This is a genomic window from Dyadobacter ginsengisoli DSM 21015 (genome assembly GCF_059568735.1).
This window is the reverse complement of record NZ_JCANTY010000006.1, coordinates 230,685-288,355: the sequence shown is the minus strand read 5'-3', so window position 1 is coordinate 288,355 and position 57,671 is coordinate 230,685. Positions and strand designations below refer to the sequence as shown.

At 48.9% G+C, this 57,671-nt stretch carries 51 protein-coding genes (2 of these 51 cut by a window edge); 21 read left to right on the top strand and 30 right to left on the bottom strand.

What is annotated here, in order from left to right; translation table 11 throughout:
- On the top strand, positions 1 to 2,139 hold the 3' portion of the coding sequence (locus BP71_RS22955; protein WP_496383583.1) for an ABC transporter permease. Its footprint begins 216 nt before the window's first position; the window shows 2,139 of its 2,355 coding nt (coding positions 217–2,355); its start codon lies beyond the left edge, outside the window; it ends in the stop codon at positions 2,137 to 2,139.
- Here BP71_RS22955 and BP71_RS22950 read toward each other — a convergent pair whose 3' ends face one another.
- The gene (locus tag BP71_RS22950) at positions 2,140 to 2,466 is read right to left on the bottom strand and encodes a helix-turn-helix domain-containing protein (protein WP_496383581.1); all 327 of its coding nucleotides are present in this window, start codon (positions 2,464 to 2,466) and stop codon (positions 2,140 to 2,142) included.
- A gap of 255 nt (positions 2,467 to 2,721) precedes the next feature.
- Between BP71_RS22950 and BP71_RS22945 the strand changes: the two genes are divergently transcribed.
- The 4 genes from BP71_RS22945 (at position 2,722) to BP71_RS22930 (ending at position 10,465) form a co-directional block, all read left to right on the top strand.
- A complete protein-coding gene (locus BP71_RS22945) occupies positions 2,722 to 5,904 on the top strand; it encodes a M4 family metallopeptidase (protein WP_496383580.1) in 3,183 nt (1,060 codons plus the stop codon).
- Positions 5,905 to 5,958: 54 nt separating this feature from the next.
- On the top strand, positions 5,959 to 9,144 hold the full coding sequence (locus BP71_RS22940) for a M4 family metallopeptidase (protein WP_496383578.1): 3,186 nt from the start codon (positions 5,959 to 5,961) through the stop codon (positions 9,142 to 9,144).
- A gap of 27 nt (positions 9,145 to 9,171) precedes the next feature.
- Positions 9,172 to 9,663, top strand: coding sequence for a T9SS type A sorting domain-containing protein (locus BP71_RS22935; protein WP_496383576.1), 492 nt, complete (start codon positions 9,172 to 9,174; stop codon positions 9,661 to 9,663).
- A gap of 295 nt (positions 9,664 to 9,958) precedes the next feature.
- Positions 9,959 to 10,465 carry a PH domain-containing protein gene (locus BP71_RS22930; RefSeq protein ID WP_496383574.1) on the top strand — a complete coding sequence of 169 codons (507 nt, stop codon included), beginning with the start codon at positions 9,959 to 9,961 and terminating at the stop codon, positions 10,463 to 10,465.
- Positions 10,466 to 10,487: 22 nt separating this feature from the next.
- Here the strand turns inward: BP71_RS22930 and BP71_RS22925 are convergent, their stop codons facing one another.
- Both BP71_RS22925 and BP71_RS22920 read right to left on the bottom strand, forming a co-directional pair.
- Entirely contained in the window at positions 10,488 to 11,528 is a 1,041-nt protein-coding gene (locus tag BP71_RS22925) for an alpha/beta hydrolase (protein ID WP_496383572.1), read from the bottom strand.
- Between the two features lie 64 nt (positions 11,529 to 11,592).
- Positions 11,593 to 12,513, bottom strand: a complete 921-nt coding sequence (locus BP71_RS22920; protein WP_496383570.1) for a pirin family protein — start codon at positions 12,511 to 12,513, stop codon at positions 11,593 to 11,595.
- A 239-nt stretch (positions 12,514 to 12,752) separates the two neighbouring features.
- Here BP71_RS22920 and BP71_RS22915 point away from each other — a divergent pair, with 239 nt between their 5' ends.
- On the top strand, positions 12,753 to 13,250 hold the full coding sequence (locus BP71_RS22915; protein WP_496383568.1) for a GNAT family N-acetyltransferase: 498 nt from the start codon (positions 12,753 to 12,755) through the stop codon (positions 13,248 to 13,250).
- Positions 13,251 to 13,387: 137 nt separating this feature from the next.
- On the opposite strand, the gene BP71_RS22910 is transcribed toward BP71_RS22915, so the two are convergent.
- Complete coding sequence (locus BP71_RS22910; RefSeq protein ID WP_496383566.1) at positions 13,388 to 14,857, bottom strand: NAD(P)-binding protein; 1,470 nt, start codon at positions 14,855 to 14,857, stop codon at positions 13,388 to 13,390.
- Between the two features lie 188 nt (positions 14,858 to 15,045).
- Between BP71_RS22910 and BP71_RS22905 the strand changes: the two genes are divergently transcribed.
- Positions 15,046 to 15,951 (top strand): NmrA family NAD(P)-binding protein, encoded by a 906-nt coding sequence (locus BP71_RS22905; RefSeq protein WP_496383564.1) that lies wholly within the window; start codon positions 15,046 to 15,048, stop codon positions 15,949 to 15,951.
- 108 nt (positions 15,952 to 16,059) lie between these two features.
- Here the strand turns inward: BP71_RS22905 and BP71_RS22900 are convergent, their stop codons facing one another.
- Together BP71_RS22900 and BP71_RS22895 are read right to left on the bottom strand one after the other, a co-directional pair.
- On the bottom strand, positions 16,060 to 16,530 hold the full coding sequence (locus tag BP71_RS22900; protein ID WP_496383562.1) for an SRPBCC family protein: 471 nt from the start codon (positions 16,528 to 16,530) through the stop codon (positions 16,060 to 16,062).
- Positions 16,520 to 16,852, bottom strand: coding sequence for an ArsR/SmtB family transcription factor (locus BP71_RS22895; RefSeq protein ID WP_496383560.1), 333 nt, complete (start codon positions 16,850 to 16,852; stop codon positions 16,520 to 16,522). The genes BP71_RS22900 and BP71_RS22895 overlap by 11 nt, the downstream gene beginning before the upstream one ends.
- Before the next feature lie 215 nt (positions 16,853 to 17,067).
- Between BP71_RS22895 and BP71_RS22890 the strand changes: the two genes are divergently transcribed.
- On the top strand, positions 17,068 to 17,499 hold the full coding sequence (locus BP71_RS22890) for a VOC family protein (RefSeq protein WP_496383558.1): 432 nt from the start codon (positions 17,068 to 17,070) through the stop codon (positions 17,497 to 17,499).
- A gap of 86 nt (positions 17,500 to 17,585) precedes the next feature.
- On the opposite strand, the gene BP71_RS22885 is transcribed toward BP71_RS22890, so the two are convergent.
- Both BP71_RS22885 and BP71_RS22880 read right to left on the bottom strand, forming a co-directional pair.
- The gene (locus tag BP71_RS22885; RefSeq protein WP_496383556.1) at positions 17,586 to 18,593 is read right to left on the bottom strand and encodes a carboxylesterase family protein; all 1,008 of its coding nucleotides are present in this window, start codon (positions 18,591 to 18,593) and stop codon (positions 17,586 to 17,588) included.
- Positions 18,491 to 18,991 carry a hypothetical protein gene (locus tag BP71_RS22880; RefSeq protein ID WP_496383554.1) on the bottom strand — a complete coding sequence of 167 codons (501 nt, stop codon included), beginning with the start codon at positions 18,989 to 18,991 and terminating at the stop codon, positions 18,491 to 18,493. The genes BP71_RS22885 and BP71_RS22880 overlap by 103 nt, the downstream gene beginning before the upstream one ends.
- Before the next feature lie 230 nt (positions 18,992 to 19,221).
- Here BP71_RS22880 and BP71_RS22875 point away from each other — a divergent pair, with 230 nt between their 5' ends.
- A complete protein-coding gene (locus BP71_RS22875) occupies positions 19,222 to 19,977 on the top strand; it encodes a hypothetical protein (RefSeq protein WP_496383552.1) in 756 nt (251 codons plus the stop codon).
- A gap of 50 nt (positions 19,978 to 20,027) precedes the next feature.
- On the opposite strand, the gene BP71_RS22870 is transcribed toward BP71_RS22875, so the two are convergent.
- From BP71_RS22870 to BP71_RS22855, 4 genes are all read right to left on the bottom strand, one after another.
- Complete coding sequence (locus BP71_RS22870) at positions 20,028 to 22,805, bottom strand: VWA domain-containing protein (protein WP_496383550.1); 2,778 nt, start codon at positions 22,803 to 22,805, stop codon at positions 20,028 to 20,030.
- Between the two features lie 150 nt (positions 22,806 to 22,955).
- Positions 22,956 to 23,660 carry a hypothetical protein gene (locus BP71_RS22865; protein WP_496383548.1) on the bottom strand — a complete coding sequence of 235 codons (705 nt, stop codon included), beginning with the start codon at positions 23,658 to 23,660 and terminating at the stop codon, positions 22,956 to 22,958.
- 223 nt (positions 23,661 to 23,883) lie between these two features.
- A complete protein-coding gene (locus BP71_RS22860; RefSeq protein WP_496383546.1) occupies positions 23,884 to 24,636 on the bottom strand; it encodes a LytR/AlgR family response regulator transcription factor in 753 nt (250 codons plus the stop codon).
- On the bottom strand, positions 24,633 to 25,721 hold the full coding sequence (locus BP71_RS22855; protein WP_496383544.1) for a sensor histidine kinase: 1,089 nt from the start codon (positions 25,719 to 25,721) through the stop codon (positions 24,633 to 24,635). Before BP71_RS22855 ends, BP71_RS22860 begins: the two co-directional genes overlap by 4 nt.
- Positions 25,722 to 25,823: 102 nt before the next feature.
- Between BP71_RS22855 and BP71_RS22850 the strand changes: the two genes are divergently transcribed.
- Both BP71_RS22850 and BP71_RS22845 read left to right on the top strand, forming a co-directional pair.
- Positions 25,824 to 26,549: a 3-keto-disaccharide hydrolase gene (locus BP71_RS22850; RefSeq protein ID WP_496383542.1), complete on the top strand. Its 726-nt coding sequence runs from the start codon at positions 25,824 to 25,826 to the stop codon at positions 26,547 to 26,549.
- Positions 26,550 to 26,662: 113 nt separating this feature from the next.
- Positions 26,663 to 27,070, top strand: a complete 408-nt coding sequence (locus BP71_RS22845) for a VOC family protein (protein ID WP_496383540.1) — start codon at positions 26,663 to 26,665, stop codon at positions 27,068 to 27,070.
- Between the two features lie 51 nt (positions 27,071 to 27,121).
- On the opposite strand, the gene BP71_RS22840 is transcribed toward BP71_RS22845, so the two are convergent.
- Entirely contained in the window at positions 27,122 to 27,538 is a 417-nt protein-coding gene (locus BP71_RS22840; protein ID WP_496383538.1) for a hypothetical protein, read from the bottom strand.
- 508 nt (positions 27,539 to 28,046) lie between these two features.
- On the opposite strand from BP71_RS22840, the gene BP71_RS22835 reads away from it, so the two are divergent.
- The gene (locus BP71_RS22835) at positions 28,047 to 28,802 is read left to right on the top strand and encodes an ImuA family protein (RefSeq protein WP_496383537.1); all 756 of its coding nucleotides are present in this window, start codon (positions 28,047 to 28,049) and stop codon (positions 28,800 to 28,802) included.
- A gap of 10 nt (positions 28,803 to 28,812) precedes the next feature.
- On the opposite strand, the gene BP71_RS22830 is transcribed toward BP71_RS22835, so the two are convergent.
- Complete coding sequence (locus BP71_RS22830) at positions 28,813 to 30,216, bottom strand: hypothetical protein (protein ID WP_496383535.1); 1,404 nt, start codon at positions 30,214 to 30,216, stop codon at positions 28,813 to 28,815.
- A 238-nt stretch (positions 30,217 to 30,454) separates the two neighbouring features.
- Here BP71_RS22830 and BP71_RS22825 point away from each other — a divergent pair, with 238 nt between their 5' ends.
- A complete protein-coding gene (locus BP71_RS22825; RefSeq protein WP_496383533.1) occupies positions 30,455 to 32,161 on the top strand; it encodes a serine hydrolase domain-containing protein in 1,707 nt (568 codons plus the stop codon).
- Between the two features lie 54 nt (positions 32,162 to 32,215).
- Here BP71_RS22825 and BP71_RS22820 read toward each other — a convergent pair whose 3' ends face one another.
- From BP71_RS22820 to BP71_RS22790, 7 genes are all read right to left on the bottom strand, one after another.
- Positions 32,216 to 32,398, bottom strand: a complete 183-nt coding sequence (locus BP71_RS22820) for a hypothetical protein (RefSeq protein ID WP_496383531.1) — start codon at positions 32,396 to 32,398, stop codon at positions 32,216 to 32,218.
- A gap of 138 nt (positions 32,399 to 32,536) precedes the next feature.
- Positions 32,537 to 33,409: a CE1 family esterase gene (locus tag BP71_RS22815; protein WP_496383529.1), complete on the bottom strand. Its 873-nt coding sequence runs from the start codon at positions 33,407 to 33,409 to the stop codon at positions 32,537 to 32,539.
- A 78-nt stretch (positions 33,410 to 33,487) separates the two neighbouring features.
- Positions 33,488 to 33,877, bottom strand: coding sequence for a VOC family protein (locus BP71_RS22810; RefSeq protein WP_496383527.1), 390 nt, complete (start codon positions 33,875 to 33,877; stop codon positions 33,488 to 33,490).
- A 117-nt stretch (positions 33,878 to 33,994) separates the two neighbouring features.
- Positions 33,995 to 34,600, bottom strand: a complete 606-nt coding sequence (locus BP71_RS22805) for a hypothetical protein (RefSeq protein WP_496383525.1) — start codon at positions 34,598 to 34,600, stop codon at positions 33,995 to 33,997.
- Between the two features lie 10 nt (positions 34,601 to 34,610).
- The gene (locus BP71_RS22800; protein WP_496383523.1) at positions 34,611 to 35,213 is read right to left on the bottom strand and encodes an HI_0983 family protein; all 603 of its coding nucleotides are present in this window, start codon (positions 35,211 to 35,213) and stop codon (positions 34,611 to 34,613) included.
- Between the two features lie 183 nt (positions 35,214 to 35,396).
- Positions 35,397 to 35,906, bottom strand: a complete 510-nt coding sequence (locus BP71_RS22795) for an SRPBCC family protein (protein ID WP_496383521.1) — start codon at positions 35,904 to 35,906, stop codon at positions 35,397 to 35,399.
- 1 nt (position 35,907) lies between these two features.
- The gene (locus BP71_RS22790; RefSeq protein ID WP_496383519.1) at positions 35,908 to 36,258 is read right to left on the bottom strand and encodes an ArsR/SmtB family transcription factor; all 351 of its coding nucleotides are present in this window, start codon (positions 36,256 to 36,258) and stop codon (positions 35,908 to 35,910) included.
- A gap of 279 nt (positions 36,259 to 36,537) precedes the next feature.
- Here BP71_RS22790 and BP71_RS22785 point away from each other — a divergent pair, with 279 nt between their 5' ends.
- Positions 36,538 to 38,046: a Y-family DNA polymerase gene (locus BP71_RS22785; RefSeq protein WP_496383517.1), complete on the top strand. Its 1,509-nt coding sequence runs from the start codon at positions 36,538 to 36,540 to the stop codon at positions 38,044 to 38,046.
- Positions 38,047 to 38,086: 40 nt separating this feature from the next.
- Positions 38,087 to 41,317, top strand: coding sequence for an error-prone DNA polymerase (locus BP71_RS22780; protein ID WP_496383515.1), 3,231 nt, complete (start codon positions 38,087 to 38,089; stop codon positions 41,315 to 41,317).
- On the opposite strand, the gene BP71_RS22775 is transcribed toward BP71_RS22780, so the two are convergent.
- The 4 genes from BP71_RS22775 to BP71_RS22760 form a co-directional block, all read right to left on the bottom strand.
- A complete protein-coding gene (locus BP71_RS22775; RefSeq protein ID WP_496383513.1) occupies positions 41,260 to 42,081 on the bottom strand; it encodes an oxygenase MpaB family protein in 822 nt (273 codons plus the stop codon). The genes BP71_RS22780 and BP71_RS22775 overlap by 58 nt on opposite strands.
- Positions 42,078 to 42,461 carry a ribosomal maturation YjgA family protein gene (locus tag BP71_RS22770; RefSeq protein WP_496383511.1) on the bottom strand — a complete coding sequence of 128 codons (384 nt, stop codon included), beginning with the start codon at positions 42,459 to 42,461 and terminating at the stop codon, positions 42,078 to 42,080. Before BP71_RS22770 ends, BP71_RS22775 begins: the two co-directional genes overlap by 4 nt.
- Positions 42,458 to 43,882, bottom strand: coding sequence for a B12-binding domain-containing radical SAM protein (locus BP71_RS22765; RefSeq protein WP_496383509.1), 1,425 nt, complete (start codon positions 43,880 to 43,882; stop codon positions 42,458 to 42,460). The genes BP71_RS22770 and BP71_RS22765 overlap by 4 nt, the downstream gene beginning before the upstream one ends.
- Positions 43,883 to 44,079: 197 nt before the next feature.
- A complete protein-coding gene (locus BP71_RS22760) occupies positions 44,080 to 44,745 on the bottom strand; it encodes a T9SS type A sorting domain-containing protein (protein WP_496383507.1) in 666 nt (221 codons plus the stop codon).
- Positions 44,746 to 44,939: 194 nt separating this feature from the next.
- Here BP71_RS22760 and BP71_RS22755 point away from each other — a divergent pair, with 194 nt between their 5' ends.
- A complete protein-coding gene (locus tag BP71_RS22755) occupies positions 44,940 to 45,239 on the top strand; it encodes a DUF1330 domain-containing protein (RefSeq protein ID WP_496383505.1) in 300 nt (99 codons plus the stop codon).
- Positions 45,240 to 45,379: 140 nt separating this feature from the next.
- Here BP71_RS22755 and BP71_RS22750 read toward each other — a convergent pair whose 3' ends face one another.
- Positions 45,380 to 46,114, bottom strand: coding sequence for a metallophosphoesterase family protein (locus tag BP71_RS22750; protein WP_496383503.1), 735 nt, complete (start codon positions 46,112 to 46,114; stop codon positions 45,380 to 45,382).
- 422 nt (positions 46,115 to 46,536) lie between these two features.
- On the opposite strand from BP71_RS22750, the gene BP71_RS22745 reads away from it, so the two are divergent.
- Both BP71_RS22745 and BP71_RS22740 read left to right on the top strand, forming a co-directional pair.
- Positions 46,537 to 49,902, top strand: coding sequence for a PKD domain-containing protein (locus BP71_RS22745; protein WP_496383501.1), 3,366 nt, complete (start codon positions 46,537 to 46,539; stop codon positions 49,900 to 49,902).
- Positions 49,899 to 50,915 carry a PorP/SprF family type IX secretion system membrane protein gene (locus BP71_RS22740; protein WP_496383499.1) on the top strand — a complete coding sequence of 339 codons (1,017 nt, stop codon included), beginning with the start codon at positions 49,899 to 49,901 and terminating at the stop codon, positions 50,913 to 50,915. The genes BP71_RS22745 and BP71_RS22740 overlap by 4 nt, the downstream gene beginning before the upstream one ends.
- Before the next feature lie 17 nt (positions 50,916 to 50,932).
- On the opposite strand, the gene BP71_RS22735 is transcribed toward BP71_RS22740, so the two are convergent.
- Positions 50,933 to 52,033 (bottom strand): permease prefix domain 2-containing transporter, encoded by a 1,101-nt coding sequence (locus BP71_RS22735; RefSeq protein ID WP_496383497.1) that lies wholly within the window; start codon positions 52,031 to 52,033, stop codon positions 50,933 to 50,935.
- Complete coding sequence (locus tag BP71_RS22730; RefSeq protein ID WP_496383495.1) at positions 52,030 to 52,353, bottom strand: PadR family transcriptional regulator; 324 nt, start codon at positions 52,351 to 52,353, stop codon at positions 52,030 to 52,032. The genes BP71_RS22735 and BP71_RS22730 overlap by 4 nt, the downstream gene beginning before the upstream one ends.
- Positions 52,354 to 52,500: 147 nt before the next feature.
- Between BP71_RS22730 and BP71_RS22725 the strand changes: the two genes are divergently transcribed.
- Positions 52,501 to 53,469, top strand: coding sequence for a 3-keto-disaccharide hydrolase (locus tag BP71_RS22725; protein ID WP_496383493.1), 969 nt, complete (start codon positions 52,501 to 52,503; stop codon positions 53,467 to 53,469).
- A 13-nt stretch (positions 53,470 to 53,482) separates the two neighbouring features.
- Here BP71_RS22725 and BP71_RS22720 read toward each other — a convergent pair whose 3' ends face one another.
- Positions 53,483 to 54,244 carry a DNA alkylation repair protein gene (locus BP71_RS22720; protein WP_496383491.1) on the bottom strand — a complete coding sequence of 254 codons (762 nt, stop codon included), beginning with the start codon at positions 54,242 to 54,244 and terminating at the stop codon, positions 53,483 to 53,485.
- 157 nt (positions 54,245 to 54,401) lie between these two features.
- On the opposite strand from BP71_RS22720, the gene BP71_RS22715 reads away from it, so the two are divergent.
- Positions 54,402 to 56,903, top strand: a complete 2,502-nt coding sequence (locus BP71_RS22715) for a phosphocholine-specific phospholipase C (protein ID WP_496383489.1) — start codon at positions 54,402 to 54,404, stop codon at positions 56,901 to 56,903.
- 161 nt (positions 56,904 to 57,064) lie between these two features.
- Here BP71_RS22715 and BP71_RS22710 read toward each other — a convergent pair whose 3' ends face one another.
- Positions 57,065 to 57,469, bottom strand: a complete 405-nt coding sequence (locus tag BP71_RS22710) for a DoxX family protein (protein WP_496383487.1) — start codon at positions 57,467 to 57,469, stop codon at positions 57,065 to 57,067.
- Positions 57,470 to 57,633: 164 nt separating this feature from the next.
- Here BP71_RS22710 and BP71_RS22705 point away from each other — a divergent pair, with 164 nt between their 5' ends.
- Positions 57,634 to 57,671, top strand: partial view of an alpha-glucuronidase family glycosyl hydrolase gene (locus tag BP71_RS22705; RefSeq protein WP_496383485.1) — the 5' portion only. It continues 2,098 nt past the right edge of the window; only the first 38 of its 2,136 coding nucleotides appear in the window; the start codon lies at positions 57,634 to 57,636; the stop codon falls past the right edge of the window.

Genomic DNA, 57,671 nt, shown 5'->3' with positions numbered 1-57,671 from the left:
TGGAATTCAACACCCAAAGTGTTGGGTCCGACACTGAAAGCGGAGTATCCCGAGGTGGTTGATATTTCCCGAAAGTATTCGCGCTGGTATGTAACCCGGGTCGGGAACACGAAAATTTCCAGCGAGGCGATCGTCACCGACGCAGCATTTCTGAGCATGTTCGATTTTCCGCTTTTGCAGGGAAATCCCCGCACCGCGCTCAATGCCGTCAGTTCCATGGTGGTGACACAGAAAATGGCGATTAAAATGTTTGGTACCGAAAATGTGCTCGGGAAATTCATTTCGATCGACAAAGATAATTTCACTATCACCGGGGTTATGAAAGACCTGCCGCCCAATACTGAATTCCAGTTTGAATATATTCTTCCGTGGCAATACCTGAAAAAAAGCGGCGAGGATGACGAAAATTGGGGAAACAACACCGTCAGGACGTACGTCCAGCTCAAACCCGGCACAGATCCCGAACTCCTGGCAAAAAAAATCAGAGATATTACCATCCGGCATTCCAACAAGACCGAAGAGCACGAGGTGTTCCTGCATCCGATCACCCAATGGCATTTGTATTCCAATTTTGAAAACGGCAAGGTGGTCGGCGGGCGGATCGCGATCGTCCGGCTGTTCGGGATCATCGCTGCATTTATCTTGCTGATTGCCTGTATCAACTTTATGAATCTCAGCACAGCCCGCAGCGAGAAGCGGGCCAAGGAAGTGGGCATCCGTAAAACGGCGGGGGCCAACAAGGGACTACTGGTCGGGCAGTTCATCGGAGAATCGATTCTGATCGCCCTGATCGCAGGCTCCATTGCATTGTTCGCTGTGTACCTGGTATTGCCTGCATTCAACACCCTGATCGCCAAAGACCTTCAGGTACCGGTTTCTAACCCGCAATTCTGGGTTGCAGCACTCGCATTTATCCTGTTCACAGGCATTGTCGCCGGGAGCTATCCGGCCTTCTACCTGTCGTCATTCAAGCCGATCAGCGTCCTGAAAGGTGCATTCAAGAAAACCCAGGGATTGATCAACCCTCGTAAAATGCTGGTGGTCATCCAGTTCAGTTTCGCTATTGTGCTGATCATATCTACGCTGATCGTAGTCCAGCAAATCCGTCACGCGCAGGACCGGGACCCCGGCTATGACCGCGGACAGGTAGTCTATCACTGGATTACCGGGGATCTTGCCAAAAACTATAAACAAATAAAACAGGAACTGCTCGCGACCGGCATTGCTACGTCGGTCACCAAAACCGCATCCCCGCTGAGCAGTGTGACCAGTGATACGTGGGGCATTGAATGGCAGGGCAAAAACATGGCCGAAAAAATCGATTTCGATCGTTTCACGGAAGATGAGGACCTGGTGGCGACAGCCGGACTGCAGCTTATCACTGGCCGTGACATGGATCTGACCAAATTCCCTTCCGACTCTTCGGCAATGATTCTCAATGAAACCGCGGCTAAAATCATGGGCTTTAAGGATCCGGTCGGTCAGACCGTCAAAGACAATGGTACGGCCTATCATGTAATCGGCGTAGTCAGGGATTTTGTGATCCGTTCGCCTTATGACAAGCAGGGGCCGCTGATTATCGAGGGCGCCCAGAGCTACTTCAATGTGATCCATATGAAACTCGATTCGACCCGAACCGCATCTCAACTGATGCCCGCGGTAGAGGCCATTTTCCGCCGCTACAATCCCGAATACCCGTTTGAATACCATTTTGTGGACGAAGACTATGCGCTCAAATTTGAAGACACCCGCCGCATCGCCACATTAACAGGCCTTTTTGCCGGGCTTACCATCTTCATTTCCTGCCTGGGATTATTCGGTCTGGCCGCTTACATGGCCGAGAACCGCATTAAGGAAATCGGGGTGCGAAAGGTGTTGGGTGCTTCGGTCATGAGCATTGCGGCATTGCTTTCGCGAGAATTCATGGCTTTGGTGACCATTTCCATTTTTATCGCTGTACCAGTTGCATGGTACACGATGACCCTTTGGCTCAGCGACTTTGCCTATCGCGTCAGTATCCAGTGGTGGGTATTTGCGCTATCTGGTGTACTAGCGATTGTCGTATCTCTGCTGACTGTCAGCTACCAGGCCATCAGAGCGGCCTTGCTGGATCCCGTCAAGAGTTTACGGAACAATTGACTAGCCTTTTTCCTGCAACATTGTAATTAATTCCTGCTGCGTTTGAATCAGCAATCGCAGTGCCTGGATATGTGTGTCATTTACATTGACATGCATTCCGGAAAACCTCACGCGGTGGAGACTGACCAATGTCTCGATGTCAGTCTCCAGAATAACGGCTATCTCAGACAGCCTTCCTATTGTCAGCGAATCCTGCTCTTCATTTTCGAGCTGCCGGTAGCGTTGTTTTGAAATCCCCAGCCTTTCGGCCACATATTCCTGCGAATAGCCCAACCGGCTCCTTGCTATTCGTATGTTATCTCCTATCGGAATTCTGATCTGTTCCATGGTGCTGCTGGTCGGGTCTCTGTGGGGTTACATTCGAAAAAGCGATCCGTTCACCAATGATCCTACTCAGACTGCTTGAGCGGCGGGAAGTAATTAGCTTGGCGATTACCCGCCGGGCAGCCCACGGTCTACTGCGCCAAGCTAGTCAAATGTATACTCATGCTAGTTCTTTACCACCGCATATATGATCGGAATGCGGCTTTTTTTGAGGCTATTTGCAATTAGTATTTAATACAAAAACCACGCATTATGCTTATGAAAAAACTTCTGCTTTCACTTGTTTTAGGCTGCATCAATATGATGATGCCGCTTGTCTTTTCCCAGACACTATACAATTCCAAAAATGTCGACCGGACGGCCATGAGCTTCTATGATGGTTTTCAGACATTCAGGGCATTGGAATACACTCTTAATCAAGATCCGCAAAGCCAAAAGATTTATCGCTTGCAAACAAAGCCTGAAAATGGGTATCCGGAGATCACTTTACAGGGCGAAAGCCAGGGCAGTACTGTTTACTTTGAAGACAAATCACCATACGACGATCAGTTTTCGGATAATAACACACCCTACTTAAGTTCAGAAGCGGTACAGACCTTTTATGCCTTTCAGCGGGTGATGAAGGCCGTGGATCAGAAGTTCGGCTGGAAAGGCATTGATGGCATCGGACAAAAGCCCGTGACCATTTACATGAGAGATTCTGATGACGACCCTTCCAATCCGTATAACTCCGGGGCTCATTACAGTGATGACTTTGAATATTTTGAATTTTTCCGGGCCACCAAAACGAACAACAAGCCATTTAACAATGTGCTGGAAGTAGTTGGTCATGAATATACTCATGCTATTATGCACCAAAAGACAGGGATTAATTTTGATTGGCCAGACCTGTGTAAGGAATCTCCTGCGTTGGACGAAGGCATTGCCTATATTCTTGGCATCTACTTAAAAAACAAAATCCTGCAAACGCCGCCCCAAAATTTTGATTGGGTGTTTGAAAAGCAAATAAAAATTCCTGGGGAGGATTTCGGCGATCCCAAAAGCTTTGGGTTTCCCGACACATATTACGGTCAAAACTATCCAAGTACCTGTTCGATGAGCTTCAACGTACATCCCGCTTCGGGAGTCCTGCTCAAATGGTTCTATCTCCTTGTCGAAGGTCACCAGGGCACTGCGTATAATGACTTCAGTTACCCATACAGCGATCTGGTAGGCATTGATGTGGAAAAAGCCATCCAGATAGTCTGGGAGGCAATACCATCCATCAAGGTGTACTCCAACTATCATGCATTCAAAACATATACACTGGACGCTGCCAAGAAGCTCTATGGTCTGCACTCTACCGAATACCTGGCCGTACAGAATGCATGGTGCGCGGTGGGCGTTTGCGATAACAATACGGCCAGCTTTTCGATGTCGCCCGCCAATGCCACCAGCGACGTCATTCCGTGGCCAGCTGTAAAAATAAACCTTACCTGGCCCGGCGTTAACAATGGTGACGTCAAGAAATGGCTCGTGGAGACATCCACCAAATACGATTTTTCAGAAAATCTTCAGACCGCCGAAACCGATAACATCACCATGGTGGTCGATCCAAATGGGTTGCTGACCAATTACGCTACCGTCGATGCCTACTACCATCCCGGGGAAAAGGTCTATGCAAGGGCCAAAATCATAGAGGCCGATCCCAATTTCTGCAAAGGCATTAACCCGCTTTGTCAGTTCTATCAGCAGTTCAGTCCTACGCATGCTTTCGTGCTGAAAGATCTGAAAATCAAGTTTTGGCCCAACAACAACCTGTCCATGGTGGTCAATCCCTGGGATAAACCTGAACTTGTATGGAAGTCTGTCGATGACGCGCATCGTTATGGCCTCCAGGTGGCCACCGACAATGATTTCAATAACCTGGTCTATGATGGCTTTGCATTGCACACCACCAATTTCACCGACCAAGGAGAGATCAACACGGTTATGGAAGCAGGGCAGGATTACTATGCCCGCGTCAGGGCGGAACGGCTGGATTTCATCAAAATCAATAAAAATTATGGGGCATGGTCCGATGTCGTCCATCTCTATACGGCCACACCGCAGACTTCCATATTGCAGGCCCTGAATCAAAATGCCAATGATCCCGCCACGCCGGTCAGCAGCCTTGGGTTTGCTATGGACTGGTATGCTTATGCAGGGGCAAGTAACTACGTCATACAAGTCGCCACAGACGACGCATTTCTCAATATCATCCGCTCTCAAACCGTGCCGGGGAATCTGACGTCCACCAATTTCCTACTCCCTTCTGTCGCTGATCTTACCAATCTCTTTGTACGTGTGTTCCCGCAAAAAGGAGCGGCATTTGGCCTCTGCAACAAGACCTGGCGTATCAAAACCGATCAACAACTGGCCGTACCGGCCATGAATAGCCCGGCCAACGGCACGGTTTTTCCCTTCCACGACTTCCTGGCTACTTTTACATGGACCGAAGGCTCGCTCAATAAGAACTGGGTGGCCCAATATCAATTGGAGATCACTAAAACAGCGTCCAATGTTACTTCTATTTTTACTACCCCAAACCTGGACTTACTCATTAAAGACCCATTGCTGTTTGATGGCAATTTTCAGGTGCGGGTCTGTGCAGTAAATGCCCTGGGAGCGAAATCAGCCCTTTCCGCCCCTTTTAATTATACTGTCTGCCCGGACCACCCCGCCGTATCCTTTCCCGGTGATTTGGGCAAAGTGGATTCGGACAAAAATTTCAATATCGAGTGGTACCACAGTGAATCGTTTGCCGCCGGCAGCCAATACCTGGTCACTATAATGGATCCCGTTAACTCGGTCCCAATAGCCGGATTCAATAACAAGCCTACTGCAAACAATTTTATGCTCGTACCGGCAGGCACATTGACCAGCGGTAAAAGCTACCTACTGACCGTCAAAAACTCTTCCTCCTGCGCGGCAATAGTTCTACCCCAGGTATTTTTCAACGCCGTAGGGTCGGGAGGTTCCAACCAACCTCCAAAGCCCCAGCTCGTCGATTTTACTATTGACCTGAAAGGATTCCGCAATGATCCCGACGGTTGGGCCTGGGGTACATCCAACTACCGGCTCGGTATCGAACTGATCGATCCGGATGGCAACCCGCTCGCTCTGGTCGATCCGAATTTAAACCAGGTTACCTTTCTCGATGTCGACTCGGAAAATTCAGGTGTCATCATGGTGGCCGATGATAAACCCCAGGGCAAGTACAAGCTAAGGCTGAAAATACTCGATATCTTCCCCCCGCTGACCTACTATCCCTTCGACCAGCCATCCTTCTCAGTATCCGTCAATGGGCAACCAGTGATAAGTAAGCATGTTATTACCGTTGACTTCTTCGACCCTGATTCGCCCTTCAACCAGTGGCTGGTTGGATTCCAGTTTGACGATGTTGTACTGGATGTCAAGTAAGACTCGGCCTGCCAATCTTGTAGAGTTTATAAAACAAAACACCCATTCAAGGTTATGAGAAGACGTTTAAGTTATTTTTTGTTGGGGTTGTTAGGCTTACTGTATTCTGAAAAGCTATTTGCTCAGACCCTTTACAATCCAAAGAATGTCGACCGGACAGCCATGAGCTTTTTCGACGGACAGCAAACATTCAGGGCACTAGAATATACTAAGGACCAAGACCCTCAAAGTGAAAAAGTATATCGGTTGCAAACTTTGCCTGAAAATGGATTTCCCGCGATTACATTGCAAGCCACCAATCAAGGCTCCACGGTTTTCTTTGAAGACAAAGCACCGTATGATGACCAATTTACGGACAATTTGACACCCTATTTAAGTAGCGAGGCGGTCCAGATTCTATCTGGTTTCCAACGCATTGAGAAGGTGTTTGACCAACGGTTCAGTTGGAAAGGGAGCGATGGAGTTGGAACTGCCCCTCTTGACATAAAGATGAAGAACTTGTTTGAGACAGGCTCTAAGTCTCGTTCCTACTATTTAGGCAATGCCTTGGGGGGATATTTCGGCTTCGAGAGGAATCTAAATGATAACAAACCATTTCAGATTACAATCGATGCGCTTGCTCATGAGATGACCCATTCGATCATACGATACAAAACTGGAATTTACTCAAAAAGTGACATCAGTTGTTCCGAGTATGTGGCAGTTAATGAAGGAATTTGCAACATTTTTGGAATCTATGTCAAAAACAAAATAATGAATTCGACTCCCCAAAATTACGACTGGATTTTTGCCCCGCAAGTATTAAACTTAACCTTCGATACCAGCAATCCCAAAACAGGTCAGTTTGCGGATACATATCATGGCCAATATTACCCGCAATCCTGCGTAGGCGAGAAGCCTTACCATGCTGGGGGAGTAGCCTCTCGTTGGTTCTATTTACTATCGGTCGGGTTTCAGGGTTCCAAACAGAACGATCTTGGTTATACGTATAGCAACCTTACCGGGATTGGTGTTGAAAAAGCTATTAAGATCATCTGGGATGCGATTCCATCTTTGAAATCTTTTTCGAATTATCCGGCATTTAAGCTGTTTACCTTACAAGCGGCCGAAAAACTGTATGGCTTGAATTCCGTCGAGTATCAGGCAGTGCATCAAGCCTGGTGTGCAGTTGGTGTTTGCGACAACAATCTGCCCTTTTTCACTCTGTCACCTGCCAATGCCACTTCGGGTGTGGAGCCCTGGCCTGAAATAAACGCTAACTTCTCCTGGGACGATGATAAACGCATAAAGGAGTGGGAAGTAGAGATGTCCACTAAATATGATTTCTCAGAAAATTTGCAAACCGTTAAAGTAACCAGCTTTGATGCATTCTTCAAACCTGGCGGAGGGATTGTTTATGCCGGTAAAGCGACTGGGTATTTCCACCCGGAAGACCTGGTGTATATACGAGCGAAGATTACACAGGCCGATGCCAACTTCTGTAAAGGACTGAATCCACTCTGCCAATTGTACCAGCAATTTAGCCCTACCCACGCGATTGTCCTTAGCAACAAAAAAGCCCAATTCTGGCATGCTGTCCCAGCGACTGGCTTCACAGTAAATGCTTGGGAAAACCCAGCTATTGATTGGAAGAACATATTTGGCGCTGAAAAGTATACTTACCAGGTAGCGACCGACAAAGAATTTACCACTCTTGTCTATACCGGATCGGCAAACCCAACAGGCAACTTTACAGAATCAGGTATAATCAATACAACCCTGGGAGTAAATCAGAAATATTATGTCCGTGTCAGGGCAGAACGGAACAATTCTGTAATCGTCAATAATTTCGGCGCCTGGTCAGACATCGACAGTGTAAATACCTACATCCCCCCCACCAGCGTCCTGCAAGCACTCAACCAAAAACCCAACGATCCGCCCACCGTAGTGAGCTCGCTGGGTTTCGGGGTCGACTATTACAAGACTCCCGGAGCTTTTCAATACCTCGTGCAAGTTGCCACCGATGATGCTTTTTCCAACATCGTCCGTTCTCAGGTAGCACCCGGCAACATGACAAACGCATTGGTAACATTACCAAACCTTGCCGACCAAACTGATCTTTTCGTGAGGGTATTGCCGCAGAAAGGCTTTGTTTATGCCAAATGTACCAACGTCTGGCATATCAAAACCGATCAAAATGCCACGTTGCTGGCAATGGCGGGGCCTGATCCCAAAATACCGATCCCGTACAAATCTTATTTTGGTGAAAAATTCTTTTGGGGATACGGCACTGTGGAGCCCAATCTGGTAGCTCATTTTAAGCTCTGCATCAAGGAAAAAAGTTCAGGACAAGTCACCTGTTTTACAACTCCCGGTAAGGCCCTGGAAAAGGAAGTCCTCGACCAGCTGATGTTCGATGACCACCAGGGTATCGAGGCAAGCGTGATGGCCATTGGACCGCAAGGGGCCGAATCGGGGTTGTCCCCCACTTTCAGCTACACCATCTGTCCTGACCAACCCCTTCCCAAGTTTCCAAATGAAAATGACCAGATCGACCCTGCTCTCCCTGTTATCATTACCTGGGACGCCAGTCTATGGATGGAACCCGGTGAGCAGTACCTGGTGACGATTGCGAGTAACGGAGTTCCGGTCAATGGTTTCAACAATGCTCCGACAATGGCGACATCTATGCTCCTTCCCGCAGGCACATTGGGGAATGGCAAAAACTATACATTGGCCATTAAAAACTCCGGAAGCTGCCCGGGCCTTAACGCACCCACGGTCTTGTTCTCCACCCTTGCGGGCGGCAACAATAATCCGCCAGCCATACCTCTAAAAGACCTCGACATCAAAGTGATTGGTTACAGGAACGATCTGGATCTTGCCGACCCTTTACCGATCGAGACTTCGGATTACCTGTTGGGCGTAGAGCTACTGGATCCAGATGGCAAGATAGTCCAGATCGTTGATGCCAACGGAAACCCACTGACGGAGTTATGGGTCGATTCCGAAAACGCCGTCCTCGGAATGTTTAAAAAGGACATGCCAGCCGGCAAATACACCCTCAAGCTGACAATGTTGAATCTTCCCCAGCCACTCGCCTACAACCTCTTCGATCAGCCCCATTTCTCTGTACTGCTCAACGGAAAAACGGTGATTGATAAGCATATTATCACTTTTAACCCCCTTGATCCCGCTTCACCTTCTCATGAGTGGCAGCTCAACTTCCCATTCTCCCCTATCATTCTCGACCACAAATAACAATGTCACATTCAAACAATTACAACTATGAAAAGAAATATTTCATCTCTAATAGTCATTAGCTCAGTATTGGCTGCAAGCGGTGTACAGGCTCAAAAGTTCCGTCAGCCAGAACCTGCTTTTGATTTTGTCAGAAAAGGATCGATTTTAACCGTCAAAAGTGCCTCCGGTGAACAGCTCACCACGATCGACCTGGACAAACCTGTGTTTAAAGGCAAAGTCGTTGCATTTACTTATTCTGCAAAAAAAGAAAAGGCGCTCCAACGGCCCGAAAATGCAATAAACACCGTCATGATCTTCCCTAACCCTGCATCCAGGGAAGTCAACTTGCAATTTAAGGGCTCCTGGAAGTATCCGGTCAATGTGCAGGTGTTAGACAAAAATGGTAATGTGTTGCAGACCAGCCGACTGGAATCAGCAGAGCATCCGCTTGATATCGGATCGCTTGCGGAAGGAATTTACATCTTAAAGGCGCAATCGGGCGATATTTATGCGTCGGAGAAGTTGGTTGTGCAATGATCCAAAAGGAGTGTGATTGATTTCACACTCCTTTTCTCTTCTTATCAATGATAAACTTTTGCCCTTCGATTAATCCGCGGATTCCTTCGGTTTAATGACACGACGTGCCCCACACAGGTACAGGTCCGGAGGAGCAATTGACCATGATGCTCCCTGGTGAGCGGACCTCCCCTATCTTCGGCTATGAATCTCCTGTCGCGCATCGTATGCTCGAATCGGAAAGGCCACATGCTAATTGGAAATCATTATTTTTTCTCCTAAATTATATTTCGAATGTAACTACACCTCTACTACCATGCAATACGAAGCTTCCTGGGATAAATCCGTCAAAATCATCACCACAGGCGTAACCGTGCTATTTATTGGATTGGGCTTCATGGATTTTCTTCCTTTTAGCCATCCCTTCGACTGGAAAAAATCGGCAATCATAACGTCGATTCTAATAGTGACTTACGTGAGTGCTTACATTTACCGGCCTCTTGGATACACTATAACCGATAACCAGGTTATTATCCGCAGGCCATGGCGTAGCGTGATTGTGGAAAGGAAGTCGATTAAAACAGCCCAGATTATTTCAAAAGACCAATTGAAATTTACCATCCGTACTTTTGGTGTTGGCGGGCTCTTCGGATATTATGGCAAATTTTACAACTCGGTTTATGGCAAAATGACCTGGTACCTCACCCGACGCGATCGTCTTGTATTGATCAAAACCGTCGACAACAAGACCATTCTGCTGTCGCCCGACGAAATAGATCCATTCATTAAAGAATTGGGAAGTACTGAACTCGTCACTAGCTGAGCTCTAAATTAAGCCTGCTAACCTATTTTCCAGCGAGGTTTTTTGAGAAAAAAGGCAACATCTTCGTTTCAATCCGCTCGCCGATCTTGTTGATATGATCACCCTCATACTCTTCATAGGAATGGGCGATCTGGTAGTTTTCCAGAATCTGATGCAGGATTTTGATGTTGGCGGCAATGGGTTGGTCGCGATCTCCAGCGTCGAAGCCGATGCCTTTCATTTGTTTCAGATTCGTAATGTACTGGTCAATATTAGAAAGACCCATATTTGCATTCCATTTAATTTCGGTCACCGGCGAAACCTTACCGTTTTCGACGATCGCGTCCGTGTAGAAGGGCGGCCGCGTGGGGTTCGGCGACCAGGCTGCTGCATAAGCGAGAGCTGCCTTGGTCATAAAATCCGCCTTGGAGATATCTTCCGGTGTTTTTACGGCTTCTAATTTTGCAATAGCCTCTGCCGAGCGTGGGTTACCCGGCGCCATGCAGCACGGACTCAGCAGATAGATGCTTGAAAATATTTCGGGATGCCGCTCTCCAATGCGGATCGTTCCATAACCGCCCATAGAATGCCCGGCTAGTCCGCGGCTCGCAGCTTTAGAAATCGTCCGGTAGTGCTGATCGATATAGCTGACCAGCTCTCTGGAGACAAAATCCTCCCAGTTTCCGGCTGTAATCGAATTGGAATAATAACTGCCACCACTGCGGGTAAAGGCATTAGGTGTGACGATGATCATCTCCTGCGCCTGGCCCGAAGCAAACACCTTGTCCACGATCACCGGGAGATTGATCCAGTGCTTCACAAACCCGTACCACTGTGCATCTGTGTCTGTGAAACCGTGCAGCAGGTACACCACCGGAAAGCGGCGTTTTGACTCTTTTTTATAGCTCGGAGGCAGATATACCGACACATCCGGATCGGCCGGGTTACCTTCGAGATTGCCTTCTAGTGCCTTGCCGTGTACTTTAATGCGCTCCACCGAGCCTTTCAATGCGGGCTGGCCAAATGTGATCAATGGCGTAAGCAGGACAATCAATAAAAGGGCGGTCAGTCTTTCTCTTTTCATTGCAGGTCAGGTTTGAATTTACCTCCAAATTAAGAAAGATTAACCGCCCTTTAAAGCGCAGTGATCAGGATCGATAATTAAACCGCTGTTCTCCGGGCAATGTCGATACGTGCTTCATTTTGCCGTGCCGGAAATCGCTGTAAAGCTCCCGGATCTCCGCCTGATTGTCTGAAATGAACGGGCCATAAGAAACAATCTGATCATGCTGAGGCTCACCTGCATACAGGATAAAGCGTGCCCCATTTTCTCCTGCTACCAGGTTCAATTCACTCGTTTCGCCCGCCGAATCTCTGCTTAACCAACCAATCTGATTGACTTCCAGCGCTTGCCGATCTTCTCCTACCAGTACTGTGCCTTCGATCACATATAAAAATGCATTGTATGAACGCGGCAACAGCTCTGTCATGGCGGTGCCTGGCTGGATCCGGATATCAGCCACTATAAGCGGAACATGATTCTTAACCGGCGAAGTCAAACCTGCGAAAGAACCGCTGTAAAGCACCGTTGTTACACCATTCCGCTGAGCTGCGGGCGCATGCTCAAATGCAAGATCCTGCACTCGTGGCGTTGTCCAACGTGCTGTTTTAGGCAGGTTCAACCACATTTGCAGCAAACGCATACGCGATTTACCTTCGATCGTTTCGGTATGAACAATGCCGCTTCCGGCCGTCATCACCTGAAAATCCCCCTGCTTCATTTTGTGGGCATCGTCACCGATTTCGCCTTCCAGCAGTAGTGAAACCGTTTCAAAACCGGCGTGAGGATGCGGTCCTCCAACGGGTGTATCGTCTTTTTTATCAAGAAAATCGTCCATTAGCAGTATGAACGGGTCGCTGTGTGCAAATTCGTCGTAAACAACTGCCCTTGCTGTATGATCAGCCCCCAGAAAACCCTGCTGGGCAGGCGGGGTTTTAATGCTTACGATTTTCCTGGCTTTGCCTTGATTTTCCATCATTTGTTTTCCTTTCAAGATTGATGAAACCATTGACGGTTCCATTGAGGTAAACAAAATCAACCTCCACTCTGTGCATCCCTGACCACTATACATTTTGTAAGCGCGTCGGTTTGATGCCAGAAAATGGAAGAGTGCAACCGTAAAAAACGAAGAATGAACAAATTCTTTTTGTTGACTTTTTGTTCTGATGAGTGACAAGGCCGTACAACGGAACCTGCGGAAACGGTCTCAACGTCTGTTTTATTACCAATGACACCATATTACACTTCATGATGCAATTCCATTCAGAACGTCTACGCTACGAAAAATTTACCCCCGATCATTTCGAAGACTATTTCCGGCTTGTTTCGAAGCAGGAAGTGATGCTGCACATTAGCGGCGCCGGCCTTGATCTCGAAGGCGCCCGGCGGAGATTTGAAATATCGCTTCGCGCCGACGGGCAGCAGGGCGATATGGGTTTTGTTGCGGTCTATGAACGAGCAAGTGATTCGTTCGTGGGCTTGGGGAAGATCGTTCCGTTTGAGGACGGTTTTACAGAAATCGGCTATGCCCTACTACCCGACTTCTGGGGCAAAGGCTATGCATCCGAAATCACCTGCAGGCTCATCACCTACGCACGTGAACGCGGGACCGTCGAATCTCTCGTTGCACTGGTAGCCCCCGAGAACCGGGCGTCCATCAATGTCCTTACCAAACAGCAGTTCCGGTTTTTCAGGGAAATCCCCGAAGGCGGTATTGTCCGGCACGATTACATCCTGGATCTGTAATCCCAGCGGTTCGCGTGATGTGGTTGTGCAGGATAGTGCGAAGCCTGTTATGGTGCTCCATGCTATAAGAAAAACGTCCAGCCGGGTTCAACACCTGGATACCTTGTGGGACTTCAGGTATTGGTTATCCATATCTTTTAGGCGGCATTGGAGATAATGTTATCTTTCGATGCAAGTTGGCAAATCAAATCGACGGCTAGGAGCGCGCTTTTCGACGCGTCACTCGAACTTACATGATCAAATTCTCCTTGTCGACCGATATTGTAAATGTTCCATTCGTTCAAAATCCGATGAAATTCCGTGACCTTCTTCCTATCAAAAGAACTATTGAAAATAGGGTAAGCATTCTTTGTGATCTGGCTTCCCAATAAAGTAGCATTCGCTAACGTCCCGCTCCATTTTGTATTTTGAAAAGTAGCGCGAAAATCCACATCTAATTGCGTCGCCAAGTCCGGATTTGATACTTCATGAACCGCCGGCATTGATTCAACCACAAAATAATAGCGATTTGAAGATACTCCTTTATGTCTATTGTAATAATTGGAATGAAAAGTAATCCTCTTCCACTTACCTTTGCGTGTAAAGTTAAAAAGAACAAAACATTCAGGAATTGGCTCTTCCGCTACTTCATAAAACAAACTACAAAGTGGCTGATAATCCAACCGAATATTGAATTCGATGCCAGTCATATGACTGGTTGCCTGCAACGGTTGACTTGATAATAGATAGTCATATTTCAATATCTCACCATTATCCAATTCAATGCTTCTTTCAGTATAATTAATTTTCACCACCCGGCTATTGCACCGTATTTCTCCACCTGCTGCTACAATTTCATCTCTGATATGCTCATAAATAACATTAAATCCAGACTCAGGCCTGGCCCAAACATCCTGCACAATTTTATAGTTAGTGAAATAGCTGACGTCAAACCGAAAAATATTCTCCAGAATATTTTTGCTTTTAAACTTCCCTATTACCCCGTACAAGCGCTTATATGCAAAATCGGTATGAATCTCCGTTGGTTCCATATAGAACAAGCGCTTGATATAGTTATCCAGGCCCGTCTTTCTGTAAAACGGCCCCATAAAGTGAAGCAACAATTCCTCAGCATTTCGGAATTCCGACTGTGGACGCGTCACTCGTTGCCACAACAATTTCAAAAAATCGATTAACGTATCTGCCCAGCCGTGATCATTCACATATCCTTTGAGTGTCAATGGGTATTGATCAACATGATAATAATCACTGAGAGACAAGTGCCTGGAACTTTCCGCATATACTAAATATTGCCTGACACCCGGAAAAAGCTTCAAAATCTGGTGATGATTCCAAAAAAAGAAAGCTCCAAGGTCGAAATGCAATCCATTAATCTCTATGTCTTTATGAAGCCCTCCTAAATTCATCGAAGATTCCAAAACAACCACCTGTTGAAAGCCGCTTTTTAATGCCTGTGCTGCGGCAGAACATCCAGAAGGTCCGCCTCCAATAATGACGATTTTTTTATCACTAAACATACTGATCAGACAGAGAAAGGTTGCAAAAATCCATCCATGAAAAGCATAAGTAACCCGGATCAATATATAATATTTAATAATCAATGCCATACAATTGATACGATTATTAAATGAATTCCCTCTGGCCGAATCGAAAAGCAATACTGTACCAGATTCAGGACATTTTGTCACAAAAGAATATTTACCTGGAAACGGACCGGAGATTCATTCAATCCTCTGGCACAATTATAGCTCAGTCATTTAACACCCCAGCAGGGGCAGAAAAAATGGGCAAACAAATGACCGACCTACAAAACTTCACACACCAAACCATTATCGTTGCCGGGGCAACGGGGCACCTCGGAACGTTAATAGTGAAAGAACTCATCGCCCGGCATGCGCATGTGAAGGCGCTCGTGCGGAGAGATACGCCTCTTGCCAAAACCGAGCCGCTGGAAAAGGCTGGCACTGCGGTGGTGCGAGTAGATTATGATAATATAGTCGCACTTTCCGAAGTTTTCAGGAATGCACATTGCATTGTATCTGCCCTGTCTGGCTTGCGGGATGTAATTGTGGAAGCCCAATCGACGTTGCTCAAAGCAGCGTTGAATGCGGGCGTGCCGCGGTTTATACCTTCTGATTACTGCATCGATTTCAACAAACTCCCCGATGGTTTCAACCGAAATCTCGATCTGCGTCGCGAATTTTCCCTGATCCTGAACAAAACACCGATCCACGCGACATCCATTCTCAACGGTATGTTTACGGATTTGCTCAAAGGTCAGGCTCCATTAATCCAACCCGCTTTAAAGCGCGTGATTTACTGGGGCGATACTGATCAGCCCATGGATTTTACGACGATGGCCAACACGGCTGCATTCACCGCTGCCGCTGCACTCGATACGCAGGCTCCGCGTTTTTTACGCATTGCAGGGGAGGTAGCGACGATACGGAATATTCAGCAAACCGCCAGTCGGGCTTTTGGAAAGGAATTTGGCTTGCTGAGAGTTGGCGGACTGGGGTTATTAGAAACGATGATCAAAATCCTGCACACGCTCATGCCCGGGCGGGATGAAGTGTTTCCGCCCTGGCAAGGCATGCAATATCTTCATAATATGCTGAGTGGACTTCCCAGACTCGATCCGCTTGATAATGACCGGTATCCTGGCTTGAAATGGACTAAGATCAGCGAAATCATCGGATAAGTATTTATTGAGGAATTCCTTTACCAAAGTCGCCGTGAGTTCCGATTGCGGCTTCCTGCTTTGGCAGTATAGATTTCTCCGGGCAATGCACGTTGGAGGTCGTGGCTTTCATGACCCCTGAACCGCTTTTCTGCCTTCCAGATAGGCCGCCAACTTCTCTACATTCTGCTTCAAGCCTTCGGCAGCATTGTGCGCTTTCACAATGGCAATCAATTGTTCCGCTGATTCGAACAGCATATGCCATTTCAGGAACGTCTCCTCTCCCTGAGCTTCGAATTCGATCGTAGTTTGAAAATTCGGATTAAAATGCTGGTATACGATCTTTTCAAAAGGAATAACTTCTTTAAAAACGGATCTGTTAGGATAATTTCTGCCGTCGGGACCATGCATGACCAGCTCCCACACGCCTCCCGGCACGAGGTCCATGGTCTTAATGGTATTACTAAAACCATCCGGCCCCCACCATTTGGCAATGTGTTCCGGCTGAGTCCAGACTTCCCACACCAGCTCAATTGGGGCATTCAGTTTACGGGTAATGGTCAGTTCGCGATCGTGCGTGCTGCTTTTTTCATTTTCCATACCTTTCCTTTTTTAGTTGTTCCAAATATGTTTCCAGTGAATCCAGCTTACTTTCCCAATGTTTCCTGTATTGTTCCACCCAAACCGACACCTCGTTGAGCTTATCGAGCCGCGCTTCACAAATATGATCCCTACCCTCTTTGCGAATGAATATTAAACCACAGTCTGTCAGTATTTTAACATGGAGGGATATTGCCTGTCGCGTCACATCGAAATGCTCGGCGATCGCGTTAACATTCTGGGGCTGGGTGGCGAGCATCCCGATAATCGCCCGGCGGGTGGGATCGGCAATGGCCTGGTATACATCTCTTCGCGCTCTCATAACATGCAAGTGTTTGCTTGCAAATATATATGCAAGTATTCACTTGCTCAATTTTCCCGCGCTATTTTTTGACAAGGCATCAGTATTGTTACAAATTGGCGCACTCCCCCCCTGTGAATGTCCTTTTTAGGGAGCATGCATGAAGCGATAACCCTCTACTTTTGCATCAGTCAACAATCTTTAAACCATATTATCCACCTTCTAATCTTTTAGCTATGCCTAAGATCAATCCTTACCTCAACTTCGACGGAACTGCGGAAGAGGCTTTCACTTTCTACAAATCTGTATTTGGCGGCGAATTTCAGGGCGTTCACAAAATGGACGGCACACCGGGGGCAGAAAATTTGCCCGAAAACGAAAAAAACCGTGTGATGCACATTGCGCTGCCGATCGGCAATGGGGATTTGCTGATGGCTTCTGACATCATGCCTTCCATGGGACATACGCTCGATGTGGGCAACAATAACTACATCTCGATATTCACCGACAGCCGCGAGCAGGCCGATCAATACTTCAATGGACTTTCAGCAGGCGGTAGCATTGAAATGCCGATGGAAGATCAGTTCTGGGGTGATTATTTCGGCGCATTTAAAGACAAGTACGGCGTTCACTGGATGATCAACTTCCCTGCGCAGCAAGGCGCATAATGTACAGTTGTAATACTGAAAAGCCGGTCCCTGAACGGGAACCGGCTTTTTTTGAGATCCCCGATACCTGGTTGATCTCTTTCCGTTTAACGCCGCTGCGCAAACATCCAGTCCATCAAACCCTTCTCTTCCTGCACATTCTCCCAAATATTGTGACCTGCGAACTCATATTCGGTGTATTTCGGCTTGCCTCCCGCTTTGCGAATCGCCTCGATCATATCCCTTGAATGCGCGACAGGTGCCAGGTTGTCTCTGGCACCGTGAAATGCCCAGATCGGCATATCAATCAGCCTTGGCGCGTACTTCGGGTCGCCACCGCCACAAATGGGCACGGCTGCCGCAAAAAGCTCCGGATGGGCGCTGATGAAATGCCAGGAACCATAACCTCCGCCGGAAATGCCCATGACATAGATCCGCTTACCATCGATCGGCAGATTGCGCCGTAGCTCCCGGATCGTTCTGAAAACCAGAGAATCAACGCTCGGACTCCCGTGCATGCCGCTAAACCCTATTCCCTCGGGACTCTGCGGCATAAAAATAAATGCCGGGTACTTCTTTCTGTTTTCCGGCTCCATCAGGAATGGCGCGGGATCGGCCGATAACTGATGAATATTGTCTGTCCCGTGCGCGCCCCCATGGTGCAGGCACACGATAAGCGGATATTGTTTTGTTGAATCGTATTCGAGCGGTTTTAAAAGACGATAGCGTAATGTATCACCTGCCGGGTCGGTAAAAGCAAGTGCTTGTACCAGTGTCGATTGGTAGAGTTCCGCGGTAGAAGGCTTATAACGGCGACCACGACTGATCGCCTCCACTGAAAAATTGAACCCAAGGAACAGCAATCCGATGAATGCCGCTAGTTTCAAAAGGGCCGGCAACGTTTTCGCGGGTGCAGCGATCGCAAATCGCTTGTTTTCAAGCTTGAAATGAATCAGGAAGCTAATGGGCACAATCACTTCGCAAAGTGCGCACCACCGGCTGATCCGCTCGATCACCAGCTTTGTACCACCGTCTCCCGAATCAAAATAAAGATAAAAAACACCGTCTGTAAAAGCGGAAAAAGTACCATCAGAATGCCGCTCAATCTCAGCCATCTCTTTTCCCTGGCATTGGTGAACAACAAACTGAGTCCGAAAAGCGCCGTTGTCGCAAACATGCAATAGGAAATTGCCTGATAATACTGCTGAAATTGCACCCGTATTTCCACATTTAAAATCATGGCATATTGAAGCGTCGCCGGTAGGAACAAAATCAGGCAGGTTATCGCCGCGACGCGGTAACCATGATGGAAGAAGTACCGGATCATTGCGCCATACGTCACTATTACCAGCGCAATGAAAAGCCACGACCACGGATAGAACGATCCCATGGTCAAAACTTTAGACCCAATCCCCAATAGCGCAATGGATTGGATCAGCGACGCTATGGTCAGGATCGACAGAAAGAAAATAATGAAGGAATAAAAATCCTTACTGAGCGGCCTGGTATTCATACGTGAAAGCGTTTGGTAAGGATTAATTATCCGTATTCTAATAAAGAAAACCTTTCTATGTAATTCATTTCTCCTTACACGACCGGCAGCTGGTTCATTTAAATGGTTATTCGTTTTTTATAAACAAATCACAATTTAACAATATCAATGCAACAACTTTGGTATTTATCATTGTAATTCCGGTTACAGCTCTTGTAATGCAAATCCATTGTTCCCAACCGTCAGCAGCCATGAAAAACTCCCTTTTCAAAGTCCTCTCATTTATTATTATTCCCTGTCATTTTTTATCTCCGCCAGCTAATGCACAGGCCCCCTCAGCCGAATCGTCACTCGAATGTCTTAATAACTTTTCCAGATACACCTCCGTCGATCTGAATGCTGAGTCCGCATTGTTTTGTTTGCGAAAAATATCAACAGACAAACTGGCGGCTACCCGGCTGCCAAGCCTCATCCACGACGGATTCGTTCAGGGCATTGCCGATCGGGGTTTTCCTGTGGATATCGATAGTGCTAAAGTTAATTCATTTCGCCGTATCCAGTCATTTGGCAAGCGGCTGATGGCCACCATCATGGCCGATACCAATCAGATTCTCAAACAGGTTGTCAACCCGATGTACTTATTTTCGAACATCAGTGATGCCGCGGATAATCAAATGAAACTGACCAGTCTTACCGACCGATTTATCCGGGAGGAGTTATCGGATCCGGATATTTATTCCAATCGTGCCGGCCGCTATGCGTTGATGATTTATCCGATAATCAATTCTAAACCTGAATTAAAACCCTTGGCCGGAAAACTTCTGGAAAAAGTGAATGCATACCTCGAAAACGGGCAGGTTACCACTTCGGAAAAAACCACAAAGGACGAACTGGAACGGCGTGCATGGTACCGGTATCTCTATGCATACCTACAAGGTACCGGGCTACCCTACAAAACTGCTCATAACCCCCGGCGGAAAATATCTTCTGGTTCCCTCCGGTCGTGATTGGATCAGCTTTGTAACGCATTATGCCGATCTCTAAGGCATCACACCTATCATTTGCCGGCCAGTTTTTTCGCCTGGGCTTCCAGGATCAGTTGCAGGTCGGCGCTGGCATCCGTTACGTGCGCATAGGAACCCATTCCCAGTTCACTGAGCTTTTTCAACTTCTGCCCGGTGTGCTCATTACGCCCGAACGTGAAGACACTCAGGTAAATGTCCTGGCGGGCGTTTTGCCGGATCATGTCCGTTACTTCTTCGCTGATTGGAAATTCCCCGTCGGTAGCAAGTACAATACGGTTGTTACCGGCGCGGATGTATTGTTTGTTCGCAGTTTTATAAGCCAGTTTAATGCCTTCATTGCCGTCAGTATCGCCATCAGACTTCAAAAGGTCGATCATGCGGGAAATGTCGGTCGCCTTGGAACCGGAGGTCGGTTTCAGTACAACCCGCGCCTTGCCGGAATACAGCACAATCGAAATCATATCCTCCGGTCGCACGAGCGTCAGCAGCGATTTAATGGAGCGTTTCAGCAAGGGTAGCTTGTAGGGAGAATTCATAGAGGACGAAACATCCAGCAGGAGTACCATGTTATTGGCAGCAAAACCATCTAGCGAGCGGGTAACATTTTGCAGTTGCGCATTTCGATCCACATACACCGTATCCACACGTACGCGCTCCACGTACACGGTATCACGCGTCACCTGTGTGATAGCAGCCTCGTTGCTGGTCGGTTTAGCAGCCTGCCCCGTATTCTGCTTCGGACTTTCGGTACCGGCCCCGGTTTGGGTAGAAACCGGTTCTGTGGTCTGGGCCTTAGGTTCGTTGCGTGTAGTCAGCGGCGGACCTGAAACTTTTTGAGGAGCTGTGCGGCGGAATGCAAAAACATCAGGCTGATTGATAGTCTTTAATAGCCCGGCCTTCGAAAGTTCAATGAAGTTGTTGTGCTGATAAACCAGTTCGTTGTTGTAGAAATAGTAGAACGATTCATAAGGATGGGCCGCGAAACCGGATCTCTCCGGTTTGTATTCCCGTATTTTCTCCGCGAAACGGGTCGCATTGGCGCCCAGGTCCTCGTAGGGCGTGTACGGGCAAAGTCCGTTGTTGCGACCATAACGCTGCAAACCTTTCATGTTCTTGTACTCGTCGGCGATCAGCTGGCGGGCGTCGGTTTCCAGTTGAGTAGTTTCAGGCAGTTTGAGAGCCTCCCCTTTGAGATAATCCCGAACGCCAAAAAGCGCCCGGTGCCCGTTATTCATGCTTTTCTGCATGGCAGTTCCTGCAATGTACCAGGAAGCCATGGGAGTCGCGTTGGGATAACTTTCGTGAATGCGGCGCACGTCTTCATAGAGTTGTTCTTTCTTTTTATCCAGTAAATCAAAAAGCAGTACATACCGGTCCAGGATTGTGTCGGAGCGTTTGAGCTGATCTTGCAGATACCGCTTTTCACGGGTATACCGGATCAGTTCAATGCTGAGCCCATCCATTTCCTGCAAAATATTCATCAGAATTTCCGCTTGCCCGGTTACCGATTTTCGGTAGGGTTCCGGAATCGCAGAACTGGCGCTCAGCAACAATGCATATTCCGAAGAAGGCACCTTGAAGTCTTCATGCGTATAGCTCAGATTGGCTCGCTTCTGGGCTTTTGCCGGATCACGATAATATTCCGCCGAACTCTGGTAACCCCGCAGGATCATTTGCAGCAAATGCATTTGCCGGAGCGACTGATTGATCCAGTCTACATACTGATTCAAAGTACCGATTGTGGCTGCACCAGCGGGTGCCGTAGCTTTTTTTACATTCAAAGGGGTAAAAGACTTATCCTGAAAGGGGGTTGTTTGCTTATCCGCGGCGGCTACATCCCGCTTTGGTTCCGGAGTCAGCGCGGGACTGAATTCCGGGTAGTTGAGAAGACGGCGTCTCGGAACGCTATATCCCACAAACGATTTGAACATCGCCAGCATATCCTGATTGAACTGCTTCAAAAGCGACATATACACCTCATTACCATGCCGCGATGACTGCTGCGCGGCAAAGGTATGGTCATCCAGTGCGCTGCGTTTAATGTCCTGCATCGAAACCAACGCGGATTTGAAACTGCCCACCATATCCGAAGCCGGGTATTCCAGTTGGGTATGCGTATTGCCGATCGTAGCCAGTGCCTTTTCATCGTCGAGCATGCTTTGCCGCACCAGCGCAACCGGCCATTCCGAGTGTGTTTCCTCATTGAGATAGTAGGGTAAAGCTTCCAGTAATCGCTGCTGTGCCGCGATTACTTCGCCCATCGCTTTTTCCGTTACCAGGTAAGGATCATTCGCCGTATAAGGCTGGTATTTTTGATAAATCTGCCGGATTTGCGTGTAAAACGCCGTCTTATCGTGGGCGAAGCGTTCGAAGAGCGACTGCATTTCATCCAGCAAAGCCTCCGATTTTTTCAGTTGGTCACGTTCGTAATCTTTAAGCCGCACATAGGTTTCCAGCGCCTTGCAGGTTTCGTCCAGTCTGTTGAGCACTTTCCAGACATTCTCAGCGCCCGCATGGAGTTGTTGTTTTTCCGAAGCGTTGAGTCCTGCCGCTGCCTGCGCCTTTTTGTAATAATATTCCTCCAAAGGTCCTGATGAGGGTAGCCGCAACCCATATTCCGACCTTTTACTATACCTCCCCACTTCTTCCTGATAGCTCCTCAGCATTTCAAACCGCCTGATCACCAGTTCGGATGATTCGCTCAGAAACGCCACGTAATGGTTAAGCGATGCCTGCGGCAGCTCCTTCTGGGCCGCTACCGGATTGACAATGAATGCAAAAAGAATGATCAGGATGGAGATTCGCCTCATGCGTAAACTACTGAAAGAATGTGTGTTATCGAATGTGCGAAGGTCGGAATTTTAGCCGAAATATGACAGCACACACACTTCCGTAAAATAAGTCATTCGCAAACGACTGGCTCCCCCTCCATCTTTCGCTCAAAAAAACTCAGCGACTTTTCAAACGGATAAACGGGAGGGCGACTTCGGGTGCAGATAGGTCGAAAGCTCCATAACATCCACTTTCAGTATCCGGCTTTTGAAAAGATCAGCCTTGTATTTGAAAATGAAGTTGCGCAGCGACATTCCCGTTTGGTTCATGACGCAGAGGTTGGCAACTTCCTCGGAAATGTTGAAATGCATCAGCAGTTCGGGGATCCTGACGCTCCTGTTGGCGTGAAGCTCGTTGCGCAGGTACTCGATAATCGTTCCTGCCAGATGCTGACGGCTCGTCTTTTCCTCGACTTTCTTACTTTCGAAGTTGTTTCGGGCCAGAATGGTGACGATCAGATCGATGCTGCCGCGAATGAGCTTATTATGGGAAACAGGTTGCTGGGTTACCTCGAAAAGGATCTGGTTGATCAGGTAAACGATCGTTTGTGCATCGCGTTCGTGTTGCAGTGGCCTGCCCTGCGTAAGTCTCAGGCTGTCACAAATGTGTTCGGCCTGCTTGTAAGTATCGGCAAAATCGGGGCTGAATGCTTTTTTCTGCTGAAAATCGTCTGCCAGCCAGGTATCGAAAGCGATCATGAAGATCTCGCTGTCCGGGTCCTCCTGAAATATCGGATGCTGATGCGGACGAAGAAAAATGACGCCCTGCCTGGCGTAATCGTACAGCCTGCCGTCGAGGCTGAACTGGCCCTCTCCGGACCTGATGAAGATCATGCGATAGTGGTTGCTCAGTTCCCGGCCGGATTCCCAGATTCGGGTTTTGCATTGCACTAAATGGTATTTCTTGTGGGCATTGAATTGAATAGGACTCATATCACAAACCGCCTGCTGTTCGTCCCAAGTTGGCAAAACGCCATTTTGAACAAAAATACAAATCGCGGAACGCCTGTTTTTGATCCCCGAACAAGCCTTTCTTGATGCAGAAGTAAACGCCCGGTTATTTGCCCAGCCAGTTTTTAAACTCACTCATCCGCTCCGAGCTCACAAAAGCTTCCTGCACGGCAGCAGGGTTCAGCTCTATTTTCAGCTTTCCGGCCGATATGGTATGCATTTCGCGGATAGCCCGAAGGGAGATCAGCATATTGCGGTTGATGCGAAAAAACGCCGCGGGATCGAGCATTTGCGAGAGCTTTTCGAGACTGTACTCTACCGCAAAATGCCGGCCGTCGAACAATCTCAGGAATGTGGCCCTTTCCTCAATCGTGAAATAGGCGATTTCGGATGTATGGAATGTAAAAACCCGCGGACCCGCTGTCACCAGAAAGCGGTCCTTGTATTTTTCGGTTGCATTAACGGTATGGCCAACCTCGCGCCCGTGATCAGTCCCGGAATTTATTTTCCTGAATTTGTTCAATGACGCCTGCAACTCCAGTGGATTAACAGGTTTCAGCAGATAGTCGATGCTGTATGCCCTGAATGCCCGGAGCATATAGTCGTCGAATGCGGTAGTGAAAATGATCGGGATCATCAGGTTCTGGCTCTCGATGATCCGGAACCCGTTGTCGTCTTCGAGGTGTATGTCAAGAAAAATCAGGTCCGGCTGGATGTTCGAATCGCTCTGAAGATAAGTGATGGTTTCAAAAACAGACGGGATCGTAGCCAGTACTTTGATCGTCGGATCAATGCCCCGGAGCAGGTTCTGCAGGCGTTCCGCACTCAGTTCCTCGTCTTCGACAATTAGCACATTCATGACAACAAAGGGATTTTAACTGTAAAATGACCACCCTTCTGATCAATTATCACATCTTTATCCTGCAACAATTTATACCTGTTTACAATGTTCTTCAAACCCAGACGCGTCGTAGGCTGATCCTGTTGCCGCAATTGCAGCGGATTGGTGACGATCAACATCGGTCCAGCAATAGAAATACTGATGACCAGCGGATTAGCAAGCGACATCGTGTTATGCTTCACGGCGTTCTCGACAAGCAGCTGTAAAGTCAATGGGATCACCGAATAGCGTTCGAGGTCACTCAGGGGCAGCACGGCTTCGAGCACCACCTTTTCTTTAAAGCGCGTTCGCAGCAGATACATGTAGGTATCCAGAAATTTCATTTCTTCCTTCAGGCTGATCTTATCCAATTCGGATTGTTCCAGAATGTATCGATAGGCTGCCGACAGTTCCTGAATAAATTCTCCGGACTGCTCCGGCCGCGACTCCACCAGCGACGACAGTACGCTCAGGTTATTGAACAGGAAATGCGGGCTCACCTGATTTTTCAATGCCAGAAAACGGGCGCGCATATTCTCTTTTTCCAGTCTCTCCGAATCCAGGAGCAGCTTTTTCATTTTTTCCTGCACCTGATTGCTCACGCAAAGATAATAGGCGGCTATGAGCGCCAGGATAGTTAATGCCTGACCGGCACGCCACCTGGTATGGATAGCAGCCCTGAAATACGGATCCGACAATACCGGTCGTGGCAGCGGATTCCAGAATTGGCTCATCAATCCCCAGGTCCGGATCAGGAGCATGTGAAAAACGAAGGCCATCAGTACCGCTGGTATCAACGTGATGAGCTGGTTCCGGATACTGAATGCAGGGGATTTGTCCGCCCCGGTCATCGTGGCCCGCTTTCGCAGCATCCAGTCGACGAGGTAAATCCAGGTGGTGTAAAAAATCGTACTGATAACGATTTCCATGAAGAACAGCGGCAAATTACCGGGAATAGTATACCAGTATTCTCTCGGAACGTTTATATAGGTACGTAAGGGAATATAAACCAGCGCAAGGGCGAAACCCAGCAGCCATTTTTGCCCGAAAAGATAAGGCCGCATAGTCAAACGATGAGTTGGAGGGGTAAAAATAAGGCAATTTGGTGAAAAATTATCAGTATTTTGGCGCACCGAAACCAATACTCACATTTAAACCAAACCCTAATGAAGCGCATTTCCCTTGCTATATCGCTGTCCCTGCTGTTATTATCCAACGCATTTGCACAATCCCTCAATACCCTCACCGCAGCGGAGAAAAAGGAAGGTTGGAAGCTGCTTTTCGACGGAAAAGATCTGAAAGGGTGGCACGCCTACAATGGCAAAAGTGTGGGCTCGGCATGGATGGTCGAGCAGGGCGCTATCAAGCTGAATGTACCCGAAAGAGCCGGCAACAAAGCTAAAAACGGCGGAGATATCGTCATCGATGAGGCTATTAGCGGTGATTTTGAATTTAAGGCCGAGTGGAAAGTGAGCAAATATGCCAACAGCGGCATTTTCTTCTTTGTCCAGGAATCCGAAAAAAATAAGAACATGCACGATACCGGGCTGGAACTGCAGGTAATCGACGATAAAATTTACGAGGGAGCCAAAGAAAATACCCATCGCGCCAGTGACTTTTTTGGTGTCGCGAATGCACGCCTCCGCGAAGGTAACCCCCAGGGAGAATGGAATAAGATCCATTTCATCGTAAAGAAAGGCAAGCTTACGGTTTATCAAAATGAATTCATCGTACAGGAGCACGACCTCAACGGCTCGGACTGGAAGCAGCGTATTGCCAATAGCGGTCTCAAAGCCGCCCCTATTTCCAAAGGTAACTATGGTGGGCGTATTGGTTTGCAGGATTGGGGCAGCACCGTCTGGTACCGGAACATCAAACTGAGAAAGTTGTAGCCGAATGTCGCATTGTCCCCCTTCGTTTGTCTTGTTATCACCCGCGGGGTTTGTTCCCGGGAAGCTACTTTTGCCTTAGAACACTGATACAACCACCTTAATTACAAAACAGTATGGAAAAGGCTGCATTACACCCCTACCTGATGTTTGAAGGCGATTGCCGCGAGGCGATGGCATTTTACAAGGATATTTTCGGCGGCGAGCTGAATATGATGACATTCGGCCAGGTCGACGGCAGTTGCCCCGATGCCCTCCGCGACAAGATCATGCACGCGTCGCTGATGGGCGGCGAAATCGAATTCATGGGTAGCGACACTCCCCGGCCCGGGCCACTGGGTTCGGATAAAATCCAGCTCTCGCTCAGTGGCTTCAACGAAGCTGATCTCCGTAAGAAATTCGAACAGCTTAGTACCGGCGGCACCATTACCGTCCCCATGGAAAAGCAAATGTGGGGCGACATTTTCGGCGCATTCAAGGACAAATTCGGCGTCGACTGGATGATTGACGTCCGCGCGCAGTAGTATTCAGGTGTAGCGGGTGCGGTGTTTTATAGCCGCACCTCACATTCAAATTCAATCCCCTTTGAGAAACCGCTCCTGCAGGAACCAGCGTACGCAGGACGAATCCGGATCTGTTCTTTTCACAAAGCTGAAATACATGTCCGAGCCACAGTCATACCCGCCAACATAGGTGATGCCGATTTTGGGATACTTGCTGAGCAATGAGTCGGGCAGAGTAAGTTGGTTGGATGGCGTACTCACGTAGTAAGGGACGAACGTTTGGGCGCCTGATGTGTCTCTCAGCGGGGCAATGACCCATTCTAAGGCTTGCGATGAAGGCGTATCGGCCGTTAAGGTCAGGCCTTTGGCGCCGTCGTAACATGCCGGTGCCACCTTAACCTGCTCGACTTTTACACAGTCGGAACGCCTATCTATCTCCTTTTTGGAACAGGCCAATGAGATCACGATCAGGGCCAGGATTTTTTTCATAGTTTTTCAATCGTTTTAAATGCCGACACCAGGAGCGGAACCGGAGTTGTAACCCTGGTCGACTTATTTAATAAAGCTGTAAAAGCAATGATCTAATGCTTCTGACTGGCAAGATTATCTTATAATGCTTATTTTAAACTTGACTTCCGTGTCGTCTGAAATTTTGGGAATAACCACATAGAAATAACGCTCTGCGGCAATCGGTAAATTCCCTTCACGCAATTGGACAGGATATAAAACGATCTTCTTCGCGCAGTCGCTGCTCACTTCCTGATCCAATACAATACTCGCGGTGGCACACTAGGTCCTTCCTGCCAACACGGTTTGAGACTTGAAATGACATCATCCCCAATATTTTATCGCTTCGTTGCAATAATCTTAACGTTTCGTTTTCCTTTGATAAGCCCCGGCTCTCATAAAAAAGTGTTGCATTCCAGCGATCGGTTTGTTATTTTTGAAACCTATTTTTTGATACCATAAATATCAAAATATAACTCAAACGTTCCTTATGCCACTTCCGGTCCTGAAAAACGGCATGTTCGACAGGCTGCAAAACGACATTCTTGCTTTGCAGGGATTGAGTGTGCCAACTGGTGCACGAAAGGTGGATTTCGGCCTGGGAGTGATGGATAATGCTTTTCCAAACCAAACATTCCCCACCACCGCGGTGCATGAATTTATTAGTACCAATGCGGAAAATGCCGCCTCTACCACCGGCTTTATGGCCGGACTCCTGGGCAAACTGATCGGTGAATATGGGATCTGTCTCTGGATCGGCATCAAGCCATTCATTTTTCCCGCTGCGCTAAAGATCTTTGGCATTGAGCCTCACCGGGTCATTTTCATCGATCTTGCGAAAGAACAGGATGTGATCTGGGCGATGGAAGAGGCTTTGAAATGCGACTCGCTCGCAGCGGTAGTGGGCGAACTTCGGGACATTACCTTCACTGAATCGCGGAGATTACAACTGGCGGTGGAGCAAAGTCGTGTCACCGGATTTCTGCACCGCAACAAACCGCGCAGCATTCATTCGCTCACATGCGTCTCGCGCTGGCGCGTTGCGCCCGTAGCCAGTGAACTGGATCCCGGAATGCCCGGGGTCGGACATCCCCGCTGGCATGTGCAGCTGGAAAAAATACGTAACGGCGAACCCGGCGAATGGGAGGTGGAATGGCTGAGCGGACGGTTTGTATTCCCTGCAAAACCGGTAGAAGTGTTAACCGAAGAGCCATTGCAGGAAAGAGATTGGCTGCAACGGGCGTAATCCAACTGTCTCAATCCGGACGTTTTTGTGCAAAAAGCCAGTCCAAAAAGCCAGGTGTAACGTAAACCTCTCTTGCAATAGCATGCCCTGCGGTGGCAAATTCGGTATAACGCGGATTACCCCCTGCTTCGCGGATCGCCTGCACCATCTCCCTCGATTTTCCGACCGGAACAAATGGGTCCTGAGCCCCATGAAAGGCCCACACAGCTCTGTTCGCTATATTTCCTGCCAGGTTTTTGTCGCCTGAGCCGCACACGGGAACCGCAGCCGCGAACAATTCGGGATGGTTGCCAATAAAATGCCACGAACCATAGCCCCCACCGGATTCACCCAGTACATACCGCCTCCGGGTATCCACGTTCCATTCCTTTTCTAACGCCCCGATTAATTCTATTATGGATAAATCAATCTCCCTACTCCACCAGGCCATTTGATTAGGGCATTGTGGGACGAGCAGAATAGCAGGATAATTTATCCGGTTATTGTAATCAGACAAAAAAGGTGCATAAGACCCTTCAACCTGAACCACATTATCATTCCCATGTGCCCCGCCGTGGTGCAAACATAATACCAACGGGTATTTCCTGCCGGGGTCATAATTCACAGGCTTGAAAAGCCGGTATAGTAAAGTGTCCCCTTCACTATTGACAAACGACCGGCGCTCAAAACGTGATGCTATGGCTTCCGCCCGCTGTGATATCACCTGCGGACGGGGCGGGATAAAACGTTCTGTATTCAATTTCCATCCCAGGAATACCGTCAGTACCAACAGGATGATACTTACTCCCGATAATACTGCGAATAGTTTCTTTCCCGACTTCACGGGAACTTCATCCGGAGTCTTTTTCCATTCACGGACCAAATCCAGAATGTAAAACCAAGGCACAAAAGCCGAAATCCAGCCAAGCCCAAAATTGATGCGTTCGAGTATAAATTTCCCTTGGTAACCGGCAAAATTCAAAAACAAGAATAACACGACCAGCTGGACCGATCCGATCACGGACAATGCCATTCCAGCATACTTTAACCAACGGCGTTCCCGGCTTTTTGAAATCCACAAGCTCAATCCCAGCAAAAAACTAACCCCAAATATGGCCCCGGCGGACACAAAGTACCAACCTTCCAGCTTGCTACCAGTCAAAATGCCGACAACAATGCATTCCAAAACGACATTCGTAAATACATATAACCAGCTTGCGAGGAATGCAAGCGAGTATCCCCGACTCCGATAATATTGCTGCAATGCCAGCAGGCCTGTTACCCGCACCACTGCACCCAAAATAAAAGACGGCAGGTAAGACGGTAAAAGATAGATCTTATTCCCGGCTTCATACTCAACAATCATGAGGACAACGTCCTGCAAGAAGGTTAGTGCAAGGAAAGAGATGGTAAAATAATAAAACTTTTTACTCATGGGTTCGTGGTTATGGCTGAGGAGGCCAAGCTATGCAATTATCGTTTTTGCATAATCAACAAGGCTGTTAAAATAAGTTAACCCTGGTATGTAATTGTTTTAATAAACTTTACTCCCGCTCTTTGTCACCACTTATCCTTGCTGGCCGGCATTTATCCAGAAGCAGTTTATGAAATGAGGCCTGAATGGCTATATTGCCACGAATGCTTCGTCTGTCATAATTTTAATACCTGCTTCGATGAAAAAAATCTTTCCTCTTCTCACCATTGCTTTCGCCTTAATCCAAAATATCCCAAACCTGATGGCGCAATCCGCTGTGCCGGTGGCCAAAGTCGATTCGCTTTTTGCGGAATGGAACAAGCCGGGAATGCCCGGGGCGGCTGTCGGGGTCGTACATAAAGGCAAATTGGTTTATGCCAAAGGTTTTGGTGAAGCCGATTTGGAAACTGGTGCGAAAATCGGCCCGGAAACGATCTTTCACGTAGCCTCTGTTTCCAAACAGTTCACTGCCTATGCGATTGTGCTTTTAGCACAGGAAGGCAAGCTTTCTCTCGACGACGATGTCCGCAAACATTTGCCGGAAGTACCTGATTTTGGCAAAACCATTACCATCCGTCATCTGATCCACCATACGAGCGGCCTCCGCGACCAATGGAACCTGCTCGCCATGGCGGGCTGGCAGCTCGACGACGTCATCACCAAACAGCACGTCCTGAACCTGGTAACCCGGCAAAGGGATCTGAACTTCGAGCCCGGATCTGCATTCACCTATTGTAATACGGGTTATACCCTCCTTGCCGAAATCGCCAGCCGCATTACCCAGCAGCCTTTCGCCTACTGGATGCAGCGCAATGTGTTCAAACAGCTGGGCATGACCAATACCCAATTCTATGACAATCAGGAAGGTATCGTTAAGGGCCGTGCCTACTCCTTCCACCGTACACCCGGCACAATGGGGCCTACCATGTTCAGCAAAAGCATTCTGAGCTATGGTAATGTAGGTGCGACCAGTCTTTTTACGACCATCAACGACATGGCAAAATGGGTCGACAATTTCCGCTCGCCCCAGGCCCAGGCAGTTATGAAACAAATGCTGGAACGAGGCAGGATCACCAAAGGCGATACACTTCCGTATGCTTTTGGCTTAATGCATGGCAAATACAAAGGTCTGGCCTATTATGGCCACGATGGTGCCGACGCAGGTTTTCGGTCTTCGTTGCTTTACTTTCCGAAAGAAGACTATGGTTTCATCGTTTTGAGCAATCAAGCCGAATTCATCTCCCCCAAAAAGAACCTGGAAGTAGCGGATATCTATCTGAAATCATTCATAAAGGACGATAAGCCTGCTTTCAAACCGGCAACCGTATCCACCGGAGAATTTAAATTCGACTCTACGCTTTTCCGCCCGTATGCGGGCTCCTATTCGCTCTCGGAAATGCCTTCGTTCATCCTGAAATTCACGCGCAACGATTCCCGCTATTATGTACAGGCAAGCGGACAGCCTCCGTTCGAGCTGTTTCCTTCCTCAGATTCCACTTTCTTTCTCAAAGTAGTCGAGGCCTCCGTTGTTTTCCACAAATCAAAAGACGGTAAAACCGAGCGGATCACCTGGAAACAGAATGGGGACCATCCGGCGACCCGCGTGAAAGCAGAGGAAGCTGCGGCCATTCCCCCGGCCCAGTTTGTGGGACAATATTACAGTCCGGAGTTGGAAACCATTTATACCATTGCCCTGAAAGACAATGCGCTCAAACTCCGGCATGTCCATCACGGTGAAGTAGATCTGAGCGTTACCGGGAAAGACAGGTTGTCGGCTCCGTGGTGGTTTGTGCAGAATATCGATATCGTACGCGATGGATCGGGAGCGGTATCGGGTATAAAAATGTCAAATGGCAGGGTTGTAAACCTATGGTTTAAACGGTTGCCGGATGATTTTGCAAAGTAATATCACTCGACATACTTCGCCCACTTATCCGAAATCTGCCCGATACCGGCCTCATTATCCGTCCTGATACCCGGCGCGGATGTTCCTGAATCCAAAGCTTACTACAATCGAACCGCGTGGCGGTTCGATTGTAACTTCATGTACTTCACCATCCAGAAACCGGCTGATATCCACTTCCACGATGTTAGCCCCTCTCTCGCGATAAAATTCGTGGATTTCCAGCTTGTCGCGATACAATAATTACAAGTCTTGTCCCTGGATCATATAATCCGTGAAATAGTTCTTGCGTTCGTCACAGATTTTCATAAATATCACAATAAAACAAACAATCACTATCAGTTACAAAACTCTCTAAAAACAAATGCTCCGGCATTCTTAACGAACGATCTGTCGCTTAAAAAACTTCCAGGACTCTTCAAAAACATCCATATCCGTCAGAAACTCATGCCGTCCGTTGACCACTTTCAATAGCGTAACTTCCGGTTTCCCTTTCTGTTGAAATGTATATTTTTCGACGGTAATATTATTGGAGGGATCTGCATCGGGCACCATCGATTTGACGGGCTCGCCCGTGTAGCCATCGAGTTTGGCCCAGTACCGGAACGACTCGTCCGTAGAGCGGACAGTTCCCAATGTAACACCCGGCGTGTTGACCGCACCGCCATGATACGGGTTCGTCTGATCGGCTGTCCCGTTGGTGATCATGACCGGAATTTTAACGCCCGAGGCGGGGCAGTCCATGTTTTCAGTCGTCGGCAGGTTAGCGACCACGGCAGATACCGCCTTGATTTTTCCGGGCATGGTCAATGCGAGCTTGTAGGCCATATGCCCGCCGCCGGAGAAGCCGGTGGCGAAAACGTGGTCCTTATTAATTTTGTATTTGGAGTCGAAAAGTTTGATTAATGCTTCGAAAAAAACCTCTTCGTTCAAGTTCTCGACATTGGCTACGGCCGTCGAAGCCTTCCGGCATTCATTCCAGTACTTCTTGTAGCCCCCGGGATAAACCACCACGATGTTTTCCTTTTCCGCTATCGATTCCAGTTTCGCCCCTCTTCGGGCAAAACCCATCGGCTCCCCGCCGGACCCGTGCATCACAAACACGAGACTAGCCCCTGGCTTCACTTTCAAAGATGGGTTATAGGCAAAGGTACGGTAGCGCCCCTCGATTTGCAGAGAATCAAGAACGTGCTGGGCATTGCCGGTTATGGCATAAAATAAGAAGAGCGAAAAAAACAATCGTTTGAGCATTGGAAACAGGTTTGTGGCTAAGCAATGCGGCAAATTACATTAAAAAGCGCTTTGACCTACCACCGATACCCGGTTGATTCAGATTCTGCTTTCAAACATCCAGATATGCCCAAACGGATCCATTACATCTCCCTGGCGGTATCCGTAATCGTAATCCTGCGCTGGCGACAGCACCTTGGCACCCGCCGCGACCATGCTGCTCATGAATGCGTCGACGTCATCCACAAATAACCCGATCGTCACAGTCGTCCCCTGATGGCGCGCCGGGCCGAATGCCGGTGAATTCCTCCCTTCTTCATGCAAATGAAAAACCGTGCCATTGATCGACAATTCCGAGACGTGAATTGTACCGTCGTCATTACTAAAACGCCTCAATTCAACGGCACCCAAGCCCAGAATATAAAAATCGACATCCCTCACTCCGTTCGGGATCCATAGTTGCGGCGCAAAGACTGGTAATCGGTCCATGAGAGATTCGTGGCTAAGTGAAAATCCGTGGATGCAATTTAGCGAAACCTGAGCAAACAATTCAGAATCAATGCCATTAGTGAAGTACCGAACCGGATACCGCGAAAGCGGAAAGTTTTACCTTTTCAGCATTTTGTCAATAACCCGCAAAATGGTTTCCCTGTTTTTTGCGGCCTTGATAAATTGCGGAAGCTTTTCGACCATCGTGGTTCTGTTGGGAACCTGTCGCTCCCGAAGCTTTGCTGTGACATAATTCCTGATTTCCAGCAGATGCTCCTTGTTATTCGCCCATAAAGTATCCCCTTTGACATTAGCCTGAAACCACAACGGCAAATTGAAAACCGGGTCGGCGAGCTTGTAGGTACCCGGATATTTCAAGCGAACGACCGTATGCCCGGGCTTGTAAACCTGCACGTCGTCACAATGCGGACAGGAGTATTTCAATCCGGCCAATTTCTCTTTATTGTTGGGAATATTGATTTGAATAGCCTCACCACAATTTCTGCATGCCTGATTTACCGTTGCGGTGTAGCGGATACGCTCATCGGCCATTTCCCGGTAATTACAATTCGGACAGATCAGCTTATCCTGACTCGTATCCACCGATTGGCGGGTCATTACCAATGCCGCACCGGCGCATTTCGGGCATTCGACCTGAAATTCGTTCAAATAATGATAGCGCGTTGTAGGCGGTCCTATGTATCGGTCTCCTTTTTCCTCCATATCCGGCACGTTACTTCTTAATTGTAATTTCAGGAATGATCACTTTTGCAACCTCGCTGATCCATGTTTTTCGCTCTGCTTTTAGTTTGACGAGGAATGCGTTGATGTCTTTTCCATAGGCTCGATTACTGAGCGCGAACAGGACAATGCCCTTTTGCCCGGATTTGGCAGTAACTGCCCTGAATCTATATACGTCGTGTTCGTAAATGCTTTTTTGCTCGTCCGCCGCAGTCTGCCCCAGCAGGCAATCCACGATTTTTTCACCGGTCGCCGGATTCGATATCACTTCATAATTGACGTCCAATGTCTTTTTCATCTGATCCAGCTCGCGGAGCTTCGTACGAACGGCGTCATCAACCGTAACAGCGCCTACAACGAAATCGATCGTAATCATGGATTTGTAATTCGGAAACCCATCGCCGGCAGTGATGTACTCCTGCTTATAAAGTGAAGGATCGGGATGGGATGACCAGATGAGCTGGTAGCTCTTCTTTTGCAATGTCAACGGGCCCGAAATTCCCAGGTAATTGATAGCAGGTTTGTTCTGCCCGTAGCTCTGTACCGAACCAAGCAATAAAGCCATTAAACCGGTAGTAATAAGCTGAATAGTCATGTGCGGGAAGTATTGATGATGGATAATTTAAAACAGACGTCGGAACGGCCCGACCCGCTTCACGCGAATCGAGCCGCAAACGTAGGTTGATATATCCCCAAATACAACGAACCAGCCCCGGCGAATGATTTAGAGGTCGCCTTGCCGGTGTAATTTGATTAAACGGCTTAGCATCAATACCTTTCAGCCCTGTACTTTGGCCAGGTAGGCATCCAGTTGCCCAAAGGTACCGGCATATCCCTGGTTCATGCTTTCGTTGAGTTTGATAAACGTTTCCTCCTGTTCGGCCGTCGCGTTAAGAGGTTCCGCATAGAGTGTCTGGGTTGTAACACCATTGGTTTCACTTAATGTAATCCGGTTATAAACTTCCAGCGGAAAATCGAACGGGAATGGCGAGGTAATGATATTTCCTTCGCTATCCGTAAAAGAGCTCAGGAATTCGATCGAATCCGGGCTTTTAATGATCTGGTAACGAAACATGGCCCACATGATCATACCATTGTTATCCAGTTTATAGAGCGTCCGGCCCCCTTCCCTGAAATCGAAATGTTTCACTGTCAGCTGTGACCCCGCGGGGCCCCACCATTCTGCAAAAGCTTCTTCGGAGGCGTAGGCATTAAATACAAGCGCCTGAGGCGCCTTGAACTGACGGACGATTTTCAATTCTGCTTTTTTAGTGGTCTGGTTTTCCATGTTATTGATTAGTTTGATTGTTGCTGTTGTTGTTTTGAATCCGGCTCAGGTAATGATCCAGTGAGTCAAATTGCGTATTCCAGAACTGCCTGTACTGATCGACCCAATTGGAAACCTCACTGAGCATTTCCAGCTTTGCTTCGCAATAGCGCTCCCTTCCCTCCTGCCGCACCACCACCATACCGCACTCCATCAAAATTTTGATATGTTGTGAAACGGCGGGCCTGCTGATCGAAAAATTATCGGCAATCGCATTCAAATTCATCGATTGATAGGCGATCAGGTTGATGATCTGCCTTCTGGTAGGATCAGCAATGGCTTGAAAAACATCTCTTCTTGCTTCAATGGACATATATGTAAGTGTTTGCTTACGCAATATTATATGTAAGCATTTACTTACGCAAATTTTTCGGTAAAATTTTTACTGGGAAGCTGAAATTCAGGAGAATGACAAAGAAAACATTCATTCTAAAGTGTGTTAAAATGATTTTATGTATTGAAATAAAATAATGCAAAAAGCGCGCATCTGTCAAAACAAATTGATATTATTGTAACCATTTTAAAGATATTAAAAGTATCAGTCTTAATTTAACATATTAATAAACAGATTGCTGCCTAATGCACACTGTCCATGTCCAGCCGCTTTGTTTCCATATGGCTTCCTCATCTGAGCACTGATCAGCAGGTACTTACCCAACCGGCTTTACGGGGGATGGCGTTTATCCTCGCAAAACCCGTTCATGGACGCATGGTGGTGCAGGCTATAAGCAAGGAAGCAGAGGATGTGGGCATTGAAAAAGGGATGGCCGTAGCAGATGCACGAGCCATTTTCCCGTCACTGCTGGTGCTGGATCATTTGCCCGAACTAGCGGAAAAAGCCCTCAACGAGCTTGCCGAATGGTGTATCCGTTACACACCCAGCGTATCCATCGATTCGTCGGAAGGACTAATCCTGGACGCAACCGGCTGCGCGTACCTGTGGGGAGGCGAACGCGAGTACATGCGTGCGATCGTGACACGCCTGCGCGATTCGGGTTACCACATTCGGGCCGCCATGGCTGACACCATCGGAACAGCCTGGGCGCATGCACATTATGGCAGGCCTGTCAGCATCATCAGGCAGGGCGATACCATGAATGCATTACATCCTCTCCCGCCCGCTGCATTGCGCCTGGAACCTGATATGCTGGACAAAATGCAAAAGCTGGGCTTCTATCAGATCCAAAATTTCATTCATATGCCCGCACGGGTATTGCGAAGGCGTTTTGGTAAGGAACTGATCCACCGTATGGAGCAGGCGCTGGGTCAGGTGCAGGAATTTATCGAAACCATTCAGCCGGTGGTCCCTTACCAGGAACGCCTCCCTTGCCTGGAACCTATCGTCACGGCGACAGGCATTGAAATCGCTTTGCAAAAACTCCTGGAAAACCTCTGTGCCCGATTAGATAAGGAAGGCAAAGGACTCCGAAGCGCCGTGCTGAAGTGTTTCCGCGTTGACGGACAAATCCAGCAAATCGACATTGTAACCAACCGCGCCTCACGGCATGTCACCCATTTGTTCAGGCTGTTTGAACTGAAAATTAAAACCATTGCCCCCGGTTTCGGCATCGAGCTGTTTGTACTGGAAGCACCTGAAGTGGAAGACATTACCATTACCCAGGAGACGATTTGGGACCCGACGTGCGGGTTTGAAAATGCTTCCATTACCGAGCTACTCGATACGATCACCGGGAGAGTCGGGCAGGGAATCATCCAAAGGTATCTGCCCGACGAACACCATTGGCCGGAGCGATCGGTTAAAAAAGTGGCTTCATTACATGAAAAACCCCACATCCCCTGGCGAACCGACCGCCCCAGGCCTGTTTACCTGCTTCGGAAGCCGGAAATTATAGAGGTGACCGCCCCTGTTCCGGATTATCCGCCTTCGTCGTTCCGCTATAAAGGGAAAGTTCACTATATAGGAAAAGCAGACGGCCCCGAGCGCATCGAGCAGGAATGGTGGCTGGAACAGGGACTTTTCAGGGATTACTATTACGTAGAGGACAAAGAGGGTGCCCGCTACTGGCTTTTCCGGCTAGGGCCGTATAGTGAAACCAATGAAGAAAAGACCGAATGGTTTATCCATGGGTTCTTTGCCTGAGAACCGTCACATACCGTGCTACACTTCATCGAGATTCATCATGCAATACACCGAATTACAGGTCACTTCCAATTTCAGCTTTCTGCGCGGCGGATCGCATCCTGAAGAGCTCGTGGAAGAGGCTCTCCGCCTCGGTTACACGGCCATGGCCATTACGGATCGCAATACGCTGGCCGGCATCGTACGTGCGCATGCGTCGGCCAAAAATAAAGCGATCCGCATTATCCCCGCCTGTCGCCTCGATCTGCTGGACGGTCCGAGCCTGCTTGCTTACCCCACCAACCGGGAAGCTTACAGCAGGCTTTCGGCTATGCTTACGGAAGGAAACCTGCGTACCGAAAAAGGTAAATGTGATCTTTACAAAGAAGATGTATTCCGGCATGCAGCAGGCATGAAATTCATAGCAGTCCCCCCAGGCTCACTGAACGAAGCTTTCGATTTCGACCCGGCTTTCACAAATGCATTAAGCGAATACCGGGAAAACCTGGGAAAGGACTTGTACCTCGGTGCCATACGCGCTTACCAGGGCGACGACCTGAAAAAACTCTACCGTCTCGACCAGCTTTCCAGGCAGTTGGACATTCCCCTCATCGCCACCAACGACGTACATTACCACAATCTTCAAAGACGCGAATTACAGGACGTACTTACCTGCGTGCGGGAGAAATGCACCATTTACAATGCAGGTTTCCGTCTTCACGAAAATGCGGAGCGCTACCTGAAACCGATCAAGGAAATGGAGCGGCTCTTTTCGAAATACCCGGGAGCTATTGAACGCACGCAGGAAATTGCGGACGCCTGTCAGTTTTCGTTGAGTACTTTGAAATACATCTATCCCGAAGAACTGACCACGGAAGGTCGTACGCCTTTGGAAGAGCTTAAATATTTGATACACGAGAAAAATAGTAAAACCTATCAAAATGGCATACCTGAGAAAATTAGCTCCGCGATCGAGCACGAATTAAAGTTCATCAAGGAAATGGATTACGCGCCTTATTTCCTGACCGTTTATGACATCGTGCGTTTTGCGCGCGAGCAAAATATCCTATGCCAGGGCCGTGGCTCGGCTGCCAACTCTGTGATTTGCTTTTGCCTGGGTATCACCTCTGTGGACCCGATGAAAATAGACCTACTCTTTGAGCGGTTTATTTCCTCTGCCCGTAACGAACCGCCTGATATCGATGTCGATTTCGAGCATGAACGACGCGAGGAAGTGATGCAATACATTTACAATAAATATGGCCGCGACCGGGCCGGGATCGTCGCAACCGTGACTCAAGTGCATTCCAAAGGAGCCGTTCGCGATGTGGCCAAGGCGATGGGGATGTCTATGGACGCCATTAACCGCCTTTCGGGTTCGCTTTGGGAATTTACCGACGAATGGTTTGATGGTCAGCGCATTTCAGATCATGGTTTTAATCCAAATGACCTGCATTTGATCAAAATCCTTGATTTGACCAAACAGTACAGAGGGTTCCCCCGCCAACTTGGCCAGCATACCGGTGGATTTGTCATCACCCAGGGAAAACTCTCGGATCTTTGCCCTGTTTTGAATGCCCGCATGGAAAACCGCACCTGCATTGAATGGAACAAGGATGATATCGATACGTTGGGTTTTCTTAAAATAGATGTACTGGCATTGGGCATGCTCACGTGCATACGTAAAGCATTTGACTTGCTGCGAAATCATTACGGTAAAGACTATGAACTCTCTACCATCCCGCCGGAAGATACTGGTGTGTACGACATGATCTGCAAGGCCGACACAATCGGTGTTTTCCAGATTGAAAGCCGTGCACAACAATCGATGCTTCCCAGGTTGAAACCACGATGCTTTTACGATCTGGTGATTGAAGTGGCTATTGTACGCCCCGGACCTATTCAGGGCGACATGGTTCATCCTTATCTGCGAAGGAGAAATGGAGAAGAAAAAGTGGAATACCCTAATGAGGAACTGAAAGAAATCTTACACAAAACACTGGGAGTACCTCTTTTTCAGGAGCATGCGATGAAAATTGCCATTAAAGCCGCTGGCTTTACCCCTTCCGAAGCAGATGAGCTCCGCAGAAGTATGGCCACTTTCAAATCCAAAGGCATCGTTTCCAGATTGCGGGATAAGCTCATCAGCGGTATGGTCGGCAACGGATATGATAAAGGCTTCGCCGAACGCATTTTCAAGCAGCTTGAAGGTTTCGGTAGTTACGGATTCCCGGAAAGCCATGCAGCTAGTTTTGCATTGCTGGTGTATGTTTCGTCCTATATCAAACGCTACCACCCCGATGTTTTTGCCGCCGCATTGCTGAATAGCCAGCCAATGGGCTTTTATCGTCCGGCTCAGATCGTCACCGATGCGCAGAACCATGATGTCGTAGTGCGGCCTGTCGACGTCAACCATTCTTTTTGGGACAATACCCTGGAAACCATCCCCGGCCAGCAATGCGCATTGCGGCTCGGTTTCCGGCAGGTGAAAGGCTTGAAGGAAGAAGAAATGCAGTTGCTGGTAACAGCCAGGACAAAACTGTTTACCCACATCCATCAATTGCTGGACGTGGGCATTTCGCAAACTGCACTGGAAAAACTCGCCGATGCCGATGCATTCAGATCTATCGGTTTCGATCGCCGGCAGGCATTCTGGGAAGCATCCGCATTGGGCGACCGGCCCGTTGGATTGTTTGAAGGACTATCTTCCACGAGCGAAACGGAACCGCAGGTCGAACTTCCTGTGATGACCTTATCCGAGCATGTTTTACACGATTATGCCGCCACCTCGCTTTCCCTGAAACAGCACCCCGTCAGTTTCGTGCGCGATCAGCTGCATGCATTGGGCGCTGTGCCAAGCAGTTCACTGACAGAAATTCAGGACGGGCAATATGTGAAAGTAGCCGGCCTGGTATTGGTACGGCAACGCCCCGGCACCGCGAGCGGCATTTGCTTCATCACCATTGAAGACGAAACCGGCACCGCCAACCTTGTGGTTTTTCAGAACCTCTTCGAAACCTACCGGAAAGAAGTACTGCGATCCAAGTTGCTGCTGGTGGAAGGTAAAGTGCAAAAAGAGAGCGATGTGATCCACGTGGTCGTTAAAAAATGCATCAATGCCTCCGGACTGCTCAAAAAGCTATCGGCGGCCGAAGAACAGGAGCCCGATGTGCTCACACTCTCCCGCGCCGACGAAAAGGATGAATACGATTCACACACCAGGGCACGAAAGACTCAGCCGCGCAAAACCATCCAGGGAGAAATATTCCCGGCTTCCCGTGACTTCCGGTAATCAGCAGGCATTTCGTCGAGCGCGCTCACTTCCGCCATGTACTGCTCCGGCAGGATCAGGTTTCGAAGCAACGTATGCATTTTGAAGATGCGGGCAAATTTATACACCGGCAACAGGATGGCCACCATCCAGCCGGCACCCAATGCCAGCAATGCATTCACATGCTGCGGCACCAGGCGCTTTTGCACCTGCCGCAATAAATGATACCGGAACGCCCCCAAATGCTTCCGGTACTGTAGATATAAATCGACTGTAAAATTACTCCGAATAAGGTTTTCTTCCAGATGTGTAGCACGCATGACTTTCCATTCGCTGTAATCAGAGGGTAACCCCGGAATGCCCATTCCCCTTCCCACCTGATCAAAGACGATAAATATCTCCTCTTTTTCAGCTGGCGTCAACTTTCTTTCCAGCAGTTCGAACGACCGGACCGAGTAGTCGATCAGCATAAAAAGCACATCGCGGTAAGCGCTATCGGGTATCCGTGCATTTCTCGCTTGCTCCACCCCCTGATGAATGCTCGCAATCCGCCTGATGGCATTCGCGGCTCCCTCTTCACTTGCAAACACAATCTGCCTCGCATAGCCGACAGTCGAGAACAACCTGCCCAACGGATCTGCCGGGAGTTTGCCGGTAAAATAAAGCCAGTCCACCGACTTGTTCAATGCAAATTCCGCCGAAGCACCTGCGAAAATAAACAGAATGGTATCTGCTTTCCCCCAGATCTCCCGCACAATCGAACCCTCTTTAACAAACCATTTCATATCCTGCGAAAATTACCTTTCATTCTTTCCATCCCCCAAATAAACCCAATACCCAGCGTGTAGGCCAGGATATCCGCCCAGGCAAAACTCGTCCCGATAACAGTCCGGGCAATGCCGTTATCTTCAAGTCCCAGGATCCGGATAATCTGCCAATATTGTAACGCTTCCACCAACCATGAAAAAAGCAAAACCACGAATGCAGCCGTCACCACATCCCAATGGGTAACACCTCTTACCGCACAATAAAGCAATATCACCACCAGAAAATCACCGCCCCATGGCCGGATCAGCTCGTCGTGTACATACAATGCGATCAGCACTTCCGTCACGAAAATGGTCATTGCACCGATCAGGTATTTTTTTCGAATAGTTAACATCATTGAAAAAACGAGTCTGCAAGTTCCGGTTCCCTTTGATCCAGCCTCGATTCCGGCTGTTTTTGTGGTTTCACCTTTGCCAGAATAGTTTCCAGAAGGGGTAACATCTTATTCAGCCCCTGGGTTTTAATAATAAAATTCCAGAGCGGTTCAAACTTCTTCCAGCCACCGGTATAGAGGAAATGTTTAAGGATATGCTTCACGGAATCATGCTGCAAACTAGACCTGAAAATATTCTTCCAGCTGTAAAACTCCTCATAGGCCCACCAGTAACCTTCCTCCAACTGTTCGGCATTCAGTCCCCTGGTCTTGTAAACAACGTGCCGGGTATCGTACAAATCCCAGTTCCAGGTTTTGATCCTTCTCTCCTTTTCCATATCCTTAAATAGAGCCGTACCCGGATAGGGCGTCAGGATATGGTACGTGGAGGTCGTAATACCATGGTTTACACCCCATTCCACGGTTCTCTTGAAAACATCCCGGTCATCGTCATCCAGCCCGAACACAAAACTTCCGTTGATCATGATGCCCAGCGAATGCAGGCGATTAACTGCCTCCGCATAATCTTTTTCAAGGTTTTGCTTTTTATTGCTTTGTTTCAAATTCTGCGGAGAAAAGGTTTCGAAACCAACAAAAAGACTTCTTAGTCCCACCTCAGCCGCTTTTTCAATCAGATTTCCCCTCAAAATAGCATCTACTGTGGACGCTCCCTGGAAAACGCGGTTCATCCCTTTCATACCCTCAAAAAGGTTTTCTGCAAATCGTACATTACCCAGCAAATGATCGTCCAGAAAGTACAAATGCCTGCCCGGCAAACGGTCGATCTCCGCCAATGCATCGTCTGCCTGCTGTGTGTAAAAGGTTTTTCCTCCTTCGAAAAAGGCATCTTTATAACAAAAATTGCAATGGTGCGGACAGCCTCTGGTTACTACAATCGAGTTTGGAACCAGGTACAAGCTTCGCTTAATGAGGTCGCGACGAATGGGCGGTATACCCGCAAGCGTGCGGGTGAGCGAGGTGTAAACCTGCTGCGGTGCGCCCTTTCTGAAATCCTGTAAAAACTTTGGGAACGTGTCTTCTCCCGGACCAACAAATATGGTATCCGCATGCACCCGGGCTTCGTTTGGCAATGAAGTAACATGCAACCCGCCAAGGATCACATAACTCCCCCGTCCCCGGTAATGATCGGCCAGTTTGTAAGCACGGTATGCATTGGTGATGTAAACCTGAATGACCACCAGGTCGGGTGTATCGTCGAGCTTTAAATCCTCCACATGCTGATCCTGCAAGTCGATTTCATCATCAGCAGCAAGATAAGCGGCTAATGTCGCCAGCCCAAGCGGTGGAAATAACGAATACTTGATCGGTCGCCATAAAGGGCTCTCGGCTTCGGTCAGCGCAGGCAGGATCATTTTTACTTTCATTGCCAAAATCAGTTTTAAAAGTACTTTGTGTTACAAAGTAAAATGAAAGTTTCGAACCAAACAAGATAGCTCCACGTGTTATTTTTATGTGCTCCTTAAAAAGGCAGGCGTTCACTACAAATCCATTCCGATAGAACACAAAAAAATAGCCCTCGCAAATGCAAAGGCTACCTACACCTGGACACACATTCACCCCGTCATTTCAATTCATCCAGGCGATATCCCAGATAGTCATCGACGGTCAGTTTGTAATTCAATTTCTTTCGCGGACTGCTGATGTGGATGTTGTAAGTTCCCTGCGCCAGTTTCGACATGTCGAACCAGCGGCCATACGAAAGTCCATCTACCGATTCCTGGTAAATCGTGCGCAGTTCAGGATCGATGATCCGGATGTCGTAACGCTCCTGGGACGGATTTTTCAGGATTACTTTCATTTTACCCTGCTTTACCACGTAGATATTCGACATCGCGGTTTTGACGCTGGCCCCGCTCCCGGCAACCGGCATTTCCAGTTCAGGCCGTACCATACTGCCGAGTCCCGCCCGACTATCGGCCACGAGGTCGTATGTCTTTACTTTTGCTGAAAGCAACTCTTTCGCCATCAGCTTGCTGAGGAGATCGTCGAAAAGCCGAATGTTACGTTTGGTAAGCTTGACATACTTCCGCGACATCGATTCCTGGTAAAGTAACTGGTTACCGCCATCGTAAAACTGAACAATGGTATTACGGGTGTTCGGGTCAGTGTGGACCTGCCAATAACCTTTATCGGATTCCACATAGGTTTGGGCGTGGGCAGGCAGATACGAAGCTGGATAAAAAGCTGACAAAAGCAGCAGGGATAAGAGAATTCTGTTAATTTTCATGGCTATCAAGGGGTGGAATTTTGAATAAAAAACACAAAAACAGCTCAATGGGCATACATTCCCATTCACCTTATTCCAAAATCTTGATGGCCATCAATTTGTTTCAAAGAGAATAAGTGATGGTTGAAAGTTGCAGCTAATGCGAATTCTTTTCGAGATTAGATCCCACAATCCATTTAAGCACGGTGGTAGCTATGGTCACAATCACGCAGTTTGTCTACGTAAAGGAAGGTCAGGAACTGGTGTTTCAGGAATTTGAGTCGTTGGTTTTACCTTTGTTGTCCCGCTACAATGGAAAACTGCTCCTCAGGTTGCGGACAGACAGGGAGCAGTTGATTGAAGGCGAGCTCGATGCGCCTTACGAAATCCATCTCGTTCGTTTCGTATCGGAAGCGGATATGGCCGCCTATCTCTCGGACCCGGTCAGGATCCAATTTCTGCATTTGAAGGATGAATCGGTAACGAGCGTGATCACGGTGAAAGAAGGTGTGTGAAAATGCAATTAGCGATAGATGGCTGTTTTATCGCCAACCTGAATGATAGTTACACTCACCTTTCATTACCTGATATAAAATGCGGTAATTACCGACCCTGGTCCGATAGATGTCATCCCCGACCATACGTCGTGTCCTTTTCAATTAACGACATCAAACCCCGCCCCGTGGTTCAGCACCACTTCGGTAGTGATGGTTTCCCCTTCCAGCCCAATCACACGATAACCATAATACCGGCTGTGGACCACAATCTCCAATGCGTTCTTTTCCATCTGAACCGACGCCGCCGGCGTCACATATTGTGTAATGTTCTCTTCTTTCGTGAAATCGTCGGTGTGATAATGTCCGCTAAAAACTGTGACATTCCGGCCGCTTCGGATCAACGCCTTCTTCACGGCATCCCGGTTCAGCAACGGATACTTGAAATCCACAGCGGTAATGACCTGCAGAATCGGATGATGTATAAAAAGCAGTATTTTTTTTGCCGTTTCCAACTCCCTTTCCAGCCATATTAACTGAACTTCGCTGACAGCATCGGACGAAGAATCAAGAAAGATGTATTTAAAATATCTATCTTCTTCTGCATAGTACATTTCGTCTCTCGTTTTCAGGTATTCGGGCAGATAATGCGGCCGGATGTCTGCAAACGTGTCGTGATTACCCGGTATTACCCGGAAATCAAAGCCTTTCAGCAATGCAAAAAACCGCTCGTAGCCGTCCGGGTGACCGATATCGCCCGTAAAGATCACATGCCTGATGCCGCGCGCGCCCACGTCCTGCAAGATCAATTTCATATTGGTGTCTGCATCAGCACCGTGTTTCGCAGGCCATTCTTCATTTAAATGCAAATCTGTGATCTGAGCTATCCTTTTCATGGTACTCCCGTTTGTTGCGAATATGAACCATTTGCATCAAAATAATCGATCCAATTTATCGAAAATGAATGTGCCATTTGTGTAGCGAAGCATGCAAAATCACTTTTACAAGCCGAATAACGTCGCTATTCGGCTCATCTTGTCCATTGCCAAAATCTCCAATGCTAGCGCAACACGTGACCTGCCCCCATGGCCAACATCGGATGCGCACTTCTTTCGGGAGGCGAAAAAGTACGAGTTACAGCCTCAACCTTCCGGCCTGGCTATTTCGGAGGTAATTTTGTACGCAGTTGCTTCTCAACGGCTTTTCTATTTTCAAAATAAGTGGTCAGCAGTAAGCTACTGGTGACTTATTTCCTGTAAACCATTATCTTCGCTCCTCTTAAACCTCTTTATCCAGTGTCGCTTAACATCCTTCCGATTTGAAGTACCTTTTACCAACCCTGCTCTTCATTTTAGTAGCATTTACGTCCCGGGCGCAGATCCCGGTCGACTTCCAGTTTTGCACTGGCACCGGCGAACTTTGCGTCACACCAAGCGATTCAAGCTACGAACTCTGCCTGACACTCAAACCCGGCTTTTGCGATACAAAGGATTATGAAATCCGATGGGGTGACGGCAACACCGATAAGGTTACGCTCACCGCCGAAAAAACTGTAAAACATGTCTATGATCTCCGGTATTTCGCCAAAGATTGCAGCTCGGGAGAGGTTGAATACAACCTGAATATCAAAAACTCAACGTGCAGCAACGACAACAAAGGCTACCTCCTCACTTTTAAGAAAAAACCGGAAGCCCGGCCCGTGATCGACGCGGCTTGCGTGGGGTCTTCGGTGAGTATTGTGAACGGAAGCTGCCCGACGTACAACATCGACTTCCTCTGGGAGTTCAGCGATGGGCAAACCAGCACATCTACCAACCCTTATCTCACTTTTGACGATCCTGACAAAACCTACAAAGTAAAACTGACCGCCAAGTCGAAGACCTGCGGGACAAGCACCGCCGAAACGGAATTCAGACTCAAAAAACCGCCCGTACCCGCATTCACGGTCAAAGGAACGACCGTTCTGGATAAAGACACGGTGATTTGTTCCTCATCCGGCGGCATACTGGAACTCGATGGTACCATTTCCAGGGAAGCATCGGGCTACTATTGGGAGATCGATGGCGGGAAATTTGAGTTCCAAAACAATACACACGCCAATCAGGGAAAGGTCAAAGTCAAATTGTCCGACGGGCAGGAATATACGATTACGCTCAACGTCAACAACCAATGTGGAAACCGGAAAATCAGCCGGACCTACAAGGTCGTCAGCCTTCCGCCTGCCACGCTCATTCCGCAAGACGATGTTTGTGAAGAAATTGTCTACAAAATCAAAAATCCCGTTGCCGGTGCAACCTATACCCTCAACGGATCGCCATTTGATGCTGCTAAGGAAATGCCTCTGAAATTTGCGGCGGCTCCCTACATCGTTACTGCCACTTCTAAAAATGCCTGTGGAACGCAGACGCTCAGCGATACTTTCACCGTTTCACAACCCCAGCCGGTCCGGATCATTCCCTTCCCGAAAGACACAATCCTGTGTGTCAGCGAAACAGCCATTCCGCTTGTCGCCAATTTACCAGGTGGGGAATGGAGTACTGCGGGCATAGAAACGCAGAACGGTCAAAAGGTTTTTATACCCAAAACACCCGGTGCATTTACCATAACCTACACCCGTGGTACCGGAAAATGTCTGATGACCCAGTCCGTCAAAGTGACGGTGGAAGGCATTCAGGCCACGGCCGATGACAAGACGATCTGTGAAGGGACTGCCTGGGTAAAGCTCACAGGCACACCGGCCGCCGGACAATGGACCACAACGGGATGTTCAAACTGCATGAAAGGTGACACACTTTTTACGTCCGGCATTACCTCAGGCCAGATCGCGGTCACCTACACCGTTGCCAACCGCACCGGTTGTAAGGCGGAGGCCAATGCTACAATCCATTTCGGCAGACCCAAAGCAGATTTCTCACTCGCAAACGGTTGCTCGGGGACGATTTTCAAACCCTCAAACAATGCCACCGGTGCGGCATCCTATTCCTGGCTCGTCAATGGCAAACCGGCCGGAAGCGGGGAAAATCCGGAGCTTTCGCTCTCTTCCGGCCCTCAGCGTATCAGCCTGATCGCCCTCGCCGGAGCCTGTTCCGATACCATCACGAAGGAAATAACCGTAACCACACCGCCACCCGCAATTAGTTTTGTACCCAGTGAAACAAAAGGATGCTCACCACTTCGGGTGGCTTTTCAAGTGGCTGGTGCCGCCGCTCCGGGTGTCGATTATACCTGGGATGTCGGCGGGACGGCTGACTATACTGGTTTTCAACTACCTGCCCAGGTTCTCGAAAACCGGGAGAAAGCCGATCAAACCTATCGCATTTCTGTTACTGCGCGGAATGCATGCGGCGAGCAGACCCATACCCGTGAGATTGTAGTCCGCCCATTGGCCCGCGCCGAAATAGGGGTAGATTCCACGATGCTGCGCTGTACACCGGCAACGCTGCTGTTCTCGAACCGATCATCAGGGCACGATAAAAACCTTTCGCGCTGGCTCTTCGGCGACGGAACGATTTTGCAGAGCGGCAGCGATACGGTCTCCCATCTTTTCTCGGCCAGGGACAGTGCACGCACTTATACGGTCCAGCTTGAAATCACCAGCGCCTGCGGGAGGGATACCGCCAAAGTGCCGATCCGGGTCTACCCTACTACCGTCAAAGCACTTTACACCATTTCCAAATCCATGGTATGTCCTGGCGAGGTGGTCCGTTTTACAGACGCCACCGTCCCAAAACCTGAGCGCTGGCTCTGGAAATTCGGGGATGGCACAATTTCCACCCAGGCCAACCCTGCACACACTTTTGCCAATGCCAAACGGGATTACAAAGTGACCCTCATTGCCTATACGGCCTGCGGCTCCGACTCGACCCAGCTCACCGTAAAAACAACGGAAGCACCCGCCGGCGCCTTCGAAAGCAATGCGCTTGCATGCGAAGGCTCTCCGATACAACTGATTAATAAAACCGACCCGCAACTTGGATTTTCCTGGGATTTCGGGGACGGCTCACCAGCCGATTCGATCAACTATGCTCCGGAGCATCTTTATGCAAGTGCCGGCACCTATACGGTTACATTAAGCGTTTACCGGGGCTCACAGGCGTGCAGGGTAATCGCACAAAAGGCTCCCGTAACGGTTGTAGCTCCCGCTAAAGCCAGTTTCAGCTTTGGCGGCGATTCCTTGTTTTGCGCCCCGGGCCCTGTCAATATCGTCAACCTTTCGGAGCAGGCTGATTCCTACCACTGGTATTTCAGCGATGGCCGGACTGCCAATGTCAAAAACCCGAGTCTTGCTTTCGAGCCCGGCTCCTATGGTGTCAAACTGGTGACCGTGAAAGGGGGTGTCTGCATGGATTCCACCGAACGGATGGCCGCATTTGTTGTTACGCATTGCCAGATTGACATCCCCCAGGCATTCACGCCCAATGGCGACGGAATAGGCGACCGCTATACGCTTTTTGGAGATGGCATTACACAAATCAACCTGCTCAGGATCCGCAACCGGTGGGGAGAGGTGGTTTTCGAGATGAAAAACGTGCCACCGGGCAGCCAACAGCCCGACGAATCGTGGGATGGGACTTTTGCTGGGAAGGAAGCCGCTGCCGATATGTATGTGTACGAGGCCGAGGTACTTTACATCGACCAGAAGAAATCTAAAAAATTGAGAGGAAACATATACCTGGCCCGATGAGATTCATGAAAAAAGCATTACAAATTCTACTTTGGACTGTTTGCGTGAGGCAGGTATACGCACAGGCTCCTCAGTTTTCACAATTCTATGCTAACCCGGTTTACGCAAACCCCGCATTGGCCGGCGATGCCGGAACACCCCGGTTCATCGCCAACTACCGGAACCAATGGTCTAGCGTAGGCACTTCCTTTCAAACTGCCGCATTTTCCTTCGACACTTATGCGGAAGATACCGAGATCGGGCTGGGTGTACAGGTCTTGCATGATCAGCGCGGCGGAGCATTGAAAAGCGACCAGGTTTCGGGGCAGGTTTCAAAGCTCGTGTATCTCGACGGCCAGAAAGAGCTTCGGCTCATCGGTGGTATCCAGGGCGCATGGCTGTTCAACCGGTGGAACGGGCAAGACCTCGCCTACGTGTCAGATTTTCTTGGAAGCCCGGACCCGCTGGCTGGTAGTGCGATCCAGCAAAACCGCTTCACCGCATCGGCCGGAGTCGTTCTGGAATATGTGCCCCGTCACGACGACTATCCCTCCTACTGGATCAGCGGTGCATGGCATAACATCGGAATCAACGATCCGGTGAGCATCGAGCACCAGCGGATCAACGTGCAGCTCGGCTCCAAAATCCCGATCGGCATTCCCTCTTTCTTCGGCAACCATCTGGGCAGCGACCTCGACCGCCAAAGTGCACTCAACCTGGGTTTGCAGGTTCGGAAACAGGGAGCAAGCAGGCAAATGGACGCCGGTTTCAATGTCATCGTCTCTCCCCTGGTTATGGGAATATGGTATCGGGGAATGATATGGGGCGCGACCCGCCGCGACGCATTGATCGGTACCGCCGGATGGGCGTATGGAAATATGCTTTTCCAGGCCAGTTACGACCTGCCGGTTTCCTCCCTGGGCCTCGATACCGGCTCATTCGAAATATCAGTATGGTATGGCATGGATGCACTTTTTCGCTTTGCAGGCAAGAAAGCCGCCAACCGCCGTGGCCGGAAATGTCTCAGATATTGATTACTTATTTTAATGTGCTAATCACACCAGTAATAGCGCCAGTCGTTCCGCCTCGTTTTGAAACTTGCATAGGCGCCCTTGATCCGGTACCGATCCTGGCGCCAATCGTCGCCAGAAGCTAATACGGACTGATTTTCACCTTTTTGAAACAAAACAATCTCCTCATCAATGGCCATATTCTGCCATTGACTGAAAGAGACACTGAACCCATCATCACTCGCGCTGTATTTCAGTTCACTGATCCCCATTACCGGCGACTCGGCCACAGTGTTTCCGTGTTGCGATGCCAACGCTCGCAGTGAATGCGGATAATGTCCGTTTTCTGATTTGTAAAGTTCAACCCGGGCGACCAGCGTCTCACCGGCATCCATGGCCAGCTCACGGCTGTAAGCGCTCACAGGAGCCAGTACGTACATGCGCATTATCCAGGCAAGCGTTGGGATCGTCAACAGGTAAACGGGCGTAAGGTTAAATGCTCCAGCCGGTGCAAATCTGAATTGTCTGATCTTCTGAAAAGCTTTGTAAAACAGGCAAGTCCCTGCTCCCGTAGTAATCAATCCAGGGCCGACACCCAGCCATTCGTAAGTTTGCGTCAGCGCAAGCAGGCAAGGCAGAGCAGCAAGGACGAGTACAATTACTCCGAGGACAAAAGCATAGCGACCATTCTGCGTCTTCCCTCCTCTTCTCCGCGCGTCCAGATAAAGCCATAGTATCCCGATGGGCCCTAGCACTACCCCCAGAAAACCAGCCGACTGCGCGAGGGCCGATAAACCCACCACCAGCTTGTTGGGTGGACCAGGCAGAAAAGGCAATACCATCACCAAAACCAACAGCGCATGCAGCGCTGCCATCAGAATCCAATCCACCGCTTTCATATTCGATATGTTTAAGTGCTCCGCTCTAAAAGGCTTTCTGACCAGTGAAAGCCTCACCAGCCCTGCCACTTCACAGACAAATAACCACCTGGCACGTCGGACACCCGATTCCGACAGGTCGCGATTGTAGCGTTCCTGTAAATCTCCCTCGATGTCCTCGGCCCAATCCGGATCACAGAACCAGCGGAAGAAAGCCAATGCCCATTGCGGCGGGGCATTATGCTGTGAATTTTCCTTGTTCATTGAAAAGTGAGTTCAGGAATGGCATCCCATAATGCAATACGTTGTGTTTTCACCGCTTCCAGCATTTGCTGTCCGGCCGGTGTCACCTTAAAAAAACGCTTGCGCTTTCCTCCACGAACTTTTGTTGCCTCACCCAGTGCAGAAACAAGCAACCCTTTTTTTTCCAGCCGCTTCAAAACCGTCTGCAACGCGCCAACGCTCACCTTCCGGCCCAGTCGCTTCTCTATCTCGTCAGCAATCGCAATTCCATAGGCTTCGGTGTACAACACTGCCACTGTGAGCATCACGACTTCTTCGAATTCACCCAGATACTGATTCATAATATGATATTTACCTTAAATGTAGCAAATATTTTTCAATATTTACCTTAATTGTAGTTTAAATATTTTCAATGCACGTATTTCTTCCCGATTGTCAACAATTGAATTTTATATCTAACTTTCCAGCCCTTAATACCTAAAAAATTTATGAAGAAAATATCCCAAACCAACCTGTACCGGACTTCCCGGCGCCTGATGCTTTCGGCTGGCTCGCTGCTGATGGCCACTTTTGCTGTAAAAGCCAATTCCGCTCCCCTTGCCTCTGCGCTGGAAGGACGCTGGGACATTACCGTGGATGTCAACGGCAAACCGGCACCATCATGGCTCGAAGTGAGGCATTCGGGTTACAAAACGCTCGTGGGGCAGTTTACAGGTTTTTCAGGCTCCGCAAGGCCGATTGCCGAAGTACATTTCAAAGACGGTAAACTGAATTTTGACATCCCTCCGCAATGGGAAAAGGGCGATAAATACCTGGCCGTGGAAGGTACGCTTTCCGGCGACGCCATCACCGGATCGATGACCACACCGGAAGGCAAAACTTACTCCTGGAAAGGCGTACGCGCCCCTTCCTTACGCCCTAAAACAATGCCTGCCTGGGGATCACCCGTCAAACTGACGGCTGGCAATGAAATCAAAGGCTGGCATGCGACCGGTGAGAACCAGTGGATCGCCGAAAACGGAATCCTCCGCAGCCCCAAATCCGGCGCCAACCTCGTTACTGACCAGAAATTCGGTGATTTCAAGCTGCATGTCGAGTTCCGTATCCCGAAAGGCAGCAACAGCGGCGTGTACCTCCGCGGCCGTTACGAAGTACAGGTAACCGATAGCAAAGGAATGGAACCCGCACTGGATCAGATGGGCGCTGTTTACGGATTTATCACACCCAGCGAAATGGTAGCCAAGGACGCCGGAGAGTGGAATACATTCGACATCACACTGGTAGGCAGAATGCTGACACTCGTAGCCAATGGCAAAACGGTGATCAGCAATCAGGAGATCCCCGGCATTACGGGTGGCGCATTGGACAGCAACGAAGGGGAGCCTGGTCCGCTATACATCCAGGGTGATCACGGGCCTGTCGAATACCGCAACATCGTGATTACACCGGCAAAATAATGCCATAAAGCCGCTACCCTGCCCTTTTCAAGCCCATATAATGACTGCGCAAAGGCTTGTCGAAATGCTCGATCGAGTAACGCAGTAAGGTCCGGGGCATGGTAGCGGCATACTGATCCAGAAATTGGATCAACTGCGGGCGATGGACCTGCCCGGCACTTCTCAACATCCATCCGGTTGCTTTATGGATCAAATCTTCCCGGTCGTTCAGTAACAGTTCCGCGATCCGGAACGTGTCTCCCAGATCGCCTTTTTTAATAAAATATCCCGTACTGACAATGGCGGTCCGCCGCTCCCAGATGCGCTCCGACCTGGCCAGTTCATAAAGCACATCGCGCGGAGCCCCGGAAATGTAGAGATAACCTCCCACAACGTGCGGTGCACATATATCGACCAGGTCCCAGTTGTTGATGCGGGCCGTGTTCCGGAGATACAGCTCGTACAGGAGCTTCCGCTGCTCCACAGTCATCTTCTTGCTCCGTGCCTGCTTGTCGATAATACTGAGGGCTCCTGTCCGGATTTCATGGATAGGGCTTTCGAGCAACTTTTCAACTTCTTCCATCGACATATTGATGTAAGCTTTTGCCAAAGCGAAGATCTGACCCATGCGAACGCCCATAAAGACGTCCCCTTCCCCATATTCGCCCTCACCGGTTTTAAAATACCGCATCAGCTTCATCGCCTCCGCCGGCGACCGGTACTTCTCCATATGAGCTGCAAATTCCAGGGCCGTCGGGTTAGGGGGTGTTTCAGAAATAACTTCAATGGCTGCCATAAATCTGTTATTGAAAGTGCTTTTACCAAATATAGTGATATAAAAATGACCAAATCATAACTGTGCGTTAACAGGAATGATCCGGGTGCAAAATATATTTGCCGTCATTTTGAGAAACCCGAACCGACTTCCATACCCTTACAACTCACTGATATTAATGGATTCAAGAAGAGACTTCCTTAAAAAAGCCGCGCTATTGGCCGGCACCGGTACGATGGCCGGCGCTTTACCACCCGTGATCCAGAAAGCCCTGGCAATCGATCCCGCACCGGGAAGCACCTTTTATGATGCCGAACATATTGTTTTCCTGATGCAGGAGAACCGGTCGTTCGACCACCAGCTGGGTATGTTGCAGGGCGTCCGTGGCTTCAATGACCCTCGCGCCATTCAGCTCCCCGATCAGAATAAGGTATGGTTCCAAACCAACAAGGCAGGTGACACCTACGGTCCTTTCCGATTGAACGTGAAAGACACCAAAGTGGCCTGGATGGGCTCCATTCCCCACGGCTGGACGGATCAGACGGACGCGATGAACAATGGAAAATACGACAAATGGCTCGATGTGAAAGCCCCCCGTAACAAAAACTATTCGCACATCCCGCTCACCATGGGCTACTGCGACCGTTCCGACTTTCCCTTCTACTACTCCCTCGCCGACGCCTTCACCGTTTGCGATCATAACTTCTGTTCGAGCATTACCGGCACCCACCCCAATCGCTACTACTGGATGACCGGCACCGTACGGGAGCAAAACAAGCCGGAGGGCATTGCGCATTTGTGGAATATCAGCAACTACGAATACCCCGAGCTGGAATGGAAGACTTACCCCGAGCGACTCGACGAAGCCGGGGTCAACTGGAAAGTGTACCAGAACGAACTGACTATGGGCTACGGTCTCAAAGGCGAGGAAAGCGCGTGGCTCAGCAACTTCGGCACCAATGTGCTGGAATATTTCAAGGCATACCATGTCCGGTTTCATGAGGGCGGCATTGCCAACCTGGAAAACAAACGTAAAACCGTTTTGCAAACCATCGCCGACCTCGAAAAGGAAGGTGATGAAAAAGCGGCCCAACGCGCCGCTGCGGCCAAACGCCTTTTGAAGAACATTGAAACGGCCCAGACCAAATTCAATGCGGAGACGCAGTCGAAGCTGTCTGACAAAGACAAACAACTGAACAGCAAAGCATTCACCACCAATAGTAACGATCCGCATTTTCACGAGCTTACCTCGTTGCAGTACAACGACAACGGCACCGAACGGACGCTGAGCGTACCCAAAGGCGATGTATTCCACCAGTTCCGGGCGGATGTCAAAAACGGCACATTGCCTACGGTGTCCTGGCTCATGCCGCCCGCGCATTTCTCCGATCATCCCGGCGAGCCGTGGTTTGGCCCCTGGTATGTGAGCGAGGCCATGGAGATCCTGCTGCAAAATCCGGAAGTATGGAAAAAAACCATTTTTATCGTGACTTACGACGAAAACGATGGGTACTTCGATCACGTGCCGCCATTCACGGTCCCGAATCCATATAAAGAGAACACAGGCAAAGTTTCCAACGGCATCGATCCCAAACTCGATTTCGCATTGGCAAACCAGCAGACCAACCCTTCTGCCAATGCCAATAACATCCGGGAAGGTTCGATCGGGCTCGGCTACCGGGTCCCGATGATCATCGCTTCGCCATGGTCGAGAGGCGGTTATGTCAATTCCGAGGTTTTTGACCACACTTCTTCCCTGCAATTCCTCGAAAACTTCCTCGAAAAGAAGTTCAAAAAAAAGATCCGGGAAGAAAACATCACGCAATGGCGCCGTACGATTTGTGGCGACCTAACCTCCGTTTTCAGGCCATATAATGGTGAAAAAATCGACAAGCCCGCGTTTCTCGACCAAAAGCCGTTTATTGAAAGCATTCACCAGGCCCAGTTCAAGCAGGCACCCGAAAACTTCAAAAAACTTAGTGCTGCCGACCTGTCAGAGATCGACCGTGCGCCCCGAAACTCCCCATTGTTCCCAACTCAGGAAAAAGGTGTTCGTTCGGCCTGCGCCCTGCCTTACGAAGCTTACACCCAAGGCGCTCTGAATAAAAACGGGGACAGTTTCCAGCTCTCATTCCGGGCCGGCAACCAACTCTTCGGCCCTCGCGCAAGTGGCGTACCTTTCCGCGTATATGCGATGAAGCCCTATCGCGGCGAAGTTCTGCGTTCTTGGGATTACAGCGTTGCGGCTGGTGATACGCTTCAAGATGGCTGGCAGCTCGATGCATTCGAGAAAGGCCAATACCACCTGCGCGTTTACGGTCCGAATGGTTTCTATCGCGAATTCCTGGGCAATGCGCGCAATCCGAAGCTTAAAATCAGTTGTGAATCTGAAACCAAGGCCTCCAGAGCAACAGGTAATGTGGTATTGAGAATAGAAAACCTCGACTCCAAACCGCACGACGTCACCATTTCCGACAACAGCTACAAAACCGGCAGCAAGAAAAAGAGGTTTGCCGTTGGCGGAAAGGCATCTCTGGTACTGGATCTTGCCAAATCATTTCATTGGTATGATTTCAGCGTAAAGGTCGACGGGCACGATACCTATGAAGAACGTTTTGCAGGTCACGTCGAAACCGGTGCCGTCAGCAAAACAGACCCCCTCATGGGTGGCATTGTCTGACAGACGCGTATAGCATACAAACGGGCAGGAAACGCAATCGCTCCTGCCCGTTTTTTGTTGATGAAATGCATGATTATCCCGATTGCACGCCATTGTTGGCAACACGCCATTGTTGGTAACACGCCATTGTTGGTATTCTTACCAACAATAGCGTACAACCACTATTCTTTTAATGGAATCAGCTTGCGCAGCTTCTCATCGCGCAGGTACAGACCCGCCCACACGAGGATTCCGAAGACCGACGCAAAGTACAGCGGCTGTCCGGCACGCACCATGATCGCAATCGCGCCCCCAAGATAGCCTGTCAGCAGGATCGCCCCCAGAATAGCCGTGCGCGGCACCGCATACAGGATTGTCGAGATGAGCAGTGCAATACCGATGCTCTGAACCTGATCAACAGGCCAGCCTAACTGCGCCGAACCTTCGATGGAATGTGATTCCTTGATGACTTTCATAACAGCGTCGAAAAGCAGGAACAGAATACACAGAATGCTGATGATTTTTCCGGCCAATACTCCCTTGCTGGTTTGCTTTTTTACACTGGTGTTAACAAATGTGGTTTCCATGATCTCTTTGGTTTATATGTTTTTGTTTGATTGATTGGTTGATACAAAACTAGCGGCTGCAAAAAGAATGGGCGCTGTGTAAAAACGGCATTAATAGGGGGCGTTTGCGACATTCAGTAGAAGAACCGCGATAAGGCCTTATGAAGGCTAAAAAATACCTGCCTATGAAGCTGTTTTCCGCCAGCCGAACGCTGTTTTTATT

What these genes read in the sequence shown, in the direction of transcription:
- BP71_RS22750 (WP_496383503.1), bottom strand. Translation starts at nt 46,114, where the DNA reads ATGAAAAGGATAGCTCAGATCACAGATTTGCATTTAAATGAAGAATGG.
- BP71_RS22840 (WP_496383538.1), bottom strand. Translation starts at nt 27,538, where the DNA reads ATGAAAAAAATCCTGGCCCTGATCGTGATCTCATTGGCCTGTTCCAAA.
- BP71_RS22895 (WP_496383560.1), bottom strand. Translation starts at nt 16,852, where the DNA reads ATGAGAGCGCGAAGAGATGTATACCAGGCCATTGCCGATCCCACCCGC.
- BP71_RS22855 (WP_496383544.1), bottom strand. Translation starts at nt 25,721, where the DNA reads ATGCGGCCTTATCTTTTCGGGCAAAAATGGCTGCTGGGTTTCGCCCTT.
- BP71_RS22725 (WP_496383493.1), top strand. Translation starts at nt 52,501, where the DNA reads ATGAAGAAAATATCCCAAACCAACCTGTACCGGACTTCCCGGCGCCTG.
- BP71_RS22870 (WP_496383550.1), bottom strand. Translation starts at nt 22,805, where the DNA reads ATGAGGCGAATCTCCATCCTGATCATTCTTTTTGCATTCATTGTCAAT.
- BP71_RS22785 (WP_496383517.1), top strand. Translation starts at nt 36,538, where the DNA reads ATGTCCAGCCGCTTTGTTTCCATATGGCTTCCTCATCTGAGCACTGAT.
- BP71_RS22860 (WP_496383546.1), bottom strand. Translation starts at nt 24,636, where the DNA reads ATGAATGTGCTAATTGTCGAAGACGAGGAACTGAGTGCGGAACGCCTG.
- BP71_RS22755 (WP_496383505.1), top strand. Translation starts at nt 44,940, where the DNA reads ATGGTCACAATCACGCAGTTTGTCTACGTAAAGGAAGGTCAGGAACTG.
- BP71_RS22930 (WP_496383574.1), top strand. Translation starts at nt 9,959, where the DNA reads ATGCAATACGAAGCTTCCTGGGATAAATCCGTCAAAATCATCACCACA.
- BP71_RS22810 (WP_496383527.1), bottom strand. Translation starts at nt 33,877, where the DNA reads ATGGACCGATTACCAGTCTTTGCGCCGCAACTATGGATCCCGAACGGA.
- BP71_RS22910 (WP_496383566.1), bottom strand. Translation starts at nt 14,857, where the DNA reads ATGGCATTGATTATTAAATATTATATATTGATCCGGGTTACTTATGCT.
- BP71_RS22740 (WP_496383499.1), top strand. Translation starts at nt 49,899, where the DNA reads ATGAGATTCATGAAAAAAGCATTACAAATTCTACTTTGGACTGTTTGC.
- BP71_RS22880 (WP_496383554.1), bottom strand. Translation starts at nt 18,991, where the DNA reads ATGAATACCAGGCCGCTCAGTAAGGATTTTTATTCCTTCATTATTTTC.
- BP71_RS22715 (WP_496383489.1), top strand. Translation starts at nt 54,402, where the DNA reads ATGGATTCAAGAAGAGACTTCCTTAAAAAAGCCGCGCTATTGGCCGGC.
- BP71_RS22935 (WP_496383576.1), top strand. Translation starts at nt 9,172, where the DNA reads ATGAAAAGAAATATTTCATCTCTAATAGTCATTAGCTCAGTATTGGCT.
- BP71_RS22825 (WP_496383533.1), top strand. Translation starts at nt 30,455, where the DNA reads ATGAAAAAAATCTTTCCTCTTCTCACCATTGCTTTCGCCTTAATCCAA.
- BP71_RS22800 (WP_496383523.1), bottom strand. Translation starts at nt 35,213, where the DNA reads ATGACTATTCAGCTTATTACTACCGGTTTAATGGCTTTATTGCTTGGT.
- BP71_RS22900 (WP_496383562.1), bottom strand. Translation starts at nt 16,530, where the DNA reads ATGGAAAATGAAAAAAGCAGCACGCACGATCGCGAACTGACCATTACC.
- BP71_RS22835 (WP_496383537.1), top strand. Translation starts at nt 28,047, where the DNA reads ATGCCACTTCCGGTCCTGAAAAACGGCATGTTCGACAGGCTGCAAAAC.
- BP71_RS22845 (WP_496383540.1), top strand. Translation starts at nt 26,663, where the DNA reads ATGGAAAAGGCTGCATTACACCCCTACCTGATGTTTGAAGGCGATTGC.
- BP71_RS22950 (WP_496383581.1), bottom strand. Translation starts at nt 2,466, where the DNA reads ATGGAACAGATCAGAATTCCGATAGGAGATAACATACGAATAGCAAGG.
- BP71_RS22780 (WP_496383515.1), top strand. Translation starts at nt 38,087, where the DNA reads ATGCAATACACCGAATTACAGGTCACTTCCAATTTCAGCTTTCTGCGC.
- BP71_RS22805 (WP_496383525.1), bottom strand. Translation starts at nt 34,600, where the DNA reads ATGGAGGAAAAAGGAGACCGATACATAGGACCGCCTACAACGCGCTAT.
- BP71_RS22850 (WP_496383542.1), top strand. Translation starts at nt 25,824, where the DNA reads ATGAAGCGCATTTCCCTTGCTATATCGCTGTCCCTGCTGTTATTATCC.
- BP71_RS22735 (WP_496383497.1), bottom strand. Translation starts at nt 52,033, where the DNA reads ATGAACAAGGAAAATTCACAGCATAATGCCCCGCCGCAATGGGCATTG.
- BP71_RS22760 (WP_496383507.1), bottom strand. Translation starts at nt 44,745, where the DNA reads ATGAAAATTAACAGAATTCTCTTATCCCTGCTGCTTTTGTCAGCTTTT.
- BP71_RS22830 (WP_496383535.1), bottom strand. Translation starts at nt 30,216, where the DNA reads ATGAGTAAAAAGTTTTATTATTTTACCATCTCTTTCCTTGCACTAACC.
- BP71_RS22775 (WP_496383513.1), bottom strand. Translation starts at nt 42,081, where the DNA reads ATGAAATGGTTTGTTAAAGAGGGTTCGATTGTGCGGGAGATCTGGGGG.
- BP71_RS22890 (WP_496383558.1), top strand. Translation starts at nt 17,068, where the DNA reads ATGCCTAAGATCAATCCTTACCTCAACTTCGACGGAACTGCGGAAGAG.
- BP71_RS22875 (WP_496383552.1), top strand. Translation starts at nt 19,222, where the DNA reads ATGAAAAACTCCCTTTTCAAAGTCCTCTCATTTATTATTATTCCCTGT.
- BP71_RS22710 (WP_496383487.1), bottom strand. Translation starts at nt 57,469, where the DNA reads ATGGAAACCACATTTGTTAACACCAGTGTAAAAAAGCAAACCAGCAAG.
- BP71_RS22730 (WP_496383495.1), bottom strand. Translation starts at nt 52,353, where the DNA reads ATGAATCAGTATCTGGGTGAATTCGAAGAAGTCGTGATGCTCACAGTG.
- BP71_RS22920 (WP_496383570.1), bottom strand. Translation starts at nt 12,513, where the DNA reads ATGGTTTCATCAATCTTGAAAGGAAAACAAATGATGGAAAATCAAGGC.
- BP71_RS22945 (WP_496383580.1), top strand. Translation starts at nt 2,722, where the DNA reads ATGAAAAAACTTCTGCTTTCACTTGTTTTAGGCTGCATCAATATGATG.
- BP71_RS22885 (WP_496383556.1), bottom strand. Translation starts at nt 18,593, where the DNA reads ATGGCTGAGATTGAGCGGCATTCTGATGGTACTTTTTCCGCTTTTACA.
- BP71_RS22795 (WP_496383521.1), bottom strand. Translation starts at nt 35,906, where the DNA reads ATGGAAAACCAGACCACTAAAAAAGCAGAATTGAAAATCGTCCGTCAG.
- BP71_RS22815 (WP_496383529.1), bottom strand. Translation starts at nt 33,409, where the DNA reads ATGCTCAAACGATTGTTTTTTTCGCTCTTCTTATTTTATGCCATAACC.
- BP71_RS22765 (WP_496383509.1), bottom strand. Translation starts at nt 43,882, where the DNA reads ATGAAAGTAAAAATGATCCTGCCTGCGCTGACCGAAGCCGAGAGCCCT.
- BP71_RS22915 (WP_496383568.1), top strand. Translation starts at nt 12,753, where the DNA reads ATGATGCAATTCCATTCAGAACGTCTACGCTACGAAAAATTTACCCCC.
- BP71_RS22925 (WP_496383572.1), bottom strand. Translation starts at nt 11,528, where the DNA reads ATGAAAAGAGAAAGACTGACCGCCCTTTTATTGATTGTCCTGCTTACG.
- BP71_RS22720 (WP_496383491.1), bottom strand. Translation starts at nt 54,244, where the DNA reads ATGGCAGCCATTGAAGTTATTTCTGAAACACCCCCTAACCCGACGGCC.
- BP71_RS22770 (WP_496383511.1), bottom strand. Translation starts at nt 42,461, where the DNA reads ATGATGTTAACTATTCGAAAAAAATACCTGATCGGTGCAATGACCATT.
- BP71_RS22865 (WP_496383548.1), bottom strand. Translation starts at nt 23,660, where the DNA reads ATGATCTTCATCAGGTCCGGAGAGGGCCAGTTCAGCCTCGACGGCAGG.
- BP71_RS22790 (WP_496383519.1), bottom strand. Translation starts at nt 36,258, where the DNA reads ATGTCCATTGAAGCAAGAAGAGATGTTTTTCAAGCCATTGCTGATCCT.
- BP71_RS22905 (WP_496383564.1), top strand. Translation starts at nt 15,046, where the DNA reads ATGACCGACCTACAAAACTTCACACACCAAACCATTATCGTTGCCGGG.
- BP71_RS22940 (WP_496383578.1), top strand. Translation starts at nt 5,959, where the DNA reads ATGAGAAGACGTTTAAGTTATTTTTTGTTGGGGTTGTTAGGCTTACTG.